The sequence below is a fragment of the Anianabacter salinae genome (assembly GCF_019061145.1).
GTDB lineage: Bacteria > Pseudomonadota > Alphaproteobacteria > Rhodobacterales > Rhodobacteraceae > Anianibacter > Anianibacter salinarum.
Genome location: NZ_JAHQZS010000006.1, coordinates 54836 through 112506, shown reverse-complemented (window position 1 = coordinate 112506; position 57671 = coordinate 54836). Strand labels below are relative to the sequence as shown.

49 protein-coding genes (2 of these 49 running past the window's edge) are annotated in these 57671 nt (G+C 65.3%); 21 read left to right on the top strand and 28 right to left on the bottom strand.

Annotation, left to right across the window (positions count from 1 at the left end; genetic code table 11):
• Window positions 1–1648: the 3' portion of a DNA polymerase III subunit alpha gene (dnaE, locus tag KTJ87_RS15880; RefSeq protein WP_267140130.1), read on the top strand. The gene continues 1856 nt to the left of window position 1, outside the view; only the last 1648 of its 3504 coding nucleotides appear in the window; its start codon lies off the left edge, out of view; it ends in the stop codon at window positions 1646–1648.
• Window positions 1641–2393, top strand: a complete 753-nt coding sequence (locus KTJ87_RS15875; protein ID WP_267140129.1) for a hypothetical protein — start codon at window positions 1641–1643, stop codon at window positions 2391–2393. Before dnaE ends, KTJ87_RS15875 begins: the two co-directional genes overlap by 8 nt.
• A 204-nt stretch (window positions 2394–2597) precedes the next feature.
• Here the strand turns inward: KTJ87_RS15875 and KTJ87_RS15870 are convergent, their stop codons facing one another.
• Complete coding sequence (locus tag KTJ87_RS15870) at window positions 2598–2801, bottom strand: SlyX family protein (RefSeq protein WP_267140128.1); 204 nt, start codon at window positions 2799–2801, stop codon at window positions 2598–2600.
• 81 nt (window positions 2802–2882) lie between these two features.
• Here KTJ87_RS15870 and hisS point away from each other — a divergent pair, with 81 nt between their 5' ends.
• From hisS to hisG, 3 genes are read left to right on the top strand one after another with little or no spacing between them, the layout of a single operon-like run.
• On the top strand, window positions 2883–4385 hold the full coding sequence (gene hisS, locus KTJ87_RS15865; RefSeq protein WP_267140127.1) for a histidine--tRNA ligase: 1503 nt from the start codon (window positions 2883–2885) through the stop codon (window positions 4383–4385).
• Window positions 4382–5482, top strand: a complete 1101-nt coding sequence (locus tag KTJ87_RS15860) for an ATP phosphoribosyltransferase regulatory subunit (protein ID WP_407650502.1) — start codon at window positions 4382–4384, stop codon at window positions 5480–5482. Before hisS ends, KTJ87_RS15860 begins: the two co-directional genes overlap by 4 nt.
• Window positions 5479–6180 (top strand): ATP phosphoribosyltransferase, encoded by a 702-nt coding sequence (gene hisG / locus KTJ87_RS15855; RefSeq protein WP_267140126.1) that lies wholly within the window; start codon window positions 5479–5481, stop codon window positions 6178–6180. The genes KTJ87_RS15860 and hisG overlap by 4 nt, the downstream gene beginning before the upstream one ends.
• 6 nt (window positions 6181–6186) lie before the next feature.
• On the opposite strand, the gene KTJ87_RS15850 is transcribed toward hisG, so the two are convergent.
• Window positions 6187–6624, bottom strand: coding sequence for a DUF1489 family protein (locus KTJ87_RS15850; protein WP_267140125.1), 438 nt, complete (start codon window positions 6622–6624; stop codon window positions 6187–6189).
• 161 nt (window positions 6625–6785) lie between these two features.
• A complete protein-coding gene (locus KTJ87_RS15845) occupies window positions 6786–7847 on the bottom strand; it encodes a Hint domain-containing protein (RefSeq protein ID WP_267140124.1) in 1062 nt (353 codons plus the stop codon).
• A 292-nt stretch (window positions 7848–8139) separates the two neighbouring features.
• Between KTJ87_RS15845 and KTJ87_RS15840 the strand changes: the two genes are divergently transcribed.
• Window positions 8140–10626: an adenosylcobalamin-dependent ribonucleoside-diphosphate reductase gene (locus KTJ87_RS15840; RefSeq protein WP_267140123.1), complete on the top strand. Its 2487-nt coding sequence runs from the start codon at window positions 8140–8142 to the stop codon at window positions 10624–10626.
• 4 nt (window positions 10627–10630) lie between these two features.
• On the opposite strand, the gene KTJ87_RS15835 is transcribed toward KTJ87_RS15840, so the two are convergent.
• From KTJ87_RS15835 to KTJ87_RS15800, 8 genes are all read right to left on the bottom strand, one after another.
• Window positions 10631–11914: an HlyD family type I secretion periplasmic adaptor subunit gene (locus KTJ87_RS15835; protein WP_267140122.1), complete on the bottom strand. Its 1284-nt coding sequence runs from the start codon at window positions 11912–11914 to the stop codon at window positions 10631–10633.
• Complete coding sequence (locus tag KTJ87_RS15830; protein ID WP_267140121.1) at window positions 11914–13644, bottom strand: type I secretion system permease/ATPase; 1731 nt, start codon at window positions 13642–13644, stop codon at window positions 11914–11916. The genes KTJ87_RS15835 and KTJ87_RS15830 overlap by 1 nt, the downstream gene beginning before the upstream one ends.
• Window positions 13645–13748: 104 nt before the next feature.
• Window positions 13749–14678 carry a hypothetical protein gene (locus KTJ87_RS15825; protein WP_267140120.1) on the bottom strand — a complete coding sequence of 310 codons (930 nt, stop codon included), beginning with the start codon at window positions 14676–14678 and terminating at the stop codon, window positions 13749–13751.
• Between the two features lie 504 nt (window positions 14679–15182).
• Window positions 15183–15695 (bottom strand): DUF3299 domain-containing protein, encoded by a 513-nt coding sequence (locus KTJ87_RS15820; RefSeq protein WP_267140119.1) that lies wholly within the window; start codon window positions 15693–15695, stop codon window positions 15183–15185.
• Window positions 15689–16204: a DUF3299 domain-containing protein gene (locus KTJ87_RS15815; RefSeq protein WP_267140118.1), complete on the bottom strand. Its 516-nt coding sequence runs from the start codon at window positions 16202–16204 to the stop codon at window positions 15689–15691. The genes KTJ87_RS15820 and KTJ87_RS15815 overlap by 7 nt, the downstream gene beginning before the upstream one ends.
• Complete coding sequence (locus KTJ87_RS15810) at window positions 16201–17448, bottom strand: ABC transporter permease (protein WP_267140117.1); 1248 nt, start codon at window positions 17446–17448, stop codon at window positions 16201–16203. Before KTJ87_RS15810 ends, KTJ87_RS15815 begins: the two co-directional genes overlap by 4 nt.
• A complete protein-coding gene (locus KTJ87_RS15805; RefSeq protein ID WP_267140116.1) occupies window positions 17445–18134 on the bottom strand; it encodes an ABC transporter ATP-binding protein in 690 nt (229 codons plus the stop codon). The genes KTJ87_RS15810 and KTJ87_RS15805 overlap by 4 nt, the downstream gene beginning before the upstream one ends.
• Before the next feature lie 2 nt (window positions 18135–18136).
• Complete coding sequence (locus tag KTJ87_RS15800; RefSeq protein WP_267140115.1) at window positions 18137–18715, bottom strand: DUF2796 domain-containing protein; 579 nt, start codon at window positions 18713–18715, stop codon at window positions 18137–18139.
• Window positions 18716–19042: 327 nt separating this feature from the next.
• Between KTJ87_RS15800 and KTJ87_RS15795 the strand changes: the two genes are divergently transcribed.
• From KTJ87_RS15795 to KTJ87_RS15770, 6 genes are read left to right on the top strand one after another with little or no spacing between them, the layout of a single operon-like run.
• Window positions 19043–19639 (top strand): hypothetical protein, encoded by a 597-nt coding sequence (locus KTJ87_RS15795; protein WP_267140114.1) that lies wholly within the window; start codon window positions 19043–19045, stop codon window positions 19637–19639.
• Complete coding sequence (locus tag KTJ87_RS15790; RefSeq protein ID WP_267140113.1) at window positions 19636–20298, top strand: ABC transporter ATP-binding protein; 663 nt, start codon at window positions 19636–19638, stop codon at window positions 20296–20298. The genes KTJ87_RS15795 and KTJ87_RS15790 overlap by 4 nt, the downstream gene beginning before the upstream one ends.
• On the top strand, window positions 20295–21449 hold the full coding sequence (locus KTJ87_RS15785) for an ABC transporter permease (RefSeq protein WP_267140112.1): 1155 nt from the start codon (window positions 20295–20297) through the stop codon (window positions 21447–21449). Before KTJ87_RS15790 ends, KTJ87_RS15785 begins: the two co-directional genes overlap by 4 nt.
• A gap of 43 nt (window positions 21450–21492) precedes the next feature.
• Window positions 21493–22266 (top strand): DUF4198 domain-containing protein, encoded by a 774-nt coding sequence (locus KTJ87_RS15780; protein ID WP_267140111.1) that lies wholly within the window; start codon window positions 21493–21495, stop codon window positions 22264–22266.
• On the top strand, window positions 22263–22601 hold the full coding sequence (locus tag KTJ87_RS15775) for a hypothetical protein (protein WP_267140110.1): 339 nt from the start codon (window positions 22263–22265) through the stop codon (window positions 22599–22601). The genes KTJ87_RS15780 and KTJ87_RS15775 overlap by 4 nt, the downstream gene beginning before the upstream one ends.
• Window positions 22601–23473: a metal ABC transporter substrate-binding protein gene (locus tag KTJ87_RS15770; protein ID WP_267140109.1), complete on the top strand. Its 873-nt coding sequence runs from the start codon at window positions 22601–22603 to the stop codon at window positions 23471–23473. The genes KTJ87_RS15775 and KTJ87_RS15770 overlap by 1 nt, the downstream gene beginning before the upstream one ends.
• Before the next feature lie 37 nt (window positions 23474–23510).
• Here KTJ87_RS15770 and KTJ87_RS15765 read toward each other — a convergent pair whose 3' ends face one another.
• The 8 genes from KTJ87_RS15765 to KTJ87_RS15730 form a co-directional block, all read right to left on the bottom strand.
• Window positions 23511–26882: a PAS domain-containing protein gene (locus KTJ87_RS15765; protein WP_267140108.1), complete on the bottom strand. Its 3372-nt coding sequence runs from the start codon at window positions 26880–26882 to the stop codon at window positions 23511–23513.
• Between the two features lie 94 nt (window positions 26883–26976).
• On the bottom strand, window positions 26977–27654 hold the full coding sequence (locus KTJ87_RS15760) for a redoxin domain-containing protein (RefSeq protein WP_267140107.1): 678 nt from the start codon (window positions 27652–27654) through the stop codon (window positions 26977–26979).
• Between the two features lie 192 nt (window positions 27655–27846).
• Window positions 27847–28536 carry a response regulator transcription factor gene (locus KTJ87_RS15755; protein ID WP_267140106.1) on the bottom strand — a complete coding sequence of 230 codons (690 nt, stop codon included), beginning with the start codon at window positions 28534–28536 and terminating at the stop codon, window positions 27847–27849.
• A 349-nt stretch (window positions 28537–28885) separates the two neighbouring features.
• Window positions 28886–29350, bottom strand: a complete 465-nt coding sequence (locus KTJ87_RS15750; protein ID WP_267140105.1) for a nuclear transport factor 2 family protein — start codon at window positions 29348–29350, stop codon at window positions 28886–28888.
• Between the two features lie 54 nt (window positions 29351–29404).
• Window positions 29405–29872, bottom strand: a complete 468-nt coding sequence (gene cynS, locus KTJ87_RS15745; RefSeq protein ID WP_267140104.1) for a cyanase — start codon at window positions 29870–29872, stop codon at window positions 29405–29407.
• 14 nt (window positions 29873–29886) lie between these two features.
• Window positions 29887–30783: an ABC transporter ATP-binding protein gene (locus KTJ87_RS15740; protein WP_267140103.1), complete on the bottom strand. Its 897-nt coding sequence runs from the start codon at window positions 30781–30783 to the stop codon at window positions 29887–29889.
• An 11-nt stretch (window positions 30784–30794) separates the two neighbouring features.
• On the bottom strand, window positions 30795–31628 hold the full coding sequence (gene ntrB / locus KTJ87_RS15735; protein WP_267140102.1) for a nitrate ABC transporter permease: 834 nt from the start codon (window positions 31626–31628) through the stop codon (window positions 30795–30797).
• A 3-nt stretch (window positions 31629–31631) separates the two neighbouring features.
• The gene (locus KTJ87_RS15730; protein ID WP_267140101.1) at window positions 31632–33017 is read right to left on the bottom strand and encodes a CmpA/NrtA family ABC transporter substrate-binding protein; all 1386 of its coding nucleotides are present in this window, start codon (window positions 33015–33017) and stop codon (window positions 31632–31634) included.
• A gap of 205 nt (window positions 33018–33222) precedes the next feature.
• Here KTJ87_RS15730 and KTJ87_RS15725 point away from each other — a divergent pair, with 205 nt between their 5' ends.
• Complete coding sequence (locus KTJ87_RS15725) at window positions 33223–35085, top strand: sigma 54-interacting transcriptional regulator (protein ID WP_267140100.1); 1863 nt, start codon at window positions 33223–33225, stop codon at window positions 35083–35085.
• A gap of 132 nt (window positions 35086–35217) precedes the next feature.
• Here the strand turns inward: KTJ87_RS15725 and KTJ87_RS15720 are convergent, their stop codons facing one another.
• Genes KTJ87_RS15720 through KTJ87_RS15710 form a run of 3 tightly spaced genes read right to left on the bottom strand, consistent with a single transcriptional unit; the run spans window position 35218 to window position 38115 of the window.
• A complete protein-coding gene (locus KTJ87_RS15720) occupies window positions 35218–36534 on the bottom strand; it encodes a TRAP transporter large permease (protein WP_267140099.1) in 1317 nt (438 codons plus the stop codon).
• Entirely contained in the window at window positions 36531–37064 is a 534-nt protein-coding gene (locus KTJ87_RS15715) for a TRAP transporter small permease (protein ID WP_267140098.1), read from the bottom strand. Before KTJ87_RS15715 ends, KTJ87_RS15720 begins: the two co-directional genes overlap by 4 nt.
• A 10-nt stretch (window positions 37065–37074) precedes the next feature.
• A complete protein-coding gene (locus KTJ87_RS15710) occupies window positions 37075–38115 on the bottom strand; it encodes a TRAP transporter substrate-binding protein (protein ID WP_267140097.1) in 1041 nt (346 codons plus the stop codon).
• A gap of 206 nt (window positions 38116–38321) precedes the next feature.
• On the opposite strand from KTJ87_RS15710, the gene KTJ87_RS15705 reads away from it, so the two are divergent.
• The 7 genes from KTJ87_RS15705 to KTJ87_RS15675 all read left to right on the top strand — a co-directional run bounded on the left by KTJ87_RS15705 (window position 38322) and on the right by KTJ87_RS15675 (window position 45130).
• Window positions 38322–39101, top strand: a complete 780-nt coding sequence (locus KTJ87_RS15705; protein ID WP_267140096.1) for an IclR family transcriptional regulator domain-containing protein — start codon at window positions 38322–38324, stop codon at window positions 39099–39101.
• Between the two features lie 133 nt (window positions 39102–39234).
• Window positions 39235–40482 (top strand): aromatic ring-hydroxylating dioxygenase subunit alpha, encoded by a 1248-nt coding sequence (locus tag KTJ87_RS15700; protein ID WP_267140095.1) that lies wholly within the window; start codon window positions 39235–39237, stop codon window positions 40480–40482.
• Window positions 40479–40967, top strand: a complete 489-nt coding sequence (locus tag KTJ87_RS15695) for an aromatic-ring-hydroxylating dioxygenase subunit beta (protein ID WP_267140094.1) — start codon at window positions 40479–40481, stop codon at window positions 40965–40967. Before KTJ87_RS15700 ends, KTJ87_RS15695 begins: the two co-directional genes overlap by 4 nt.
• A 5-nt stretch (window positions 40968–40972) precedes the next feature.
• Window positions 40973–41914, top strand: a complete 942-nt coding sequence (locus KTJ87_RS15690) for a PdxA family dehydrogenase (RefSeq protein ID WP_267140093.1) — start codon at window positions 40973–40975, stop codon at window positions 41912–41914.
• A complete protein-coding gene (locus KTJ87_RS15685) occupies window positions 41904–42947 on the top strand; it encodes a 2Fe-2S iron-sulfur cluster-binding protein (RefSeq protein ID WP_267140092.1) in 1044 nt (347 codons plus the stop codon). Before KTJ87_RS15690 ends, KTJ87_RS15685 begins: the two co-directional genes overlap by 11 nt.
• Window positions 42944–44101 (top strand): FAD-dependent monooxygenase, encoded by a 1158-nt coding sequence (locus tag KTJ87_RS15680; RefSeq protein WP_267140091.1) that lies wholly within the window; start codon window positions 42944–42946, stop codon window positions 44099–44101. The genes KTJ87_RS15685 and KTJ87_RS15680 overlap by 4 nt, the downstream gene beginning before the upstream one ends.
• Before the next feature lie 237 nt (window positions 44102–44338).
• The gene (locus KTJ87_RS15675; protein ID WP_267140090.1) at window positions 44339–45130 is read left to right on the top strand and encodes a transglutaminase-like domain-containing protein; all 792 of its coding nucleotides are present in this window, start codon (window positions 44339–44341) and stop codon (window positions 45128–45130) included.
• A gap of 119 nt (window positions 45131–45249) precedes the next feature.
• Here the strand turns inward: KTJ87_RS15675 and KTJ87_RS15670 are convergent, their stop codons facing one another.
• The 5 genes from KTJ87_RS15670 to KTJ87_RS15650 form a co-directional block, all read right to left on the bottom strand.
• On the bottom strand, window positions 45250–46446 hold the full coding sequence (locus KTJ87_RS15670; protein WP_267140089.1) for an OmpA family protein: 1197 nt from the start codon (window positions 46444–46446) through the stop codon (window positions 45250–45252).
• 41 nt (window positions 46447–46487) lie between these two features.
• Window positions 46488–47198 (bottom strand): hypothetical protein, encoded by a 711-nt coding sequence (locus KTJ87_RS15665; RefSeq protein ID WP_267140088.1) that lies wholly within the window; start codon window positions 47196–47198, stop codon window positions 46488–46490.
• A 54-nt stretch (window positions 47199–47252) separates the two neighbouring features.
• Window positions 47253–50444 (bottom strand): Ig domain-containing protein, encoded by a 3192-nt coding sequence (locus tag KTJ87_RS15660; RefSeq protein ID WP_267140087.1) that lies wholly within the window; start codon window positions 50442–50444, stop codon window positions 47253–47255.
• 29 nt (window positions 50445–50473) lie between these two features.
• Complete coding sequence (locus tag KTJ87_RS15655; RefSeq protein WP_267140086.1) at window positions 50474–53221, bottom strand: hypothetical protein; 2748 nt, start codon at window positions 53219–53221, stop codon at window positions 50474–50476.
• 631 nt (window positions 53222–53852) lie between these two features.
• The gene (locus tag KTJ87_RS15650) at window positions 53853–54464 is read right to left on the bottom strand and encodes a TetR/AcrR family transcriptional regulator (protein ID WP_267140085.1); all 612 of its coding nucleotides are present in this window, start codon (window positions 54462–54464) and stop codon (window positions 53853–53855) included.
• 84 nt (window positions 54465–54548) lie between these two features.
• Here KTJ87_RS15650 and KTJ87_RS15645 point away from each other — a divergent pair, with 84 nt between their 5' ends.
• Window positions 54549–55625, top strand: a complete 1077-nt coding sequence (locus tag KTJ87_RS15645) for an aldo/keto reductase (protein ID WP_267140084.1) — start codon at window positions 54549–54551, stop codon at window positions 55623–55625.
• Window positions 55626–55878: 253 nt separating this feature from the next.
• Here the strand turns inward: KTJ87_RS15645 and KTJ87_RS15640 are convergent, their stop codons facing one another.
• Window positions 55879–57671, bottom strand: the 3' portion of a protein-coding gene (locus KTJ87_RS15640; protein ID WP_267140083.1) for an efflux RND transporter permease subunit. It continues 1369 nt past the right edge of the window; the window shows 1793 of its 3162 coding nt (coding positions 1370–3162); its start codon lies off the right edge, out of view — the gene reads right to left on this strand; its stop codon occupies window positions 55879–55881.

The following is a 57671-nucleotide window of genomic DNA, read 5'->3' as shown; positions in this document are numbered from 1 at the left end:
CGAGGCCAAGACGGTCGCGGTGTTCCAGGTGGAAAGCTCGGGAATGATGGATGCGCTGCGGCGCATGAAGCCGACCTGCATCGAGGACATCGTTGCGCTGGTTGCGCTGTATCGGCCCGGCCCGATGGAGAACATCCCGAAATATTGCGAAGTCAAGAATGGCCTGTCCGACCGCGACCGCCTGCACCCCTTGGTCGATCATATCCTGGACGAGACCCAAGGCATCATCGTCTACCAGGAACAGGTGATGCAGATCGCGCAGGAGATGGCGGGATATTCGCTGGGCGGCGCCGACATGCTGCGCCGCGCGATGGGCAAGAAGATCCAGGCCGCGATGGACGCCGAGCGCCCGAAATTCCTTGAAGGGGCCGCGAAGAACGGCGTCGACAAGGACAAGGCGATGGAGGTCTGGAACCTTCTCGACAAGTTCGCCAACTATGGCTTCAACAAGTCGCACGCCGCCGCCTATGCCGTGGTCAGCTACCAGACGGCATGGCTGAAAGCGAACCACCCGGTCGAATTCATGGCCGGGGTGATGAACTGCGATATTCACCTGACCGACAAGCTGGCAGTCTACGCCGAAGAGGTCCGGCGGGGCCTCAAGATCGACATCGTTCCGCCGTGCGTGAACCGCAGCCAGGCGACGTTCAGCGTGTCGGACGGCAAGCTGGTCTACGGGCTGGGCGCCTTGAAGAACGTCGGGGTCGAAGCGATGCGGCTGATCGTCGAGGGGAGGGGGGGCAAGCCCTTTGCCACCGTCTATGACCTTGCGCGCCGCGTCGATCTCAAGCGGATCGGCAAGCGCCCGATAGAGATGCTGGCGCGGGCGGGGGCCTTTGACCAGCTTGATCCCAACCGCCGCCGGATGCTCGACTCGCTCGATGCTCTGGTGGCTTACTCCTCCGCGATCCACGACCAGAAGGCATCGAACCAGGTGTCGCTCTTCGGCGACGCGGGCGAGGACCTGCCCGAGCCGCGCCTAGCCCCCGTCGAGGACTGGCTGCCGAACGAGCGGCTGGCCGAGGAGCACAAGGCCATCGGCTTCTACCTGTCGGGCCACCCGCTCGACGACTACATGGGTCCGCTGAAGCGGCAGGGCGTGATGACGCTGGCCGAGGTGCAGGCCAAGGCCGAACGCGGGCCGCTGGTGGCCAAGCTGGCCGGGGCGGTGAGCGGCAGGCAGGAACGCAAGTCGGCGCGCGGCAACCGCTTTGCCTTTATCCAGCTGTCCGATCCGACAGGGCTTTACGAGGTCACCGTGTTCTCGGACACGCTCGAATCGGCGCGCGACCATCTGGAGGCGGGATCGAACATCGTCCTGACCGTCGAGGCGACGATGGAGAGCGAGCAGTTGAAGCTGCTGGGTCGTTCCGTGACGCCCATCGACACCGTCGCCGCAGAGGCGGGCGCGGGGGCGATCCGGGTGTTCCTGAACGACGCAGGGGCCGTCGCCACGGTGAAATCGCTTCTCGAACGGGCCTCGGCCGAGGCGAAGGCGCGCGCACGCGGCGCCGTCCACCTGTGCCTGCTGTCCCCGGACCTTCCGGGCGAGGTGGAGATCACGCTGGGAGATCAGTTCCCGGTCAACCCACAGATAAAGGGCGCGATCAAGTCTCTGGGCGGGGTCGTGACGGTGGAAGATGCATAGATCGAGCACCAGATGGATCGCCGCCCTGGCGGTCGCGGCAACGACCGCAGGCTGCGGCTTCTTCGGCACGCCGCAGGACCCCAACAATACGCGGATCATCGATCCTGGCCCCGAACGGGTGCAGGTCGGGGACACGCTGTATATCCGGTCCGGCAAGCGCCGCTGGTTCGGCGATCTCGCGGGATCGCGCCCCGATCCGGTGCAGACCGCCGATGCCGCGCCGCTGAAGATCGAGGACGCGACCTTTACCTCGGCCAGCACCGGCGACGTCGATGTCGCCCGCGCCGAAGCCGCGGCGCTGGCCTTCGGCACCGTCGCGCGGGCCTGCGACGTGGACGTGAGCGCAGCTGCGCAGCCGGTGGATGCGGTGGGCCGCCGCTACACGCTGCACGACACCGCGCCCGGCACGACCACGCCCCGCACACTTTATGTGACCGGCTTTCGCGATGGCTGCCCGCGCCAGTTCACCGCCGCGCTGGCCCAGTTCGGATCGCTTCGGATGCACGAGGCGACGCGCTATTCGCCGTTGAACGAAAGCCCCTATTCCGCGACCGACACCGCTTATGAGATCGTCAAGAAAGAGGTCTGCGCGGTACCGCACGGCGCCCCCTGTCCCGAAGACCGGGCGCGCAGGCTGGACCGGCGCACGGTGTTCCTGAGCGTGCACGAGAGTTTCGGCGAGGATGGCGCCTGGACCGAGATGCTGATCCATGACGGCGAGTTGATCGCAGGCCAGCCGATCTGATCGGCGCGCGGGGCGGGGAACGCCGCTTGCGGGCATCGAGCCCGCTGCGCGGCGTGCGAGACGTTCCCTCTCGCGCTCTCCCGAGTATTTCGGGACCAAAGATGGAATGGGTACTCTCCTGTTCATCTTTGGTCTTCAAATACCTCCAGGGGGGTCTGGGGGGACAGCGTCCCCCCAGCGCGGTTTCCCGCCAGCGCCGCCCCCCTACCAGTGCGGCGGCTTCTGGTCGGCGAGTGGCACGGCGCCGCCGCTGTCGTAGGCGCGTTCTGCCTCGCGTCCCATGAGCATCTCGACGCGCCGGGTCAGCAGGGCAATTTCGCGCTCCTGCCGGGCGATCACGTCGGACAGATCATCGACGTTTCGTTCCAGATGCGCGATGCGTTCTTCCAGTCGTGAGGTGTCGTCCATGTCGCCTCCGCTTGCCCCTCTTGACCCCTTCCGCTAGACCCCGCCGCGACGGATAAACCCCTTGCAGCGCGCGGTCACCCCATGGCGAAAGACAAGAAACAGCCCCGGCCCAAGGCCGAGACGCCGAAGGGCTTTCGCGACTATTTCGGCGCGGACGTGTCGGAACGCAAGGCGATGCTCGACAAGATCGCCGACGTCTACCACCGCTACGGCTTTGATCCGCTGGAATCCTCGGCTGTCGAGACGGTCCAGGCGCTTGGCAAGTTCCTGCCCGACGTCGACCGCCCCAACGAGGGGGTGTTCGCGTGGCAGGAGGACAGCGACAGCGAAAAGCCCGGCGACTGGCTGGCGCTGCGCTATGACCTGACAGCGCCCTTGGCGCGCGTCTATGCCCAGCACCGCAACGATCTGCCGACGCCGTATCGCCGCTATGCCATGGGGGCGGTCTGGCGCAACGAGAAGCCAGGGCCGGGGCGGTTTCGCCAGTTCTATCAATGCGATGCGGATACCGTGGGCACGCCCACGGTAGCGGCGGATGCCGAGATCTGCGCGATGCTGGCGGACGTTCTGGAAGAGGTGGGCATTCCGCGCGGGGATTATATCGTGCGGATCAACAACCGGAAGGTTCTGAACGGCGTGATGGAGGTCGCGGGCGTGCTTGACCCTGCAGATCCGTCGAAGTTCGAGGCCGAGCGCGGGATCGTCTTGCGCGCCATCGACAAGCTGGACCGTTTGGGGGTGGACGGGGTGCGCGCGCTTCTGGGCGCAGGGCGCGAGGACGAGAGCGGCGATTTCACGAAGGGTGCGGGGCTTGGCCCGGATCAGGCCGAGACCGTTATGGGGTTCATGGACGCGCGCCGGGACAGCGGCGCGGCGACCTGCGCGCGGTTGCGCGACCTGGTGAGCGGCTCTGTCATCGGCGCCGAAGGCGTCGCCGAACTCGAAGAAATGGCATCCCTGCTCGACGCCCAAGGCTATGGACCCGACCGCATCGTCATCGACCCTTCCGTCGTGCGCGGGCTTGGCTACTACACCGGCCCGGTGTTCGAGGCGGAGCTGACCTTCGAGATCACCGATGAAAAGGGCCGTCCGCGCCAGTTTGGCAGCGTGGCGGGGGGCGGGCGTTATGACGACCTCGTCAAGCGCTTCACCGGGCAGGCCGTGCCCGCGACAGGCGTGTCCATCGGCGTCGACCGGTTGCTGGCTGCCCTGCGGGCCACGAACCGGATCGGCGGCGCGCCGGACGGCCCCGTTCTTGTCACTGTGATGGACCGCGACCGCATGGCCGACTATCAGGCCATCGTCGGCGACTTGCGCCGCGCCGGGCTTCGGGCCGAGGCGTATCTGGGCAATCCCAAGACCTTTGGCAACCAGCTCAAATATGCCGACAAGCGGGGCTGCCCCTTCGCGATCATCGAGGGCGAGGACGAGCGCGCGCGCGGTGTGGTGATGGTCAAGGACCTGAAGCTGGGGGCGGAACTGGCGGCCGGGATCACCTCGAACGAGGAATGGAAAGAGCAGCGCGCACAAGAGGAAGTGCCGCGCGCCGATCTGGTGGCCTACCTCAAGCAGCGCCTGACATGAGCCCGCTGGCCGACCGTTCGCTCGACGCCGAGATCTCGCGGCTGGTCGCCCGGCTGACAGAGGCCGGGGCGGTGCTGGTCGATCCGCCTGTGCTGCAACCCGCCGAGACGCTGCTGGACCTGTATGGCGAGGATATTCGCGGGCGCGCCTACACCACGCGCGACCCTGTGGCGGGCGAGTTGATGCTCCGCCCCGACTTTACCGTGCCGGTCGTCGAGATGCACATGACGCACGGCGCGGAACCGGCGCGCTATGCCTATTCCGGCAAGGTGTTCCGCACGCAGGAAGACGGCGCCGACCGGCCCAGCGAATACGATCAGGTGGGCTTCGAGATATTTGATGGCAGCGATCCCGTCGCCGCCGATGCCGAGGTCTTTGCGATCATCGCCGAGTTGCTGGCGCCCTTGAACCTGCGCATCGCCACGGGCGACATGGGGCTCTTGTTCGCTGCCGTCCTGGGTCTGGACACGACCGAGCGGCGCAAGGCGGCGCTTCTGCGGCATGTCTGGCGACCGCGCCGGTTTCGCGCGCTCTTGGCGCGGTTCGGGTCGGCCTCGGTGCCGCCCGCGCGTGCGGCGCTGCTGGACCTGGTGCGGCGGGGCGAGGACGTGGTCGGCGCGGCGGGGCCGATGATCGGGCAACGGACCAGGGGCGAGATCGAGGCGCGGCTGAACGCGCTGGCCGAGGATGCCGAGACGCCGCCGATTTCCGAGCGCGAGACGGCGCTGATCGACGACATCGTGTCGCTGCGCGAGACGATGCCCAACGCCATCGAGCGGCTGCGCGACATCGCGGTGGACCTGCCGCAGGTGTCGGACGCGGTGGAGCGCATCCACGACCGCGCGCAGGCGCTGGCGGCGCGCGGCATCGACGTGGACGCGCTGGAGTTCGAGGGCAGCTACGGGCGCACCGCATTGGAATACTACGATGGCTTCGTCTTTGGCTTCTACGCCGGGGACCGCCCCGATCTGCCGCCTGTCGCGACCGGCGGGCGCTATGACGCGCTGACCCGCGTGCTGGGCCGGGGCCGCGCGATCCCCGCCGTGGGCGGTGTCATCCGTCCCGCCGTGGCACTGGCGCTGGGGGCGCGGACATGACCGTAAAGCTGGGGGTGCCGTCCAAGGGGCGGCTGATGGAAAAGACCTTTGACTGGTTCGGCGAGCGCGGCGTGACCCTCTCGCGCGCCGGATCGGAACGGGAATACACCGGTGCCGTGGCGGGCGCGGACGGGGTCGAGTTGATCCTGCTGTCGGCGGGCGAGATCCCGCGCGAGATGTCGGCGGGGCACATCCACCTTGGCGTGACGGGGTCGGATCTGGTGCGCGACAAGCTGGCGCATTGGGAGACTCAGGTGTCCGAGATCGCCGAGATGGGCTTTGGTCACGCCGATCTTGTGCTTGCCGTTCCGATGGCATGGGTCGATGTGGACAGCCTCGACGATCTTGACGCCGCCGCCGCCGCCTTCCGCGCGCGGCACGGCCACCGCCTGCGCATCGCCACGAAATACCACCGGCTGGTCCGCGACCACCTGCGCGAGCATGGCGTGGCCGACTACCTGCTGGTCGACAGCCAGGGCGCGACGGAAGGCACGGTGCGCAACGAGACCGCCGAGGCGATCGCCGACATCACCTCGACCGGCGACACGCTGCGGGCGAACCATCTCAAGGTCTTGGGACAAGAGCCGATCCACCGCAGCCAGGCGACGCTGTTCAAGGCGCGGCGCGCGGACTGGACGGACGAGGATCGCGCGATCTGCGCGGCCTTGTTCACAAAGCTGGGCGTCGAGTCGCGCTAACGCGGCTCAGCGCACGCCAAGATCGGACAGCGCGGCCAGCAGCGACGGCGGCAAGGTCTCGGCGTCGCGCGTGCGGCCCTTGGTCAGATCGCGCGGGGCATCGCCCGGCTGCAGGTAGCGCCAGCCCTGAAACGGGCGCCTGGGCACCGGTTCCACGCGGATCACTTCGGGCTCCAGCACGATGCCGCAGCGGCGGATGCCGTCCTGGCCGATCACCTCGTCCAGCCCGACGATCTTCTGGCGGGCCTGCACCAGCCCCTGGATCACCCAGTAGATCGACCCGCCATTCAGCAGTTCCGGCTCGCGCTTGGGCCACATCCGGGTGAGATGAAAATACCGCCCGCCGCTGCGCTGGCCAGAGCGGTTGCGCTGCCAGTCGATCAGGGTTTCGACCGACTGGGTGCCGACGGAGAGTTTCAGAAGGTGAATGTGCGAGTCGCTCATAGCCGGGGACACTAGCGGGATGGACCGTCGCAGCAACTCATAATCTGGGGGTAAAGTCCCGGCCAGCCCCCAGAGATTGATGGGACAGGGCTGGCCGGGCAGGGGGCAGAAATCAGTTTTGACTCAATGTCTGTGCGATCCGGTCGGGGACAACGACCGGATCAGCGAAAATACATCATTGCCTCAGCCCGCCGCAGGATCGGGAGAGCGGGCCGCATCCCGCGCTTGCGTCCGCGCTCTGTGCACAGTTCGGGAAACAGGTCGGCGATCTCGCGCCAGGTGCGGTCGAAACTGCCATCCGAAATGATCGCGGGGCCCAGCAGCATGCTTTCGCAAGGCAGACCGTTGGCGATCACGATCACATGCTGTCGGCACAGGATGTGGTGATAGCTTACCTCTTTCATGTCGCGCGCCATCGACACGCGGTCTCCGACCAGGTGGCAGGCGGCGGCGAGCGCCTTTTCAGTGCCGACGTGCAATTCGAGGTTTCCGCCCTCAAGCGCGATGCGATGCTGTTGCGAAACATAGAGGTCCGCGTAGGGCTTTCCTTCTCCGAAGGCCCCCGCTGCAATGCGAACCGGACGATGGCGTCGCGAGACGGCGGTCAGCGTCTCGGGCAGCTGGACATTGCGCCGCCCTACCCACACTACATCACGGACGGCTCCCGCTTCGTCGAGCACCGAAGCGCCGGGTTCGATCTCTTCGATTGGCAGGTCTCCGTCGGGTGTTCGGATCAGCGTTCCCGCCACGAAGCAGGGGATCGGAGCATTCACCGGCGCAAGGTTGAAACGCAGCAGCACACCGTCGAGCCCCAGGAACGTCGGCGGTTCGCCTTCGGGATATTGCACCAGCAGGCGGCCACCTGCCTCGAACACGGTCACGGGCACCGGATCGCCGAGCGTGTCGAAGACCAGGTCGGTGATTGGCCCCAAGAGCCCGCCGAGAAGGCCCCCGCCGACATTGATGCCGAAGCTGGCGGTACCGGTGCCGATATAGGTCACTGGATCGCCGTTGAAGGTCGTGGTTCCGTCGCCAACTTCGAAGAAGCCGTCGTTGTCGACCACCTCGCCGACCTCGGGCGCGCCGAAGTCGTTGAGCACGAATGTCTGGGCATTGAGAACTCCCAGATCGGCATCAACGCCGAGAAGTGAGTTCAGTTCCTGAACCGTTATTTTCCGCGCCATGACGCTTTCCTTGCAACCAACCAACCAACCGACGTCCATCGTCCGACAATCAGAATAGGAGTCAAGTAATTGGTTTGTTTACATTTTTTATTCAAGCGCGGTGAAACTAGTTTCAGATTTAACTCGTTACTCCAACCTTATGCCCAATTCATATCGCGATGAATTCGGGGGTCGAAGCCTCTCAACGCAGTAAAAATCCGATCCCTTTGGATAGGTCTCCGCACGCGGCGGCGAATCGCAATGAACCCGGTCGCGCGGTGCGTTTGCGTTGACCCTTGGGGCTTGCGGGCCTATTGTACGGCTCCCTCCTCGCCATTGTCAGGACCGCGTGATGAGCCGTTTCGCCGCCCCGATCGCCGAAGCCATCTGGGACATGAAGTACCGCTTCAAGGATGCGGACGGCACGCCGATCGACCGCACGGTCGAGGACACCTGGCGCCGCATCGCCCGGTCGCTGGCCGAGGTCGAGGCCGATCCCGCCCATTGGGAAGACCGATTCTATACCGCGCTTGAGGATTTCAGATACCTGCCCGCGGGCCGCATCACGGCGGGCGCGGGCACGGCGCGGTCGGTGACGCTGTTCAACTGCTTTGTCATGGGCACGATCCCCGACAGCATGGGCGGCATCTTCGACATGCTGAAAGAGGCCGCGCTGACGATGCAGCAGGGCGGCGGCATCGGATATGACTTCTCGACGATCCGGCCCAAGGGCGCGGATGTGAAGGGCGTGGCGGCGGATGCCTCCGGCCCCTTGTCGTTCATGGACGTGTGGGATGCGATGTGCCGCACGATCATGTCGGCGGGCGCGCGGCGCGGCGCGATGATGGCAACGATGCGCTGCGATCACCCCGACATCGAGGACTTCATCAGCGCGAAATCCGACCCCGCGCGGCTGCGCAACTTCAACGTCTCGGTGCTGGTGACCGATGCCTTCATGGCGGCGGTCAAGGCCGATGGCCCGTGGGATCTGGTGTTCGACGGCAAGGTCTACCGCACGCTTCAGGCGCGCGATCTGTGGAACCGGATCATGCGCGCGACCTATGACTATGCCGAGCCGGGCGTGATCTTCATCGACCGCATCAACGCCGCGAACAACCTTGCCTATTGCGAGACCATTGCGGCGACCAACCCCTGCGGCGAACAGCCCCTGCCGCCATACGGGGCCTGCCTTCTGGGGTCGGTGAACCTTGCGCGGCTGGTCACGCACCCGTTCGAGGACGGCGCGGCGCTCGACCCGGATGCGCTGGACGATCTGGTGCGCCTGTCGGTGCGGATGATGGACAACGTGGTGGATGCCTCGCGCTTTCCCCTGCCGCAGCAAGCCGAGGAGGCGCGCGCCAAGCGCCGGATCGGGCTTGGCGTCACCGGTCTGGCCGATGCGCTCTTGATGCTGGGCCTGCGCTATGGGTCCGACGCAGCCGCCGCGCAGACGGAGGCTTGGATGAAGCGCATCGCGCGCGCCGCCTATCTCGCGAGCGTCGATCTGGCGAAGGAAAAGGGGCCGTTCCCGCTGTTCGACGCCGAGAAATTCCTCGCGTCTGGCGCGATGCAGGCGATGGACGAGGATGTGCGCGACGCCATCCGCCAGCACGGCATCCGCAACGCTCTTTTGACCTCGATCGCGCCGACGGGGACGATTTCGCTCTATGCCGGGAACGTATCGTCCGGGATCGAGCCGGTGTTCGCCTATGCCTACACCCGCAAGGTGCTGCAAAAGGACGGATCGCGCACCGAGGAAGAGGTGGTCGACTACGCCGTGCAGTTGTGGCGCGACAGGTTCGGGGATGCCGAGTTGCCCGACTATTTCGTCAATGCTCAGGAACTGGCGCCGCTGGAGCATGTGAAGATGCAGGCGGCGGCGCAGAAATGGATCGACTCGTCGATTTCCAAGACGATCAACTGCCCCGCCGACATTTCCTTCGAGGCGTTCAAGGACGTCTACCTGCAAGCCTATGAGACCGGCTGCAAGGGCTGCACCACCTACCGTCCGAACGCGGTGACGGGGTCGGTCTTGTCGGTGAGTGAGGGGAAGAAGGAGGAGTCAATGGGTGGTCGGCTGTTGGGCGCCCGAAAACAAATGGGCCTGACACAGCATGCTTTGGCGGACCTCGCGAACGTATCGCAGCCATTTCTATCGCGCCTTGAGAAGAATGAAGCGCGGGCGTCGGTTGATACTGTGACGAAACTGGCCTCTGTTCTCAATATATCTGCGGGCTGGCTGCAGTATGGGAATGCCCAAGAAGAGGTCGCTTCCAACAATCTGGCATCGGCTCCCCAATCACCCCACGGCGACGTCGTCTACATCTCCGAACCGCTGGACCGGCCACAGGAACTCGAAGGCTCCACCTACAAGCTGAAATGGCCTGACAGCAGCCACGCGATCTACATCACCATCAACGACATCGTCATCAACGGCCACCGCCGCCCGTTCGAAATCTTCATCAATTCCAAGAACATGGAGCATTTCAGCTGGACGGTGGCGCTGACGCGGATGATCTCGGCAGTGTTCCGGCGCGGCGGCGATGTGTCTTTCGTGGTCGAAGAGCTGAAAGCCGTGTTCGACCCGCGCGGCGGCGCGTGGATGCAGGGCAAGTATATCCCCTCGATCCTCGCAGCCATCGGCGGCGTGATCGAACAGCACCTCATCGCCATCGGCTTCATCGCGGGCGAGGGGCTTGGCCTCAAGACCGACCCGGCGGACGTGGTGAACCTCGACGCCCCGCGCGGACAGGCCTGTTCAAGCTGCGGCAGCTACGAGGTGCGGATGATCGAAGGCTGCATGACCTGCGCGAACTGCGGCTTTTCGAAATGCGGCTAGCTCGTCAGTTCACTTCCCTGAAGCTGCGGGTCAGCGCGTCGAGGATCGGGTCGGCAAGATAGGCCAGCACGCTGCGTTCGCCTTGCAGGATGTAGACCTCGACCGGAAGCCCGAACACCATATTGCCCGCGATCTCGCCGGGCAGGGTGTCGCGGTCGACCTCGATCCGGGCCACGAAATGCGGCGATCCGGCCCCGTCTTCTGCCGGAACGACATTGTCGGACACCGTCAGCACGCTGCCGAAGGACGGGGCGAGCCTGCGGGCGTCATAGCCGACGAAGCGCAGCTCGACGTCCTGCCCCGCCGCGATCGAGTCGACGTCCAGCGGTGACACCCGCGCGGTGACGACGAAGTCCTGACTTTGCGGTGCGATCTCCATCAGGATCTGGCTGGGCTGGATCACGTCGCCTGCCGCGACGTTGACCTGTTGCACGCGGCCAGAGGCAGGCGCCCGCAGATCGGCGCGGGACAACCTGTCCTCGATCACAAGCAGTTCGTTCTCGCTGGCGCTCAGCTTGTCCTGCGCGTCGCCCAGATCGGCCGCCGCGCGTTCGCTGTATTCGCGGCGCGCCTGTTCGATCTCGGACACGATCAAAAGCGCGTCGCTGCGCGCCGACGCCATCGCGGACGTCACCTGCCCAAGCGACGCGCGGATCTGAATAACCAGATCGCGCTGAACATCTACCCGGTTGGTTTCGACCAGCCCCTTTTCGTTGCCCTCCTGCATGCGGGTCAGCACCTCTGTCTGAAGCGCAAGACGCTCGCGCAGGGCAGTGGCCTGATCCCGCAGCCCCGCGATCTCGTCCTCGATCTGAAGCGATCGCTGGTCGAGGATGTCCAGCGCTGAAAGCAGAAGGCTGCGCCTGTCCTCGAAAAGCGCGGTCTCGCGCTGGCGGATGCCGTGCGGCAGCCCGGCGGGGAAATCTATGCGGGTCAGGCCGTCCCGTTCGGCAGCAAGCCGGACCACGCGGGCCTGGCTGGCGTCGCGGCGTTCGCGCAGGACGGCAAGATCGGACAGCCATTGCAGCGGATCGAGGCGTACCAGCACTTCGCCCTTCTCGACACGTTCGCCTTCAACGACCGTCACCTCTGCGACCATTCCGCCCTCGAGGTGTTGAAGCCGTTGGCCGCGCTGGACAGTGGTGATGGTGCCCGGTGCCACCACGGCGGCGTCGATCTGTGACGTGGCCGCCCAGCCGCCAAGGCCCAGAAGCGTCGCGGCGACGATCAGGGCGCCGATCCAGACAAGCCGGGCGGGACCGGGATGGGTTGTTGCGGCGTCCGGCATCATGCGCCCTTCCGAGCGGCCACGGCCGCCGGGGCGTCGTCGGCGGCTTTGGTGCCGATGGCGTCTACCGTGTCGACCAGCTTTTGCACCGTGCCCTTGTCCAGCACCATGACCTGGCTGGACGCTGCCACGAGATTGCTGCGATGCGTCGAGAGGATCACCGCGGCGTTCAACTGGCGCAGCGCGAGGATGCAGCGCACGAGTGCTTCCTCTCCGGCGGCGTCGAGGCTGGCGTTCGGCTCGTCGAGGACGATCAGGCGGGGCACCCCGAACACCGCCCGCGCCAGCGCGATGCGTTGGCGTTGTCCCCCCGACAAGCGGTCGCCGCCGGGGCCAACCTCGGTCTCGAAGCCGTTGGGCAGGCTCTTTATCATGTCATACGCACCCGCGAGGTAGGCGGCCGCGACGATGTCCTTGTCCGTCGCCTCTGGCAGAAAGCGCCCCATGTTCTGCGCCACCGTTCCGGGGAACAGCACGCTTGCTTGCGGCATGTAGCCGATCAGCGCCCCAAGCTGTTGCGGCGGCCAGTGCGACAGCTCCGTGCCATCAAGGCGAACAGAACCGCCAGCGGGCAACACGCTGCCTGCAAGATGCCGCAGCAACGTGGTCTTGCCCGATCCGCTTGCGCCCAGAACGGCCAGGCATTCCCCGGGTGCGACGGAAAACGTGATGCCGCGAAGCGCCAGATTTGCCGATCCGGGCACACGCGCGCTCAGTTGCATGACGTCGAGGTATCCCCTGGCCTTGGGCAGGGCGGTTCGGGCTGGTTCCTCGGGGATACGGGCGAACAGGTTGTCCAGCCGCCCCCAGGACTGCCGCGCCCTGCCGAAGACGCTCCATTGGCCGACCGCCTGCTCGACCGGAGACAGCGCGCGCCCCATCATGATCGAGGCGACGATCATGATGCCGGGCGTGATCTGCTGATCCAGCACCAGAAGCGCGCCCACCCCGAGAATGGCGATCTGAAGCGCCATCCGCAGGAAACGGGACAACGCCAGGATGGTCCCCGACCGGTCATTGGCAAGCGACTGGCCCTGCAGCAGCGCCTGACGCTTTTCGAACCAGCGCAGGCGCATGGCGCGTTCCATCCCCAGCGATTGAAGAAGATCGGCGTGCTGAAGCGCCGAGACGGCGACATCCGACGCGTCGCGCGCCGCGGTCATCGCGCTGGCCATCGCCTTGCGGGTCAGAAGCTCATTCAGGACCGCAAGACCGAAGATGCCGATGGTGCCCACCAGCGCCACAAGCCCAAGCGCGGGGTGGAACAGAAAACAGGCGATGATGAACAGCGGGGTCCAGGGCGCGTCGAGCAGGGCGATCAGGCCGGGGCCGTTCAGGAACTCACGGACCCTTTCCAGATCCCGCAACAGCGGGTCTGGCTTGCTTTCCGGCTCGGCCAGCTTGAGGCGCATCACCCGGTTGAACAGCGGTCCCGAAAGCGCGGCGTCGTATTCAAGCCCGGCCCGGACCAGAATGCGAAACCGCACGATTTCGAGGGCAGCATAGGCAAGCAGCAGGAAGGCCGCGATCACGGTGAGGGCCATGAGGGTGTCAAGGCTGCGGGTTGTCAGCACGCGCTCATAGATCTGCAGCATGTAGAGCGGTCCGACGAAGGCCAGCAGGTTCAGGAACAGGCTGAATCCCAGGATCCACGCAAGCCACCGCACGAGTTGCCGCCGGGTGCGGGCAAAGACGGGGTCGCGGTCTGTGCGAGGGGCGCGGAGCGACATTCTCGGGGGTTCCGTCACAGGGCGCTGCGGACCTTCTCAGGGGGTGGATACGGAAACAGGCGGCCCGGTGGCCGCCTGCAGTGATGTGCCGTGCGGCCTTTGGATCAACCGATCGAGATCAGACCGTCGGTCCCAAGCAGATCGCCGACCAGCGGCAGGCCGCCGTCGCCAAGCAGACCATCGGTCAGACCGCCCAGGTCGCCGACCAGCGGCAGGCCACCATCGCCGAGGAGGCCGTCGGTCAGGCCGCCCAGATCATCGACCAACGGCAGGCCGCCGTCGCCAATCAGGCCATCTGTCAGACCGCCCAGATCGCCGACCAGCGGCAGGCCGCCGTCGCCGAGGAGGCCGTCGGTCAGACCGCCGAGATCGCCGACCAGCGGCAGGCCACCGTCGCCAAGCAGACCATCGGTCAGACCGCCCAGATCGCCGACCAGCGGCAGGCCGCCGTCGCCGAGAAGGCCGTCGGTCAGACCGCCCAGGTCGCCGACCAGCGGCAGGCCGCCGTCGCCAAGCAGACCGTCGGTCAGGCCGTCCAGATCGCCGACCAGCGGCAGGCCACCATCGCCGAGGAGGCCGTCAAGCAGACCGGTGACGATGCCGTCGGGGCCAAGGACCGTATCGAGGAGCGTGGTCACGAGTCCGTCCTCGCCAAGCAGCGCGTCCAGATCGCCCAGATCGCCGACGACATCGGGCAATGGAAGATCGCCGGTGTCGGGGATCAAACCGCCCAGACCGCCCAGATCGCCCAGATCACCGATCAGCGGCAGGCCGTCCGACAGAAGGCCGCCCGTCAGGTCTCCGATCAGCGGCAGGTCGGCGCCGTCCAGCAGGTCCGAGACCAGCGGAAGGGCGCTTCCGCCAAGATCGCCCGGAAGCGGAAGCTCGCCGCCGACAAGTTCGCCGACCAGAGGCGTGACCTGGCCGGTCACACCTTCCACCAGCCCGCCGATATCGGGCAGGCCAAGGTCGCCAAGGCCAAGGGGGTCTCCGAGTGAGGACAATGCGTCTGTCCCAACGTTATCTAGTGCCATTTGTCTCTCCATGGACAACGCGAGTTGTTGAGACGCCAGGATCAGCCCGCCGGGCAGCAGAATCTGTGAAGCGCTGCGGCGCTCGACGAGGTTTGAAAGGGCCATCGCAATCTCGCTAGTCGTGGTTGGTCGAGCATGTCGCCCATGCTCGTCGGCATCTGGACTGGCAAGGTTGGCGAGGGCTATTGGCCTATAGGATGATTGGACAATGGCGCCGGTCATACTTTGGGATGATATTCGGCTGTCATGAGAAAATCAGGCGCCGAGCGGCTGCGAGCGCGCCGTGAGAACGCCCTATAACCATTTGATAAATAAACATTTTACTGGGTCTTGCTGTCAGTCGAGCCGCGCGCGGTGCTTGCGGTATCGAACGCGCGGAGGATTGCCGATCCGTCGCGAGATTGCGCTTGATCGCAGGGTGTCGCCCACAGCGTGTGCCGGGAATGGCGCGAGACAGGGCGCTCGTCGGGCATTGGGGGCATGACCCCTGGCGCTGCCGTAGCCTCAGCCGCGATACGCGACGATCCTGTCGGCGGACAGCGCATAGCCAACCTCGGCCAGTTGCGTGGACATCGACGCGGTGCCGAACATCCCCGTGACCGTGACCGGATCGAACAGCCCGCCGGACTCGTAGGGGTCTTCGGTCGTGACCAGGATCAACTGGTTCGCGGGAGGCGGCGGCACATGGATGCAGGCGCCGACATAGGGCACCAGCATGAAGGCCGTGACGCCCGTGCCCTTCTGGTCGAGCGGAATGATGAAGCCCGACAGCCGGACCGTGCGCCCGTTCCAGTCGGTGCGCACGCCGGTCGAAACGGCCTGGCTGCTTGCCATGTCGGTCTCGTCGTGCGGGACAAGGCCCTGAAGCTGCGGCGGCAGCGACGACTGCCCCTCGGGAAGCAGATCGCGCCACTCCAGATCGACGATGTCCTCGGCGCGCAGGCCACTGGCCGCCAGACCGGCAAGGCCTGCCAGCCCCAGGCAAACCCCGCGCCGCGTGCGGCCCGTTCCTACCATGTGTAGATCTCGATCTCTTGCGCGGCGATCTCGTAGCCGATTTCGGCGATTGCCGTCGATTGCAGCCGTGCGCTCAGCACCCCCGACACCCAGACCGCATCCCACATCTGGTCCGACGGCCAGGGGTCTTTCGTCGTCACGAAGACAAGCTGGTTCGGCGGAGGAGGCGGCACATGGATGCAGGCACCGACATAGGGCACCAGAACGAAGCTGGTCAGCCCCTCAGCCTCGATGTCCAGCGGGATGATGTAGCCCGGCAACCTGACTGAAGCCCCGTTCAGCTCCGTGTTCAGCTTGGTCGCGTTCTCGTCGAAGATCGGGCTCCAGGTGTCGCTTTGCTCGTCAAGGTCGCCTTCACCGACGATCTCGGCATAGGGCACGCCGGGCGGGATCAGGTCATCCCAGGTGATCTCGCGGAAGGGCCGCGCGAAGGCTGTGCGCGGCACGATTGCGCCTGCGGCGGCCAAAAGGCCGAACGTCCTGCGGGTGATCCTGCCTTGTCCTGTCATGTCCTCACCATCATGCCATCGGCGAGCGAAAGCCGGTAGGCCCTTAGCGCCGGAACAAGGCTGGCCAGCCCCGCCGCGGCGATCACGATCCCGAGACCCCACACCTCGCGCAGGGTGGGCGGCTCGATCGGCAGCCAGATGCCTGCGGCCGCATCGACGAGCGGCTGTGCCACCGCGAGGCCAAGATAGAGCAGCGTAAGGCCCAGCACCGCCCCCGCCGCCGCCATAAGCATCGCTTCCAGCACGAGAAGCCCCAGGATCGTCGCGGGGCGCGCGCCCATCGCCCGCCAGATCGCCATCTCGCGCCGCCGTTCGTTCAGGCTGGAAAAGATCATCGCCATCATGCCGATAAGCGCGGTGATGACGACCATCGCCGACACCCCGATCAGCGCGGTTTCGGCGACGCCGACGATCTGCCAAAGTTCTTGCAGCGCGACGCCCGGCAGGATCGCAAGCAGCGGCTCTTCGGGATACTCGTTGATCCAGCGTTGCAGGCCGAAGATCTGCAGGCGCGACTCGGTCCCGACCAGCGCCGCCGTGATAGCTGACGGAGTAAGGTCCATGCTTCGTATCACCTCGACCGGCGTGGACTGGCCGGTCTGTCCCCCGCCCTGCCAGTCGACATGGATCGCCTCGATCGCCTCGAGGCTGACGATCACCGTGCGGTCCACCGGCGTGCCGGTCTTGCCGATGATCCCGGCGATGCGGAACGGCTGGTCGTCATGGTCGGTAAAGGACGCAAGACCATGCGAGACGACGATGGGATCGCCCACGGCATATCCCAGCGCGGCCGCGACATCGGCGCCGATCACGGCGTCATACAGGTCCTGCAATCCGTGCCCCTCGGGTATCTCCAGCGACCGGCCCCCGCGATACTTGTAGTGCTCGAAGAAGGCAGGCGTCGTTCCCATGACGCGGAACTGACGGTGGCTGTCGCCCAACGAGATCGGCACGATCCAGTCGACTTCGGGCCGCGCCGCGATGTCCTGGTAGCTTTCCCACGATACGTTGTTGGTCGCGTTGCCGATGCGGAACACCGAGTAGAGCAGCAGTTGCACCGACCCCGACCGCGCGCCGACGATCAGGTCGGTGCCCGAGATCGTGTCGGCAAAACTGGCCCGCGCGCCGGTGCGCACCTTCTCGACGCCAAGGAACAGCGCGACGGACAGCGCGATCGCCAGCACCGTCATTCCGACGGTCAGCGCACGGGCCAGCAGGGATTGGGTGGCAAGGCGCAGGATCATGCCGCGGCCTTCCACGATGTCACGATGTCCTCGATCCGGACCACCCGGTCAAAGCGCGCGCCCAGCCGTTCGTCATGGCTGACCATCAGCAGGGACGAGCCGGTCCGCGCGGTCTGGTCGAACAACAGGCTCAGGAAAGTGTCCTGTGTCGCGGCGTCCAGCGCCGAGGTCGGCTCGTCCGCGACAATGAGCGGCGGCGCGCCGATCAAGGCCCGGGCCACGGCCACGCGCTGTTGTTGTCCGACGCTCAGCCGCCCTGCCTGGGTCGTCAGGATGTCGCCGGGCAGCCCGAGGGCGATGCAAAGTCGCGCGGCATCGCCGGGCGCGGCGCGGGACCGGCGCATTGGGGCAAATCGCAGGGGCAACAGGATGTTGTCGACGACGCGGGCATAGGGCAACAGGTTGAACTGCTGAAAGATCACGCCGATCCGCTCTGCCCTGAACCTGTCGCGCGCCCCGGCCCGCAGCGTGGAAAGGTCGGTGCCATCGACCGACACGCTGCCGCTGATCGCGGTGACGATGCCGCAGACCAGCGACAGGAGCGTCGATTTCCCCGATCCGCTGGCGCCCAGAAGCAGCACGCTTTCCCCCGCCGCCATGCGGAAGTCCGGACAGGACAGCGAAAAGCCGCCCCGCCCGGGCCAGCTGTAGGTCACGTCGGTAAGGACAAGGGCGGGGTCGGTCATCTTCAGTTCAACGTCAACTCTGGCGCATCGCGGGTGATCTCGGCCGAGCCGGTGGCCGCATCGGTGACGTATTGTGCCTCGATCTCCTCCGCATTGGCAAAGCTGTCGAAGAACGGCAAGCCAATGCTTCCAAGGTCCTCGGGATGCGTGCAGTCGAAGGAATAGCTGGCGTGGAACTCGCTGTGCTCGCCGCCGTCTTCCTTGTGGTCCTCGTCCTCGGCGTGCTCTTCGTGCGCGTGGCCCTCGCCTTCGGCGTGCTCGTGCTCGCCGCCGTGAAGATGCGCCACCACCTCGGTCAGCCGGCATTCCGCAGCCTCGGGCAGGGTCACGACATTCTCGGGCATCAGCATCATGCGGATCGCGGCCTCGACCGCATCCTTGTCGGCATCGGTGCTGGCGGCATACTCGAACCCGACGATGTCCATGCCCGGCGACAGAAGGTTGATCTCGACGGTGTTGCCTTCAATGGCAAGCTCCAGCGTGCTGACCCCGTGAACATGGGCATCCATCTGGCGCGTTTCCTGTGCCACAAGCGGCATGGCGGCGACCGAAGCCAGGAGGGTGAAACCAAGCGTTTTCATTTTGAGTTCTTCGTTTGGATATGATGTCGGTTCAGGGAGGCAGTGCAACACATCAGGGGCTCGGTGCCTTGATGCTCACGCCGCAGAGGGACGATGCGTTGGGGTTATGTAATAACATAACGAATCCAATAGACGTTATACTATAACATTGCAAGACGCGCTGGTGGTTCGGGGGCGACCCTTGGCGTTGGCTGCGCCAGAACAATCTGGCAGGCGGTGCACCTTTTCCCTGCGCCGCACCGTTTATGCGACTGCCTATGCACCAAGGCGGCTTGCGGCGGCGGCGCATTGGATTAGGTCTGGGCGCAGTGACCGGGGACGACGCAGATGATGCAGGGCAGAACGTGGGACTACATCCTGGGCGCGGCTTTCGTGGCCTGCGCTTGCGTTGCGGTCTGGGCGCTGTTCCTTGCGCCGAGCGCGCAAGACGGCCGCACCGCCGACACGCGCGGTCTGTCTCCGGACGAATTTCTGCGCGAAAGCCCGCTGGTGCTGCCCGGCATCCTGACGCAGGTCTATGACGCCTTCGGGCAGACCGAAGAGGCGGCGATCTACGACCGGCTGGCCGAGGTGGCGACCGGCCCCGCGCTGGAACAGCTGTATCTGGAACGCGTCGGCGCGCTGGCGGGCGGCGGCCTGAACCCCGATCAGGCGATTCACGAGGTGTCGCTGCTGGGGATGAACGCCCGCCCGCAAGAGGACCGCGTGGCCATTGACGCAAGATGGCGCGTGCTTGGTGTCGTCGGGCATTCCGAGCATATGCACATGCGCGGCAATGCCTATGCCGCCGACCTGGTGATGGCCCCTGCGGACGGCGCATGGAAGATCGTCGGATTCACCCTGACCGACGTGGACCGCACCGATGCGGGCACGCTGGAGCGGAATGCCGACGCCCCACCGCCGGACGTGGAGGACAAGTCTTGATCGAGGCCAGCGGCCTGCGCTTTGCCTATCCGCGTGGCGGGTTCACGCTCTCGGTGCCAACCTTTAGCGTCGCCAAGGGCGAGCGCGTCGGCGTGATCGGGCCAAGCGGCACCGGCAAGACAACGCTCCTGAACCTTGTGGCGGGGCTGTCGCAGCCGGATGCGGGCGCGCTGAAGGTGGCGGGCACCGACATGACCGCCCTGTCCGATGCCGGGCGGCGCGCCTTCCGCGCGCGCAACATCGGCTTCGTGTTCCAGAACTTCGCGCTGGTCGACTACCTGAACGCGCTTGAGAACATCCTGTATCCCTACCGGGTCGGTCTTGGCCTGCGGCTCGACCGCGCGGCGCGGGACCGGGCCGCGGCGCTGGCCGCCTCGTGCGGGATCGCGGACCGCCTGAAAAGCCATCCCGGCGCATTGAGCGGGGGCGAGCAGCAGCGCGTGGCGATCTGCCGGGCGCTGGTCACGCAGCCCGCGCTGATCCTCGCGGACGAGGCGACAGGAAATCTCGACCCCGAGACCAAGGACGTGATCCTTGACCTTCTGTTCGCCCGGGCGCGGGAGTTCGATGCGACGGTTCTGGCGGTCACGCACGATCATGACCTACTGCCGCGCTTCGACCGCGTGATCGACTTCGCCACGCTGAGGCAGGCGGCATGAACGCGCTGTTCCTTGCCTTTGCGCATCTGCGCTGGACCTGGGCGCGCAGCCTTGTGCTGGTGCTTGTCGGCGCGGTCATCCTAGCGGTGCCGATGGTCACGCAGACGCTCTTGCGCGGGTCCGAGGATGCGCTGACCCGCCGCGCCGAGGCGACGCCGCTGGTGCTGGGCGCGCGCGGCAGCCAGCTCGATCTGGTGATGAACGCCGTCTACTTCTCGGAAGACCGCGCGCAGCCCGTCACCCGCGCGGCCGAGGATGCCGTCTGGGACAGCGGCCTTGCGCTGCCGATCCCGCTGCACACTGCGTTCCAGACCAACGGCGCGCGGATCGTGGGCACCTCGCTGGACTACTTCGACTTTCGCGGGCTGCAGATCGCGTCGGGGCGGCAACTGGCCATCCTGGGCGAGGCGGTGCTGGGCGCGGCGGTCGCGGACCGGTTGGGCCTTGGCCCCGGCGACACGGTGGTGTCCGCGCCCGAGAACCTGTTCGATCTGGACGGCGTCTATCCGCTCGAATTGCAGATCACGGGCGTTCTGGCCCCGACGGGCACGCCGGACGACGAGGCGGTGTTTACCGACGTCAAGACCGCCTGGGTCATCGCGGGGATCGGCCACGGACATGACGATGTCGTGACCGCCGATGCGGACGGAAACATCGTTGCCAACGCGGCGATCACCGAGTTCCAGCGCATTACGCCCGAGAACATCGACAGCTTTCACTTTCATGGCGACGCCGGCGATTATCCCCTGTCGGCGGTGTTGATCGTGCCGAACGACACCCGGTCCGCGACGATCCTGCGCGGGCGGTATCTGGACCCTGAAAACCCCTTGCAGATCACGGTCCCGGACGACGTCGTGGCTGGGCTGGTGGACCGCATCTTTCGCATCGCCGCGCTTCTTGACGCGGTGACGGTCATCATCGGCGTCGCGGCGATGGGGGCGATCGCCCTGTCGCTCTACCTTGCCTGGGCCTTGCGCAGCCCCGAGATGCAGACCGCACGGCGGCTGGGGGCAGGGCGCTTTGTCATTCTTCAGCTTGCACTGGCAGAGATCGTGCTATTTCTGGCGGGGACCGTTGTTCTGGCTGCCGCGCTTGTCTTTGCCGTGACATCGAACGGGGACAGGCTGGTGGCCTGGATTCTTGCCCTGTAAATCCTGAGACCGCTCATCGAGCCCCCAAATTCCGGAGACCCGCATGAAGACCTTCCTGACCGCCGCCGCCCTCGCCGCCACGGCGACCGCTGCGTCCGCCCATTACGGGATGATCATTCCGTCCGACAACATGGTCAGCCAGGAGGACGGTCGGTCCATCGACCTGACGCTGTCGTTCTCGCATCCGTTCGTGCTGGACGGCATGGTTCTGGAGATGCCAGAGAGCTTTTCCGTGACGCACGGCGGCGAGACGACGTCGCTGCTGGATACGCTGACCGAGGCGCAGGTGATGGAGGATGCCGGTTACTCGACCGAATACCGGCTTGAGCGTCCCGGGACCTATGTGTTCGCCATGACCCCGCAGCCCTATTGGGAGCCGGAGGAAGACGCCTTCATCACGCATTTCACCAAGACCTATGTTTCGGCTTTTGGCGACGATGAGGGTTGGGATACAGAGCTTGGTCTCAAGACCGAGATCGTGCCTCTGGCCAAGCCCTTCGCCCAATGGGAAGGCAACGTGTTCCAGGGGATCGTCAAGCTTGACGGCGAGGCTGTGCCTTACGCCGAGGTCGAGGTGGAGTATTACAACGAGGACGGTTCCGCCTCGGTGCCGTCAGACCTGATGATTACGCAGACCGTCAAGGCGGACGGAAACGGCGTGTTCACTTACGCTGTACCCACATCCGGCTGGTGGGGCTTTGCCGCGCTGAACACCGCAGAAGAGCCGATGCAATACGAGGGCGTCGACAAGGCGCACGAGCTTGGCGCCGTGATCTGGGTCCATTTCGAGCCCTGGAGCACCGGGGGAATGGAATGATCCGCACGCTTGGGCTTGCCTTCACTCTTGCCGCAGCCCTTCCGGCTGCGGCGCACGACCTGCGGGTGTTCGCCTCGGTCACCGGCGACACGGTGACGGTGGAGTCGAAGTTCTCGACCGGCCGAATTCCGAACGCGGGCGAGGTCCGGGTTCTGGATGCCAGCGACACGCTGGTGATGACGCTTCCGCTGGGCGAGGACGGGGTGACCACCTTCGCCTTGCCCGATGGCGCAGCGGACGGCGGCCTGATGATCGAGGTCGATGTCAGCGAGGGGCATTCGGACTACTGGCTGCTGACGCCCGATGACATCGCGCACGGACAGGGGACGAACTGATGCTGAAACGCCTCGTGGTCCTTGTCGCGCTTGCCGCATCGCCGCTGGCGGCGCAGGACAAGCCGGTGGTCGCCGCGGTGAACTACCCGCTGGCGTGGATGGCCGAACGGCTGGGCGGCGACGCGGTCGAGGTGCTGTTTCCCGTGCCTGCGGACCGCGATCCATCGTTCTGGCGGCCCGGCCTTTCGGACATTTCTGCGATCCAAGCCGCCGACGTGATCGCGCTGAACGGCGCGGGGTTCGCGGGTTGGACGACACGCACCTCGCTGCCGCGCTCGCGCATCGTTGACACCTCTGCCGGGTTCTCGGACGACTACATCTCGACGGACTCGATCACCCACAGCCACGGCGCCGATGGCGAGCATTCGCACACCGGCACCGCCAGCTACACCTGGCTCGACTTTGGCCAAGCGGCGCGGCAGGCCGAGGCGCTGGCCGGGATGATGCAGCGCCGCATTCCTGGGAGCGGGGATGCCGTGGTTTCCGCGCTGCCGGGTCTGGTGGCCGATCTCGAAGCCTTGGACAGCCATGCACGGGACACGCTGGCCCCCCTGCAGGGCACGGCGATGATCGCCACCCATCCGCGCTATCAGTATTTCGCGCGCGCCTACGGGCTGCAGATCGCGGCGCTGGACTGGGACGCAGGCGCCATGCCGGATGCGGACCAATGGGACGCTTTGCAGGCCTTGACGGACGAGACCGGCGCTCAGACCCTCATCTGGGAAGCCGCCCCGCCGCAAGAGGCCTTGGCGCAGGCCGAGGGCATGGGCCTGCGGTCGGTCGTTTTTGCTCCGCTCGCGGTGCGTCCCGAGACAGGCGAATTCCAGGGCGTGATGCGCGGCCAGATCGACGCGCTGGCGCAAGGCGAATAACGCCGGTCCAACACACAATCGCTGCGGGCGGCATGGCTTAACCTGCCAATGCCTCGCGCAGTTTCTGCGCCAGCCGTGCCCCGCGATACGGCTTTTCGAGCAGCTTGACGTCGGGATCGAGGCGCCCGTCATGGGTGATCGCGTTGTTCGTGTAGCCCGAGGTGAACAGCACGCGAAGCGACGGGCGATCCGCGCGGGCGCGGTCGGCGAGCGCCTTGCCACTGGCCCCGCCGCCAAGCACGACGTCGGTGAACAGAAGGTCGATGTCGTCGCCTTGCCGTCCCAGAACCTCCAGCGCCTGCGCGGAATCCGGCGCGACGGTCACGCGATACCCCAGCGCGCGCAGTTGCCGTGCGGCATATTCAAGAACGGCGGGATCATCCTCGACCACCAGGATATGCTCGCCCGCGCCCCGTGACGGACGCTCAAGGGTCTGGCGCGGCGACAGAGCGGGGGCTTGCCCGGCACGCGGCAGATACAGCTGTACGGTGGTTCCCTTGCCAGCCTCCGAGTTGATTTGCGCCTGTCCGCCCGACTGCCGGGCGAAGCCGTAGACGCTGCTGAGGCCCAGGCCGGTTCCCGCCCCGACGGCCTTGGTGGTGAAGAACGGCTCGAACGCTTGCGCGGCGGTTTCGGCGTCCATCCCGGCGCCGTCGTCGGTGACGGACAGGAGCACATAATCGCCGGGGGCAAGATCGCCGTGCTGAACCGCGTATCCGGCGTCCAGATAAATGTCGTCGGTCTCGACCGTGATCTGGCCCCGCCCGCCGACCGCGTCGCGCCCGTTCAGCACCAGATTGACCAGCGCCGCCTGAAGCCGGGAGGGGTCGATGTCGACAACCGGGTGCGCGGCACCCTTCACATAGGTCATCTGCACGCCAGCGGGCAGGGCCTGCCGCAACAGGGTCTCGGCCTCGTCCAGGAACGCGTTCACGTCGGTCGGAACCGGCTCCAGCGGAGTGCGGCGCGAGAACGCGAGCAGGCTGTCGGTCAGCCGCGCCCCGCGCTCGGCAGCGTCGATCAGCGCCTCTACCAGCCGCCGCTTTTCTGGCGCCTCCACCGCGTCAAGCAAGAGGTCGGCGTTGCCCATGATGATCGTCAGCAGATTGTTGAAATCATGTGCCACCCCGCCGGTCAGCTGGCCCACGACGACCATCTTGCTGTTCTGGAATTCGGATTCCTCGCGCTGTTTCTGCAGGGTGATGTCGCGCTGCACGGCGACGAAATAGCCATCGCCGCCATAGGGGTCGGGCAGCGGCACGATCTCGATCCGCATCAACAACGGCCGCCCGGCTGCGTCGTAGTTGATCAGTTCGGCCTGCACCGGTTCGCGCCGGATCAGGGCCTCGCGGACGCGGTCGAGTTCCTTGCGCGATGTCTCTGGGCCCTGCAGGAAGCGCGGCGTGCGTCCGATCGCCTGTTCGGGCGCGTGGCCTGTCACGCGCCCGAAGGCGGCATTGGCATAAAGGATCCGGGGATGGTCGGGGCCGTCGACGTGGCTGGCCTCGGTGATCAGGACGATGTCGTCGATTTCTTCCAGCGCCGCCTCGAGAACCCGAAGCCGCCGGTCCGCCTGGCGTGCCGCCGTCGTGTCGCGAAGCAGGATCGCGGTGCGGCCCCCGGTGCGATGCAGCAGGATTCCGACCCAGCGGTCGGTTCGCGCATCGTGCAATTCGGCCTCGCGCGCCGTGCCGTCCGCGATCATCGCGGCCAGTTGCGCCTGAAGGGTGCCCTCGGGCGCCTGCGCCAAAGCCTCGGTCAACGCCTTTCCGGGCCTGAGCCCTTTGTCGTGATCTTCCGTGACCCCCAGCAATTCGCGCGCCATCGGGTTGATAAAGCTGACGATCCCCGCCGCATCGAGCGAGACAAAGCCGTCTTCCATCGCCGAGACGACGGCATCCAGTTCGGCATTTCGCCGAACCGCCTCGTCGCGCGCCTCGAACAGTTCGGTGACATCCTGGAACGCGCCGCGCAACTCGGTGATCCGGCCTGACGCATCGCGCACGGCCTCGCCCGAAGAGCGCACCCAAAGCCGTCGCCCGGTGGCGGTCGTGAAGCGGAACACGTCGTCGAAGTCCTCGCCGTCGCGGAGGCATTTCTGGAACAGCGCGCGGATCCGTGGCCGGTCTGCGGGATCGTAATAGGCCATGGCGTCTTCGACGTGCGGCGGGCTGTCGTAGGGCGCCTCGTGGATCGCGGCAGTCTCGGGGGTCCATTCGACCCTGTCCCCGTTTGGCAAGGCACGCCAGCCCCCGAAACGGGCCGTCCGCCCGGCAAAGCGCAACAGCGCCGCGCCATGTTCGGATCGCGCGCGCGCCTCCTCGAGCGCAAGTTCGGTTTCTTTCAGCTCGGTGATGTCCTGAACCGTGCCATCGAGGCAGATGACCTCTCCGGTATCGTCGCGGATGACTTCTGCGCGCTCCCACACCCATTTGATCCGGCCGCTGCCGGTGCGGATGCGGTGCTGAAAGTCATAGGGCGTTGCGCTGTCCCGCAGCGCCTTGCGCTGTGCGATGACCATGTCCCGGTCGTCGTCCGGAATGCGTGACAGGAATTCTTGCGATGTCCTTGTAAAGCTGGCTGGATCGACCTCGAAGATCGCACAGGTCTGGTCATCCCAGTCCAGCGTGCCGCTGCGGGCATCCAGATGCCATCCGCCAAGCCGTCCGATCGCCTGCGTGCGCACCAGACGCGCCTCGGTCGCCTCGCGTCCGGCGGCCATGTCGTTGATACCATCGGCAAGTGCGGCCAGCTCGTCGCGGCCGCCGACCTGTGCGCGTGCAGACAGATCGCCTTTTTCGATCCGCTCGACCGTGCTGCGGATCGTGCGCAGGGGGCCGACAAGCCTGTGGCGGAGGAAGACGGCAAGACCCGTCGCCAACCCCAGGAAGATCAGCCACAGCGCAGAGACGCCCCAGATCGCGCGGAGCAGGACACCCAGGAGGTCGGAACTTTGCGCTTCCAGCAATTCGCGGACCTGCATGTCAAGCGCGAGACCGTCCCGGGCCAATGCTGTCAGGCGCTGGCGTTGGGAGAGGTCCGGCAAGGCCGATTCGGGAATGCCGCCGTCTGGGCCGCCCAGCGATGTCACATGCTCTTCTAGGGTGGCGATTTCGGAAATGACACGCTGGCTTGAGGCTAGATCGCCCGGCAGCGCGGCCGCAGCCGCACGCAGATCGCGCCCGGTTTGCGAGAATTCCGCCAGATCCTCGGGTGTCGCGCCGTTGACGGCAAGATCGTCAGCCCGCGCCGAAAACGCGTCGATGCCGGATTGCAGCGCGATGATCCGCTCGGCCATGTCTTCTGCATGCGTGACGCGCTGGTGCCCGATCACCAAAGCGACCGCGAATCCTGCCAGCGCCGCAGCAGCAAGCCAAAGCGCGAAGCGGAGGATCTTCAGAATTTCCATGCCCGTCCGTCCATACTCGTTGGTCATGCGATTATCGGCAGACTAGCGAAAATGGACGGACGGGACAAAGCTGCGCCCCGGCAATGGATCGGGACTATCCCTTTCGGGCGGCAGCCGGTTGCCGGACCACCGCCAGGTAGTCGGTCAAACGCGTAAATTTGTCGCCGTAAAGCTGACGTGCCGCAGTGTCCGGCATGTTCTCGGTGAACAGCAACTCGTCGCCTTCTTCCCAGTCCGCCGGAACGGCGAGGCCGGTCTTGTCCATGATCTGCAGGGAATCGATCACGCGCAGGATTTCCTCTGTGCCGCGTCCGATGTAGATCGGATATTCAAAGATCATGCGGATGCGCATCTGCGGGTCGAGAATGAACGACTTGCGGATCGGCATGGTGGCCGATTGCTTGTCATGCAGCATGCCGAACTTTCGCGCCATCCGGCACCCCTCGTCCGCGACGAAGGGAAAATCGACGTTCACATCGAACAGACGCTCGATATCGGCGTGCCAGGACTCTTGATCCTCGGTTGAGGATCCGGTGAAGCCAAGCAGCTTGACGTTGCGCTCGTCGAAGTCCGGCACGGCGGACGCCAAAGCCGCAACCTCGGTGGTGCAAACCGGGGTCCGGGCGGCGGGATGGCTGAACAGATGTGTCCAGTGCCCCTCGGCCCAGTCGAAGAAATGCAACGGTCCCGCATTGGTGTCGGCGGTGAAATCAGGAAACACGTCCCCAAGCTGCGGCACCCAGGACACCGTTCTTCTGTATCCGGACGGCATGCGAAGCCGGTTCCGATTTCCCTGATTGTAGGAAAAAAAGCTTATCGTCACGACTGCGCTCCTGCTCCTGTGTGTGTGACCCGACAAGAGACAGGCGGTGTGACGGCATTGCGGTCGATTTGTCGAAAGATGTTCACGCCGGATCAAAAGATATGAAACCGGGGGTTGTGGCCTTCCGCGCCCGCCAGTTGCTCAGACGCTCAGCATGTAGCCGCGTCCGTGGATCGTGCGGATCTGCACCGTTCCGCCGGGCTGAAGCGCCAGCTTGCCCCGCAACCGGCTGACAAGCCCGTCTACGGCGCGCCCCTGAGCAGCATGCTTGCGCAGGCCCGCCAGCTTGAGGATGGCCTCGCGTTCCAGCACGCGGTTGCGGTGCGTGACAAGCACCTGCAAGACGTCGAATTCCTGCGCGGTCAGGATCACCTCCTGGCCGTCCGCGTCGAGAAGGCGGCGCGCATCGGTGTCCAGCGTCATGTCATCGAAATGCACCAGGCGGGGCTGCGCCGTGCGTCCCCCCGTAACCGTGCGCCGCAGGACGGACCGCACGCGCGCCACCAGTTCGCGGTTGTCGAAGGGCTTGGTGATGTAGTCATCCGCCGCGATTTCCAGCGCCACGACGCGGTCCACCTGGTCGCGCCGCCCGGTCAGGATGATTAGCCCGGCGCCCGACACTTCGTGCATCCGTTGCGCGAAATCCAGACCGCTGCCATCGGGAAGCGCCTGATCGAGTATGAACAGATCATAGTGCACGGCTTCGGTCGCGGCGGTGGCCTCTGCGATCGTATGGGCCGTGTCGACGGTATAGGCGTGCATCTCGAGCAAGGTCTGCAGAAGCGTGCAAATCTGGGGTTCGTCGTCGAGAACAAGAATTCGGAAAGCCATCGGCGTCTTTCTTGGAAGTAGAGCAGCTAGCTGCTGATGCGCGGCACCAGCGGTCGAGATTGAGCGCCGGTAACGATGGCGAGCTGTATGACATGGGTGAAACTGCAAGAAACCGAAGCGATCCGGCCTCTCATGATCCTTTTGCGACGGATCATTGTGGCTCAAGCTCGCGATATCAGGATGATTTGCCGCCATTCAAGAGGCGAGCGGAAAGAAGCGACGAAGTGACGCCGGGTCAGACCGGCCTCAATGCCATATTTTCTAGATTCCGAGGCGCAGGCGCAGGCGCAGGGTCATGGCCTGACCCATCGTCTTCAGGACGAGTATCAAGGTTGGACAAGGTTGCCTGCTACAGCCCCAGCGCGCTCAGCCCCGGATGATCCGCAGGGCGTGGACCGGGCGGCCAGTGGAACAGACGCTCGGCTGCGGAGATGGGAAGATCGTTGATCGAGGCATGGCGTTCGGCCATGTAGCCAGCGCCGTCGAACTTCCAGTTCTCGTTGCCGTAGGATCTGAACCAGTCACCGGCTGCGCTTTGCCATTCGTAGGCGAAGCGCACGGCGATCAGGTCTGCGGAGTGCGCCCAGATTTCCTTTATCAGGCGGTAGTTGCGTTCCTTGTCCCACTTGCGGGTCAGGAACGCCTCGACCTCGGCGCCGCCCGTCAGGAACTCGGACCGGTTGCGCCAGCGCGTGTCCGGTGTATAGGCCAGCGCGACCGTGGCGGGGTCTCGCGTGTTCCAGGCGTCCTCGGCCATGCGGACCTTGCGCACTGCGTCGTCATGGCTGAACGGGGGCACCGGAGGCCGGGTCATGTCAATGGTCCTGTCGGCTGCGGACGCGCGGTTTCCCCGCGCGCCCGCCGGTGCTTACCAGCTGTTGTAGCCAAGGTATTTGCCTGACATCTCGATCTTCACGCGGTCACCCTTGAGGTTCTCGACGCGGGTGATCTGCATGTCGAAGTCGATCGCCGACATGATCCCGTCGCCGAATTTTTCCTGGATCAGCGCCTTGATCGTGGGGCCGTAGACGCCGACGATCTCGTAGAGGCGATAGATGCAGGGATCGGTGGGCACGGCCTGTTCCCAGACCTTGGTGGGGCTTTCCGCCAGCACCGACGCCGCCTCTTGCGGCAGGCCCATCGCGCCGACTAGCGCCTCGGCCTTGTCCACCGGCATCGCGTTCATGCCCATGCAGGCGGAATGCGTCCACACCGGAGACATGCCGATCTTGTCGGCGATCTGTTCCCAGGTCATGCCGGATGTCTTCTTGGCCGAGAGGATCATCATCGTGACGTCCTCTTTCGTCATCATCTGGGGGGCTAGGCTGTCTTTCATGGGTCCTCTCCTTTTCACTCGTTGACGGCGCGCAGGGGGGCGCGGGGTTCCGGGTTCGGCTGGGCCGGTTCCTCGATGCGAACGGTCTGCGGGGCTTGCGGCCCGTCGGCCTGTTTTCCGGCCAGTTCCTTCGAGCGGATGCCGAGGAAGTGCACGAGGTGGTTGCGGATCTTGTAGTAGTTCGGATGCTCGATGATCGACGTGCGGTTGCGCGGACGCGGAATGGTGATTTCCACGGACTCGGCGACGCGCGCGTAGGGGCCGTTGGTCATCAGAAGGATACGGTCGGCCAGCAGGATCGCCTCGTCGATGTCGTGGGTAATCATGAACACGGTCTGTTCCGTGCCGCCCCAGATCTTCAGAAGCTCGTCCTGGATCGTGCCCCGCGTCAGCGCATCAAGCGCCCCGAACGGCTCGTCCAGCAACAACAGCTTGGGGTGGTTCGCAAAGGCCCGCGCGATGGACACCCGCTGCCGCATCCCGCCCGACAACTGGCTGGGCTTGCGCCGGATCGCGTCGCCGTCGAGGCCGACCATCGACAGGTATTGCTTCGAGTGTTCGACGACCTTGGCCTTCGGCCAGTCAGGGTGGCGGGCTGCCACCGCGAAAGTGACGTTCCTGAGCGCTGACAGCCAGGGCATCAGCGAATAGTTCTGGAACACCACGCCCCGGTCGAGCGATGGGCCCGACACCTCGAAGCCGTCCATCTTGACGACGCCCGAGGTCGGTTCGGACAGCCCGGCGAGGATGTTCATGATCGTCGACTTGCCGCAGCCGGAATGGCCGAGGATGCAGACGAATTCGCCTTTCTCCACCCCGAAGCTGGCGTTCTCGAATACGGTCATCTCGCCGCCCTGGCCATCGGGATAGCGCTGGGTCAGGTTTTCGATCTTGAGGAAGGGTTGTGTCATGGAACGCTCCTTCATTCCGCGTAGGTGACGGCGCGCTGAAGCGCGGCGAAGACGCTGTCGAGGATCATACCCACCACGCCGATCATCAGGATCGAGAAGATGACCGAGGTGAGGTCGAGGTTGTTCCACTCGTTCCAGACGTAATATCCGATGCCGGTTCCGCCCACGAGCATCTCGGCGGCGACGATCACCAGCCACGCGATGCCGATCGAGATACGCATCCCCGTCAGGATCGTGGGTGCGGCGGCGGGCAGGATCACGGTGAATGCTGTCCTGAGCGGCCCAAGCTCGTGCGTGCGGGCCACGTTGACCCAGTCCTGCCGGACCCCTGCAACCCCGAAGGCGGTGTTGATGAGCATCGGCCAGATCGAACAGATGAAGATGACGAAAATCGCCGAGGCGTTGCTGTCCTGGATGATGAACAGCGCCAGCGGCATCCACGCGAGCGGTGAGATCGGACGCAGCACCTGGATGAACGGGTTGAGCGCCTTGTAGGCGACCTGGCTCATCCCGATCAGGAAACCCGCCGGGATGGCGATCAGCGCGGCCAGAAGATAACCCGTCAGCACGCGGTAGATGGAATAGGCGATCTGGATGCCGATGCCCTTGTCGTTGGGGCCCGCATCATAGAACGGGTTCGACAGCTGCTCCCACGCCTTGACCAGAACCTGGCTGGGCGGAGGAACGCCCGCCTTGGGCGCCCCGCCGCCGGTCAGGCGTTCGTACTCTGTAAGTTCGGTTGCGATCTTCTGGCCCGGAATGGCGGCCTCCCACGCAAGGAGGCCGACCACCAGGATCACCAGCGACAGAACGGTTGCACGTTGGTTGACCGACAGCTTGTCCATGGATCAGGTCTTCTTGATCGCGAAGCTGTCGACATAGGCGGCGGGCTCGGCCGGATCGAAGGTCTTGCCCATGATCGTGTGCGACTTGTAGGTGACGTCGGGCGCGTCATAGCCCAGATCGTTCATCACCTTCTTCGCGTCGGCGGCCAGATAGACCTGTTCCGCCACGGCGCGGTAATCGATGTCGCCCTCGATATAGCCCCAGCGCTTCATCTGCGTCAGGATCCAGACGCCCATGGAATGCCAGGGGAAGGGGTCGAAGTCGATCCGGTCGGGCACTTGTTTCACCTCGCCCAGACCGTCGGCGTAGGTGCCTGTCAGCACCTGTTCGATCACGGTGACGGGCTGGTTGAGGTAGTTGGTGGGTGCGATGGCCGCCGAGATTTCCTTTCGGTTCTCTGGGTTCGATGCGTATTGCGTCGCGTCGATGATCGACTTCAGCAGCGCGCCGTAGGTGTTCGGCAGTTCGGTCGCAAAGGACAGGGGCGCGGCGAAGGCGCAGCACGGATGTCCTTCCCAGATTTCCTTGGTCAGGATGTGGATGAACCCGATGCCTTCGTAGACAGCGCGCTGGTTGAACGGGTCGGGCGACAGGTAGCCGTCGAGGTTTCCGGCGCGCAGGTTGGCGACCATCTCGGGCGGCGGCACGACGCGGATCTGGATGTCGACATCCGGGTCGAGACCGAATTCGGCGACGTAGTAGCGCAGAAGGAAGTTGTGCATCGAGTATTCGAACGGCACGCCGAAGGTAAAGCCCTTCCACTGGGTCGGGTCGCGCTTGTCGAGGTGTTCGTTCGACAGGACGATGGCCTGCCCGTTGATGTTCTCGACGGCGGGCATGATGTAGGGTTCGGCGATCGACCCCGCGCCAAGCGTCATCGCCAGCGGCATCGGGGTCAGCATGTGGGACGCATCATATTCGCCGTTCAGCGACTTGTCGCGCGCCACCGCCCAACCGGCGGTCTTGATGACTTGCGCGTTCAGGCCATAGCGCTCGTAAAAGCCCAAGGGCTGCGCCATGATGATCGGCGTGGCGCAGGTGATCGGGACGAAGCCGATGTTGAGGTCGGTTTTCTCCGGCGGGCCAAGCTCGTCCAGGATCGCCGCCTTGGCCTTGTCGAGCGGAAAGACGGACGCAAGCGCCGCCGCCATCGTGCCGCCACCCAGCATGCCCATGAAGGACCGCCGGTTCAGGTCGTTGTGGCCGAAGACAGAGCGGACGATGGCGCTTTCGACGGCGCGGTCGAGCATTTCCTCGGACGACATGCGGCGGTCGTCATGGTGGGCGGCGTGGGTTGCGCCGGCGTTGCAGTCGGAACAGCCGCATTCGGCGCCGTGGCGCAGATCGGACTTTTCCGAGAATGGATTTCCAAGGCTCTTGATGGTCATTCGGCATACCTCCGATGGCTGGACCCCCTCAGGGTGCGCCAGAATCGAAGGATCGGTGAGAGGTCAGCGAGCGAATGCAGAAAGAAATAAAGGTAATCAAAAACAAGGGATTAAGTTCTATTGCCTGACTCCAGTTGTAACGAAAAATCGTAAATGGCGAAATTTCGTATTGCCCTGAGCCAAGGCTGGTCCGATCCTGCCGCGCATGCAGACCGCGCCACCGCTTCATGATTCCCTGCTCGACGCGTTGCCGCAGGCTGCGGCGATCCTCGACACCGACAGTGACCGGCTGACAGCCGCCAATCTGCATGCCTTGCGCCTGCTTGATCTGGACGATCCGGGCGCGACCCCGTTCCTGTCGCTGATGCGCTCCGAGATCGACCTCGCCCGGATGATGAGCTTCATTGCCGAGGCGGATCACCGGGGCGAGGCGTGGACGCGCGACATCACCTTGCGCACGCTGTCGGGGCGGGATGTGCAATGCGAGTTGCGCGCGCGCAGCCTGCCGGATGCGCCGCACAGGTTCATGATCCTGCTGATCGACCTGGCCGAACTCGACCGGCACTTTCGAGATGCCGAAACCGCCGAGTTGCACCGCGCGGGTCTTGGCCAGTGGATACAGGCGCAGGGGTTCTTTGCCGAACTCGAACGCCAGAACCAGTTGATCCTGAACGCCGCGGGCGAGGGGATATACGGTGTAAATGCCGAGGGGCGGACCACTTTCGTCAATCGCGCGGCGCAGGAAATGCTTGGTTGGACCACCGAGGACCTGCTGGGCCGCGACATCCATTCGATGATCCATCATCACCATGTCTCGGGCGAGATCTATCATTCGCACGATTGCCCGATCTATCAGTCCTTCCGCTTTGAAAAGATCAACCGCATCGAGGACGAAGTGTTCTGGCGCAAGGACGGGCGGCCGATCCGGGTCGAATACGTCTCGACCCCGATCTACGACCAGCAGGTTCTTGCGGGGGCCGTGGTGATCTTTCGCGACATCACCGAGCGCAAGGAGAACGAGCGCAAGCTGCGCGAAGCGATCACCGAAATTGCGGACCTGCGGGACCGGCTGGAACAGGAAAACGCCTATCTTCAGCAGACGATCATCTCGGAGCGCGCGCATCATGACATCGTCGGCGACGCCCCGGCGATGCGCCAGATCCAGACCAAGATCGCGCTTGTCGCTCCCACCACCGCCAACGTCCTGATCACCGGAGAGCCGGGGACGGGAAAGGCGCTGGTGGCCTCGGCCATCCACAAGGAAAGCGACCGCAGCAGGCGCCCGCTGATCCACGTCAAATGCGGCTCGCTGCCGCGCGAGCTGACCGAGGCAGAGTTGTTCGGGCAGGTGCGCGGCGGCCTTGCGGGCGCGACGCGGGACAGGCCGGGGATGGTGGAGCTGGCACATTTCGGCACCCTGTTCCTTGACGATGTCGACGAGTTGCCCGTCGAGACCCAAGGCCGCCTGTTCGATGTGCTGCAAAAGCGCGAGGTCATCCGTCTGGGCGATATTCGGGCGCGCCATGTGGACGTGCGGGTTATCGCATCCGCTCGGGGCGACATTCACCGCGCCGTGCGGGCGGGGCGGTTCCGGCAGGACCTGTTCTTCTTTCTCAACGTCTTTCCCGTCGAATGCCCGCCGCTGCGCGAGCGGCGTCAGGACGTTCCACTGATCGCAGCCCACCTGTTGCGCCTTGGCTCGAAGCGGTTGAACCGGGACATGCCAATCATCACCGAGGGCACCATGAACCGGCTCACCAGCTATGACTGGCCCGGGAACGTGCGCGAGCTGCGCAACGTGATCGAGCGGGCGCTGATCGTCTCGACGGGGAGCAAGCTGATCGTCGATGTCGGCGCCGACCTGCGCCGCGGGCCTGCCGTCGCCAAGGTCATGACCGACAGCGAGATGCATGATCTTCAGCGCAACAATCTGCTTGCGGCCCTGCGCGAGACCGGCGGGCGGGTGTCCGGCGCGGACGGGGCCGCCGCCCTTCTCGGCGTGCCAGCCACGACGCTGTATTCACGTATCCGCAAGTTCGGGATCAAGAGCGCCGAGATGTCGGATTGAAACCTGTGCCGGTGCCTTCCCTGCGCGCCGCGCGGTCAATCTTGCTGACAGGAAAGTTCCCAAAGCAGCCAATCCGCAGAAGATCGGTCAAAGCGCGCGCCCGAGCCGTTGCGAAGGCCCGGGGCAGCGCGGTCAACTCAGACCGGGCAGCCAGAGCACGAGGCTGGGGATGAAGATGATGAGCGCCACGCGCACGATGTCGCTCAGCAGGAACGGGATCACGCCGACAAAGGCATCCTGCACCCGTGTCTGCGGATCGGACGCGGCGATGATGAACACGTTCAGCCCGATGGGCGGCGTGATGAGCCCCATCTCGACGACCATCAGGGCAAGGATGCCGAACCAGATCGCGGCGGCCTCGGGGCTCATGCCAAGGTCCAGCGACAGGACCAGCGGCAGGAACACGGGCACCGTCAGAAGGATCATCGAGATGCTGTCCATCACGCAGCCAAGCGCAAGGTAGATCGCCAGCATCCCGAACAGCAGCAGGATCGGCGACAACTGGTACTCGCCTAGCGTGCTGGCCAGCGTTTGCGGCAGCCCGTTCATCGCCAGAAAGCTGTTGTAGACCTCTGCCGCGACGAGGATCAGCATGATGAGGCCGGTGGTCTTGCCCGTCTCCAGCAACGAGTCGAGCAGGTTGTCGAAGCTTGCCTTGCCCTTGGCGATCATGATGAGCAGCGTCGCCACGACCCCGACCGACGCGCCTTCGGTGGGGGTGAAGAACCCTCCGTAGATCCCGCCGACCACAAGGATGAACAGCCCCGCGACGATCCAGATCGACCACAGGCTTTGCAGGCGCTCGCGCCAGCTTGCGCGCATGCCTGCGGGGGCCTGATCGGGGAACATCCGCGAGAAGATCGCGATGACGCCGATGTAGAACGCGACCGCCATGACGCCGGGCACGAAGGCCGCCATGAACAGCTTGCCGATGCTTTGTTCCGCGATCACCGCGTAGATCACCAGGATGATCGACGGCGGGATCAGGATGCCCAGCGTGCCGCCTGCCGCCAACGCGCCCCCTGCCAGTTGGGGCGAATACTTCGACGCCCGCATCTCGGGAAGGGCGATGCGGGACATCGTGGCGCCCGTCGCCAGCGACGAGCCGCAGATCGCACCGAACGCACCGCAGGCGACGATGGTGGCCATGGCGATGCCGCCGCGGATGTGGCCGACCCAGTAGCGTGCGAACTGGAACAGGGACGCGCTTAGCCCCGCCTTGGTGGCGAAATGGCCCATCAGGATGAACAGGGGGATGACGCTGAGCGTGTAGTTGGACGTCTTGCCGACGACCGAGGATTTGACGAACTGCGACAGCGCGAAGAACGAGTTGTATTCGACGTAGCCGATGCCGCCGACAACGGCCATCGCAATGGCGATGGGAAAGCGCAGAACGATCAGCCCGAACATCGCGCCGAACATGAACAGACCGAAGACAAGATCGCTCATCGCGCCAGCCTCCAGCCCGACAGGACGGCGGCCGCGACCGAGACGATCACCAGCAGCACCATCCAGACGGTCGCGGGGCCGTAGAACACCCATTCCGGCATGTTGAGAACGAACGAACGGTCGAGGCTGTCGAGGGATTCGTGAAAGCCGACGGCGACGCGCCAGCAGGCGAAGCAGGCGATTGCCAGAAAGGTCAGGTCCGCCAGAAACTCGAGCGCGTGGCGGATGCGCTCGGGCGCGGACTGCGTGAAGAATTCGGCGACCACGTTGCCTCGCGTGATGTGGGTGTAGGGAAAGAACGACAGGACCGCGATGCCGGTAAACAGTTCGACCAGCTCGAATATGCCGTAGATCGGCTGATTGGCGACCGCGCGGGAAATCACGCTTGCCGTGGTCATCAAGGCCATGCCCAGAAGCACGACGCCGCCCGCTGCGGCACAGACAAGCGCAAGCCGCCGGATGGCGGAGTGAAGTCGGGCAAGCGGGGCCGGCAAGATGCCGGCCCCCGCGTCGTCAGAGCTGAATTGCATGTGCCGCCGTCTATGCTGCGTTCTGTTCGATCAACGCCAGGGCTTCATCGTAAAGCGCCTGACCGTCGAGACCCCGATCGTTCACGTTGGCGATCCAGTTGTCGATCACCGGCTGGCAAGCCTCGCGGAACCTGTCGCGCTCGGCGTCCGAAACCTCGACGATCTCGTTGCCCGCGTCGATGGCTAACTGGCGCCCCTGTTCCTCGTCGCCGTCCCACAGAACGCCCAGTTCGCGGACGAATTCGGCGCTCGAGGCGTCGTTGATCGCCTGCTGCATGTCGGCGGGCAGGCTTTCCCAGCGCGACTTGTTCATCACCATGCCGAACACCGCAGCGTAGAAGTCGAGAACGGTGTGATAGTCGGTGACTTCGTGCAGGCGGATCGGGCGGGTGATCGTCCAGGGCAGGGCGGCACCGTCCACGACCCCGCGTGCGATGGCCTCTGTCACCGCCGGAACCGGCATGCCCACCGGAACCGCGCCCATCGTCTTGATCGCTTCGGTGATCGGGCGCGATGGGCCGCGAATTTGCAGGCCCGCCATGTCGTCCACCGTCCGGATCGGGTCGCCCTTGCCGTGAAGCTGGCCGGGCGCGTGGGTGTGGAACAGGATCGGATGCGTGTCGCCGTATTCCTCGCCAAGATTGCGCTTGGCGAATTCATGCACCGCGGGCGCGGTGGCGGTCGCGCTTTTCGCCACGAAGGGAAGCTCGAACACCTCGGTCAGCGTAAAGCGATTCGCGGTGTAGCCGGGGATCGTCCAGACCATGTCGACGATGCCATCCTTTGCCTGCGAATACAGCTCGCCCGGGCTGCCGCCCAGCTGCATGGACGGGAAGATCTGGATCTGCAGCTCTCCGTCCGTCGCTTCTGCCAACCGTTCGGCCCAGGGCACGAGAAACTGCGTGTGCGAGATCGACAGCGGCGAATTGAAGTGGTGCAGGCGCAGGTTTACGGTCTGCGCGCGAAGCGTCGCCGGGGCGGCGAGCACGCCTGCCGTCGCAGCGGCGGTGCCCAGGAATCCTCGGCGGGTGAAGGGGTGTGCAGGTGTCATCGGTTTCCTCCCTGTTGCAGCGGCACGGCATGGGAAAAAGCGCCCCAAGCCTGCCCGTCGCAGGGCAAGGTGGCACGGCCTGCGACCGGATGTCACGAATTTTATCCGAATAACGATTTTTGTTCGCATAGCGAACAATTCGTGCTATGCGAGACCAGAGCGCCGGGCCGTCTGGCCCGTGCGCTGGAACATGGGAGAGTGAAGTGATGAGTGACGACACCGGCGCCGGAAAGCCGCGCGCGCCCGAGGGCATGGGAGGGCTGGCCAAGGGGCTTGCCATCATCGAGGCGTTTTCCGAGACGCGCCGCGAGATGACAGTGGCCAAGGCGGCGCAGGCGGCGGCCATCTCGCGGGCCAGCGCCCGGCGCTGCCTTCTGACGCTGGCCGAGCTTGGATATGTCCGCCAACTTGGGTCGGCCTATCTGCCGACACCCCGGATGCTGCGGCTGGGCGACGCGTTCTTCGAATCGAGCACGCTGCCGCAACTGGCCCAGTCTCATCTCGATGACGCCCGAGACCAGTTGAACGAATCCGTTTCTCTTGCGGTGCTGGAAGAGGGCAACTCGGTCTTCGTGGCGCGCGCAGAGGTCACGCGCCCGGTCAGTTCCTACGTCCGGATCGGGGCGAAACTTCCTGCCTACGCCTCGGCCACCGGCCGGATGCTGTTGGCCGACCTCGCGGACGAAGACGTGGACCGGTACCTTTCCACGACCGACTTCGTGCCGTTGTCTCCCAAGACAGAAACCGATCCGGACCGCCTGCGCGACCTGGTGCGCGACGTGCGGGCGCGCGGCTATTCGGTGATCTGCGAAGAGCTTGAACTGGGGATGCTCGCCATGGCCGTTCCGGTGCGCAACAGGAACGGACGCACGGTCGCCGCGCTCAGCATCTCGGCCGCCATCGCGCGCGTAGGGCTGGAGCAGGCGGAGCGCGAATTCCTGCCGGTTCTCCTGGCCCGCGCCGACGCGCTGTCGCGCATGCTCTGATCCGCCGCGCGCGCCTCGGCGACCTCGTTGCCCGCCGCACAGGGGCCGGGGACGGGTTGACTTTGCCCGCAGCTGCCTTCTAGCATGTCCGTATAGCGATCAATGTTCGATATACGAACAACGGGAGGCCAAGATGAAAGATGTCGCGACCGGGCAGAACCCGCTCGACGGATGGGAAGGTGGCGTGAACCGCGTGCCTTACTGGGTGTTCTCGGACGAGGATGTGTTTCGGGCCGAACAGCAAAAACTGTTTCGCGGCAAAAGCTGGAACTACCTGTGCCTAGAGGCTGAAATCCCCAACCCCGGCGACTATGTCGCCACCTTTGTCGGAACCACGCCGGTCATCGTGGTGCGAGACTTCGACGGCCAGATCTATTCGTTCGAGAACCGCTGCGCGCATCGCGGGTCGCTTCTGGCGCTGGACGACCGGGGCACCACGCGCGACTTCACCTGCGTCTACCACGCCTGGCGCCACACGCTTCAGGGCGACCTGGTCGGCGTCGCCTTCGAAGAGGGCATGTACGGCACCGGTGGTATGGCCGAGGGGTTCTGCAAGAGCGACCACGGCCCCCGCAAGCTGCGTGTCGCCGAGTTGTACGGGCTCGTCTTCGGCAGCTTCGACGAGGATATCGACGACATCGAGGAATATCTGGGCGACGAGATCACTGGCCGGGTCAAGCGCGTGCTCGACGGGCGCGATTGCGTCGTTCTGGGGCGGTTCACGCAGATCCTGCCGAACAACTGGAAGCTCTACGTCGAGAACACCAAGGACAGCTACCACGCCTCGATCCTGCACCTGTTCTTTACCACGTTCGAGTTGAACAAGCTGTCGATGAAGGGCGGCATCCTCGTCAGCCCGGACGGCGGCAGCCACGTCAGCTATTCCGCCGTCGACCGCGAGGCGGAGCAGTCCAAGGCCTATCAGGAGCAGCAACTGCGCTCGCAAAGCGACTACCAGCTTGCGGACGAGTCGCTGCTTGAGAACTTCAAGGAATTCGACGACGACATCACGCTGCAGATCCTGTCGGCGTTTCCTAATTTCGTCCTTCAGCAGATCCAGAACTGTATCGCGGTGCGGCAGATCCTGCCCAAGGGGCCGGACAAGACCGAACTGAAATGGACCTATGTCGGCTTTGCGGACGACACCGACCAGCAGCGCCGCGTGCGGCTCAAGCAGTCGAACCTTGTCGGGCCTGCGGGCTACGTCTCGATGGAGGATGGCTGCATCGGCGGCTTCGTCCAGCGCGGCATCGCGGGGGCCGAGGACAAGGAGGCGATCCTTGAAATGGGCGGCACCGATTTCGGCAACAGCGGCAACCGGATCACGGAAGGCTCGATCCGCGGATTCTGGAGCGCATATCGCGAGAGGATGGAAACATGAAGGACATGGCCGTCACCTCTGACCTTCTGGTCGACATCAGCCAGCTTCAGACCCGCTATGCCCGCTGCATCGACGCCGACCGCATCGAGGAATGGCCCGATTTCTTCACCGAGGACGGGTTCTACAGCGTCACCACCGCTGAAAACCGGCGCGCCGGACTTGAGGCAGGGCTGATCTGGCTGGACGGCATCGGCATGATCCGTGACCGGGTGACAGCGCTGCGCGACGCGAACATCTACGAGCGCCACAGCTATCGGCACGTGCTGGGCCAGCCCTATGTGCTTGGAGAAAGCGATGGCGGGGATATCGAGGTCGAGACGTCGTTCTTTGTCGTGCGCATCACCCGCGACGGGGAGACGGACGTCTTCGCCAGCGGATGCTACCACGACGCGCTGCGCCGGGTGGACGGCGACCTCAAGCTGTCCAAGCGGATCGCGGTCTGTGACAGCAGCCATATCGACACGCTTCTGGGCTTGCCGCTCTGACCGCCATGCCGCTCCCTGAAATCCTTGTGACAATGGGCGACCCGAACGGGATCGGCCCCGAGATCGCGCTGAAGGCGGCCGTCGCGTTTGCAGTGGAAGGCGCCCTGCGTCCGGTTGTCGTGGGCGACTGGCACGTCGCCCGCAGCACGGCCGATCTGTGCGGGCTGGAACTTGGCGCCATCGAGATTGCCGACGTGGCCGCGCTGCCCGAGGCAGAGTTTCAGCCCGGCCAGCCGACTGCGGCGTCCGGCAAGGCGACGGTACGGTATCTTGTGGCGGCGCTTGATCTACTGGACCGAGGCAATGTGCGGGGTATCGTGGGGTGCCCGCATTCAGAGACAGCCATCAACGCCTCGGGGCGGCCATTTTCCGGCTATCCCAACCTACTGGCAGAATTGCGCGGGCAGGACCCGGACAGCGTCATCCTGATGCTGGTCGGCGGCGGGCTGCGCGTGGCGCATGTGACGCTGCACGAGCCGATCCTGACCGCGCTGAACCGGATCACGCCAGAACTTGTGTCCGGCACGATCCGCACAGTCCATCAGGGGCTACGCCGGTTGGGTATCGACAGGCCGCGCATCGGGGTCATGGGCTTCAATCCCCATGCGGGTGAGGGCGGGCTGTTCGGCGATCAGGACGAGCGGATCGTGAAGCCCGCGGTCGAGGCGCTGCAAGCCGAGGGGCTGGACGTCACCGGCCCCGAGGGCGCGGACCTGCTGCTTGGGCAGGACGGTTTCGATGCCTTCGTCGCCATGTATCACGATCAGGGGCATATCCCGGTCAAGCTGCTGGCCGGGCGCAACATTTCGGCGCTGTCGCTCGGCGCGGACGTGCTGTTCTCGTCAGTGGGCCACGGAGCAGCCTTCGACATCGCGGGAAAGAACGCCGCTTCTCCAGAGGCGGTCCTGCGGGCCGCGCGCATCGTAGGGGGGCTTGATGGCGTATAACGTGCAGATCGCCGAGACCGATTTCGAGTTCGACGTGGAACCCGGTGAAACGGTCCTCGACGCCGCCGAGCGGCAGGGGTTCGCACTTCCGTATTCTTGCCGCAAGGGCGTGTGCAACACCTGCAAGGGCGGTTTGACGTCGGGCGATGTCGGCGTGCGCGGCAAGGGCGATGTCAGCGGCCCGGCGACAGGTGTGCTGCTGTGCCAGGCGCGCCCGCAGTCGGACATCACCATCTCGCCATCCTCGGTGGAAAAGGTCGATCCGATCCGGCGCAGGACCGTTCCGGCCAGGATACGGCGTAAGGAACTGGTTGCGGCCGATGTCGTGCGTCTGTCGCTGCGGTTTCCCATCGGCACGCGGGTTCCATTCTCGGCGGGTCAGTATCTGCGCGTGACCTTAGGGCAGGGAATGACCCGCAACTATTCGATGGCGAACGCACCGCGAAAGAACGACGGGTGCGAGTTGCATATCCGGGTGATCGACGGCGGGCGGTTCTCGCAGCAGGCGCTTGGGGCGCTTGGCACGGGCGATGTGTTGACGGTCGAGATGCCGTTCGGGACTTTCGGCGTCGACAGGTCCCTGCAAAGGCCCGCCATCCTGCTTGCGGGCGGGACGGGATATGCGCCGATCCGGTCGGTGATCGAGGCGCAGGTCGATGAGCACACGCGGCGGCCGCTGCACCTGTACTGGGGCGCGCGGAACAGGGACGGGCTTTATGATCTGGACCGGCTGACCGAGCTTGCAAAGCGGCACGACTGGTTCACCTTCACCCCTGTCCTGTCAGAGCCGGACGAAGGCTGGACCGGGCGCACGGGGCTTGTGCACCGGGCTGCCCTTGCCGACCATCCCGATCTGTCCGCGCACGAGGTCTATGCCTGCGGCGCCCCGGCGATGATCGACGCCGCCGAAGCCGAATTCTGCTCGGACGGCAATCTTGATCCTGCCGCATTCCATGCCGACGCCTTTCTCGCCACCGAAGAGCCGGTGCCCGCATCGGCCGCGCAGCCAACATCAGAGGATAACAGTTCATGAACAAGGATTTCCGGATCGCCATCGTCGGCGGCGGCATCGGCGGGCTGTTCGCCGCCAACGCGCTGTTGTCCAAGGGGTTTCAGGTGTCGGTCTACGAACAGGCCCCCGCGCTTGGCGAGATCGGCGCGGGCGTGTTCATGACCCCCAACAGCGTGCGCCAGATGCAACGGATCGGCCTTGGCGACGAGGTGCACCGCAAGGGCGGCCTCGTCGGGACGCAGTCGCGCTATTACCGGCATGACGGCACACCCATCGCCGGGGTGCAGACCACGGATTCCTCGGGCTGGAACGCGACCTACGGCATGCACCGCGCTGATCTGGTGGACATGCTTGCGCGCAACCTGCCCGAAGGTCTTGTGCGGACAGGCCATGCCTGCAGCGGGTTCGAGCAGGACGAGGGCAGCGCGCGGGTGCGGTTCGAGAATGGCGCGGTTGCCGAGGCCGAGCTTGTGATCGCGGCGGACGGCATCCACTCGACCCTTCAGCGCCATGTCGTGCCGCCCTCTACGCCGGTGTTCTCGGGATCGGTGGCCTATCGCGGCACCATCCCCCATGCCAGGCACAGCGAATGGCCGACCGACCGCTGGGAAATGTGGCTGGGCGAGAAGAAGCATTTCCTCGTGTTCCCGCTGCGCGCGGGCGAGATCATCAACTTTGTCGGCTTCGTTCCCGCCGATGCCGAGATGCGCGAATCCTGGTCGGCGCCGGGCGATCCCGACCAGCTTCGCGCCGAGTTCGCCGGGTGGGACGACCGCCTGACGGGCCTCTTGTCCAAGGTCGATCACACCTTCCGCTGGGGCCTCTATGACCGGGAGCCGCTGACGCGCTGGTTCTCGGGCCGCCTTGCCCTTCTGGGAGACGCCGCGCATCCGATGCTGCCGCATCTGGGGCAGGGGGCGAACCAGTCGATCGAGGACGGCATGGCACTGGCCACGATCCTGGCCGAAGGAACGTCCGACCTTACAGCGTCTTTGTCGCGGTATCAGGACCTGCGCCTTGCCCGCGTTGCCGACGTGCAGATCAACGCGCGCAAGAACGGGATGCGCTATGATTCCCACTACACTGACTTGAGTGTCCGGGACGCCGAGATCTCGGCCCACCACGAGTTCCGAAAGTCGCTTTATGACTATGACGTGCTTGCCCATGTGCGGTGACGCGCAGCCTAAGGGGTAACAGCAGCCTCGCCTGCGTCTTTAGAAGGCGCTGTCTGGACAAATCCGGGGAGCGTTGGTGCTGGTCACGGGGCTGCGACAAGGATTGGCTCCCTGATCTGCCTGTCGCGGGCCATGTCACGTTCACAATCCGAAGCTGGCCTCATTCCCTACAGACGTTCCTTTGACGTCCCTCGGTATTTCCACTAGCGCTCGAACCAGGGTGTAGCCGGGGCGACAATGAACCTGAATATCGACGTATCAATGACCTACAGGCTTGGCGCCAAGAGGCTGGCGTTGCTCGCCTTTGAAGCGGCGCAGTATGATGGCCAGAGCGTGTTCGAGGACCGCATCGAGATCGAGGACGCGGTGCTTCATGATCTTGAGGGCGAAGGTGGTGTCGGAAGGCGCAAGTGGGTCCGCATTCGAGGCGAACACCTGATCTTGCGCTACCAGGCGCACGCGCGGGTGTCTCGCGCTCCGGCTCGGCTGGATTGTCTCGACGCAGTGCCGCTGGATGATTTGCCGGGAGAGGCGTTTTCATACCTCCGGCCGTCGCGCTATTGCCAGTCCGACCAGCTTGAGATCTTTGCCGACCGCCGCTTCGGCCATCTTTCTGGGGGATCGAAAATTCTGGCGATCCTGGACTGGATCGCCGCCGAGTTGGAGTATGTCCCAGGACACTCGGATGGCGCCACGTCCCTTCTCGATACGTTCGCGACGCGCAAGGGGGTGTGCCGGGACTACGCGCACATGATGTGTGGACTGGCCCGAGCCTCGCAAATCCCCGCGCGCTACGTCTCGGCATACGGCGCTTCGGTGACGCCGCCTGATTTCCATGCCGTCGTAGAAGTATGGCTGGATGGTGCCTGGCATATTGTCGACCCCACGGGCATGTGTTCGGCCGACGAAATCGCGGTGATCGGCGTGGGCCGTGATGCGGCGGATGTCCCCTTCATGGAAACCCCTGACGAAGCACAGTTCGTGGAACAGATCGTTCGGGTTGAGGCAAGGGCAGGGGGCGGGCGCTAGATAGCGTCCTGACCCCCGGCAAAGAGCGAACTCGCGCCCATGATCGTCCGCGCCTCCATCAGGCGGCGCGGAGTTGCGAGATTCGGTGGCACAGGCCCGCACATGGCGGGCATATGGCCTCATGCACCGCCGCGTCTGAACTCGATACGCCGGTTCTTCGCGCGTCCGTCCTGCGTGGTGTTGTCGGCCACGGGTTGGCTTTCCCCGAAGCCCGCAGCGCGCAGTCGTGCTGCGTCGACGTCGCGCGACAGGAGCGCCTGCAAGACTGCTGCAGCGCGCTGCTCAGAGAGGCTGCGGTTGTAGCCTTCGCCCCCGTCGGAATCGGTGTGGCCTTCGATCTGCATCGTCGTGCCGGCGCAGCGGTTGAAGAATTGCGCCACCTCGTCGAGTACCGGCGCGCTTTCCTGTTCGTCGATCCGCGCGCTGCCGGAGGCGAAGTAGATCGCCCGCGTGCTCGAGATCACCGCCATCCGGTTGTCGCATTCCTCGGTGCTGAGGGCACGCGTGCTTTCTTCGAGCGCGGATGTCTCGGTTGCTGCGCGCGCGGCAAGAAGCTCTGGCGTCGCCTCGCCGCCCTCGAAGCTGAGGTCAAACGACACCATGGCGGAGGGCTTGATGGCGATATCGTCTGCGGCCTCTGCAAGGCGTGCCACGCCGTCCGTCAGGTCATGGTCGGCGGCCATAACTTCGACAGGTTCGGCAGAGACGACGCGCACCACTGTATCCGACATGCGCACCGCGACGGCATTGACCGACAGCTCTCGCGTGACGCCGTGCAGGTCAAGCGTGATCGGCAGCGCCGTGTCGATGGTGTCGCCGACGGCCATGGCGCCGAAGACGGCCGGGTCAAGCTGCGTGGTCAGGGTGGCAACGGGGAACTTGAACGTCTCGAAGAACAGGAACCGCATCCGCACGTTGCGGATATCGACGCTGGTGTCGAGCGAGTTCAGGTCGATCGTCACGATGGCCGACCCGTCGGGCTGCACGTTGCCGTCGAGCGTCGTGAACACGTGGGACTCGGTCACGGTTTCATTCTTGGTGGTGGAAAGACTGATCTGCGACGCTGCAGGGTTGAGAAGCCAGGCACTTGCCAACATTGCGTCGCCCGCCGGAGTTTCGGCGGATGCAGCGGGCGCGGCCTCGGCGGTGGCAGGCGCTGTTCCGGCAAGTTCGGCCTGATACAGCGGACAGGCTCGTGCGGCGAGAGCCTGGTCCGCGTCCTGAAGGCAATCCTCACGGTTGCCCGCAAGTGCCGGGGCGGCAGCTCCGACAACGAGGAGACCAGCCATCAGGCTGAGCGAACGGAAAGAGGTCATGGCTTGGCGTCCTTGCATGGGTGTGGCGCGCGGGGGCGTGATCACTGGCATCCGGTCTTGGCCCAGCGCATCAGCGACAGCTTGTAGGCGCCGCCATAGGGGTGCTGGTGACGGAAGATCGCGGCAGCGCGCGGCAGGTAGGATTGCCCTTGCTCGCACAGGCGCTGCGCGTTCCATTCGTGACAGTTGGTGCAGGTCTTCTTCCACAGCTCTTCCGGCAGCCCCTCGATCGGCGGGAACATCGGGGTTCCCTCGATGAGTTCGGCAAGCGTCTTGCCGCGCACTTGCGGCGCGCCGTAGGGCACCGGCTGGTCAAAGCGCAGGATGTCCTCTTCGGTCAGTTCGGGGGCAGGTTCGGCCATCGAGGCGGGCGCTGCGGCAGGGGCTGCTGCGGGCGCAGCCGCAGTCGGAGCAGGCGCGGCGGCAGCGACGGCCCCGGCCTGAGCGGTCATGAAGATGGTGCTGGCCCAGCCGCCGACATCGACCACCGTGCCATCTGCCTCGGTCTTGTTGACCACAAGGCCAAGCTGCTGAGGCCCGACCTTGGCATCGTTCGAAATGCACGCGATGTCGCCTTGCTGAAGGATCGAGACATAGTCCCCCGGCGCATCGGGATCACGCAACACCTGCAGGATCGGAACGTTGACGCTATAGGGCGTGCACAGGGTCTGGGCCTGCGCTGTCGGTGCCGCAAATGGAGCGGCAAAAAGCAGGGCGAGGGCCATCAGTCCGGTCGCATTAAGACGTTTCATGTTCTTCCTTTCGGCAAGAGGCGAGACCACGGCAGCGGTCCCGCAGCAGGGGCGCTAGCAGTTGTTCTCGATACAGGCGTAATAGCCATTCGACCCGACATCGCGACCTTCGGCGCAGGACGCCTCGCAGCTTTGCGGCTCGTCATAGGTGTCGCCATAGTCCTCGTCGTAGTCATCACCTCCAAAGTCGTCCTCGTCCGGGTAGTCCGGTTCCGGCGTGTAGACCGGCCCGGCGCAGTCGCAGGCGTAGGAGTCAAAGCCGAGGCCGAGCAGGGAACAGGCGAAAGCCACGGCGTTGGCGTTGCAGGTCGGTCCCTGCTGGGGCGGCGGTGCAGGACGTGTCGGCGGTTGTGGCTGTGGTTGCGGCGCGGGCGCCTGTGCACGGCCAGCCGGGCCGCAGAAGATGCGGTTGCCGTTGCTGGTCATGATGTAACCCTCTCCGCCACCAAGCGACTGCAGATGGGATCGCAGGGCCGCCTCGCTTGCGAACTGGGCATCGCCCGCCCGGCAGCCCGACGCTGGGGTGGGCGCCGGCGCGGTGGGCTTTTGCACCGTGGGTGGCGGCGGTGCGACCGGGGCCGCCTGGCAGACGCCGTTCACGACGCGCGGCTTGCTTGCAGGGCACCCGCAGACGCCGTTGTTGCCCAGCACCATGCCGCCCGTGCAGGTGTCCCGTGTTGTGACCTGCGGTGGGGGTGTGACCGGGCCAAGCGCAGGCGGACAAGTGCCGCCAAAGGGCTTCTGGCCATCCGCGCAGGGTCCGCAGCCATTGCCGGAGGCAAAGGGATACAGCGTCGGCTTGCACACGCAGCTGCTGCCGCTGCCGGGGCTGAGCGAAGCGGTCATCCCGGCATACGGGCAAAGCGCCGCCTCGACATTGATCGAATAGCGCTTTTCCTGTGAAAGGTTGCCATTGGCATCGCGCGCAATCACGGCCAGCGGCACGGTCCCTTGGGTTTCCGGCACGCCGGACAGCAGGCCCGCGCCTGTAAGGGTCAGCCAGCCGGGCGCCGTGCCCGAGAAGCTGAAACTGTAGGGCGCGCGTCCGCCGTTCGCGGACAGCTCGTAGGTGTAGGGCACCGCGACATTGCCGCCCGGAAGTTCGGACGGCGAGACGTCGATGCGCACATCGGCCACGGCCAGCACATAGTCCTGCGCCAGAAGCAGCTGGTCGCCGCGCCGCACTTCGACGGTGAAGCCGCTTTGTCCCGCGCTCGACGGTGTTCCGGCAAGGATGCCGTTCGGCAGAAGGGTCATGCCGCCGGGAAGCGTGCCGCGCCCGGGCGCAAGCGTGAAGCTGTACGGCCCCGCGCCGCTGGCGATCAGCTGCACCGGTGGGTAGGGCGTGTTCTTGGTGCCGTCGGCCAGGGATGGCGGCATCAACTCGACCGGCGCGGTGCAGGTGCCGCCGATGTTGAGCATCCCTTCGCGGCAGGTGCACAGGCCCGCAAAGCGGTACATCGTCGGGTCGGGGCAAGCCGCTTCGACGATCTCGAGGGCATATCCCATGGTGATGGCAGCCCCGGACGCGTCGACCGCGTTCAAGACCAGCGCATTGTCGATGCGCGTCGCCGCGCCCGGTGTGCCCTGCAGGCGCACGCCGCGTCCCTGCCCAAGATCGCTGACGGTCATCCCCTGCGGCAAGGCCTGCGAGGCAAAGCTGGTGTAAGGCGGAACGCCGCCCCCGACGATGACGTCGACCGGCCCATAGGGCACGCCCGCCGTTCCGGTCGGCAATCCTTCGGGAAGGATCGACAGCGGATCGTCGATGTCGATGCGGTAGACGGTCGTGACGGATACGCCGCGCGCGTCCACCGCGCTGATGACAAGCGCCCCCTCGAAGGCCCCGGCCTGTAGCGGTGTGCCGTCGATACGAACCCCCGCACCGGCGTCCAGCGCCGTGACGATCAGTCCCGGAGGGAGTGCCGGAATTCCGACGGTGGTGTAGGGCGGCGTGCCGCCGCTGAGGAGAACCTCGCGCGGGCCATATGCCGTGCCGGTTGTCCCGCGCGGAAGCGTATCGGGGGCCAGCGCGAGCGGCTCCAACGGAACAGGCTCCGGTTCCGGCTCTGGCGGCGGGCCAATGACGATGGTGTCGCCTGCGGGCGGAGCCTTGACGCCGCCCGGGGGGATGATCGCGACGGTGTAGGGTTGCTGCCCGATGTTGCCCTGGGCATCGCGCGCGGCGACCGTGAAGCCGAACTTGCCGTCCGCCAGGGGTGTCCCCGACAGCGCGCCATCGGGCGTCAGGGTCAGGCCCGTGGGCAGACCGCCTTGCGAGACGGCGAAACTGTACGGTCCGGTGCCGCCGGACGCTGCCAGCACCTCGCGGCCATAGTCGATGCGCTGGCGTCCGTCGCGCAGGCTGCGCGGGGTAAGAACGATCAGGATTTGCGGCGGCTGGGGCGCGGGGTCGGCGGTTGCGACAGGCGGGATGCCGGGCGTTGCCGGTGTGCCGCTGCCTGTGGGCGGTGCCTCGCCTCCGCCGCCGGTCGGCGCGGGACCGCCGGAGGCGATATCGTCGGGTCCGCAGCTTCCATCCGCGCGGATCTGCCCCTCGGGGCAGGAGGTGATCGTCACCTGATCGATGGCGGGCGGTGCCTTGATGATGCCCGGAGCCACGATCGAGATACGGAATGCCTTTTCGCCGACGACGCCGTTGGCGTCAGCGGCCTTCACGGTGAACTCGAACACGCCTTCGACGACCGGGATGCCGCGCAATGCGCCGTCATCCGACAGGCTCAGACCGCCGGGAAGCTGTCCGCCGCCGAGCGTGAAACGATAAGGGGCCGCCCCGCCGCTGGCCGAAAACACCTCGGTCCCGTAATCGACACGCTGGATGCCGGAACGCACAGCGTCCGGCGCAAGCGAGACACGAACGGGCACCTGGACACCCGGAGGCGCTGACGTGCCGGTCGGTCCGGGCGCTCTGCCCCCGGGTCCGCCACCGCCGCCTGCAGGGGGGGTGCCGCCAGCGACATCGCCCGGTTGGCCATCAGGCTCGGGCGCGCAGGTGCCATCCGCCTGAACGCGGTCCGCCGCGCAGGCAAAGATCGTGACCGCGTCGTTGTCGCTGGGGGCAAGGACGATGCCGGGGCCGGTCCGCTGTGCAAAGCTGACGCCGGTGTTCTGTCCCGGTGTGCTGAACGGCGCGCCGACCGGCTGGGCCGTGGCCGCACCCGGAAGGGCAAGGCACAGGACCGCGACCAGAAGGTGAAGCGCACGGCGCGCACGGGCGAGACGCATGCGCCCGGCGCCGGACTGGCCCCCCTGCCTTACCATCTGCTGTCAAGCCGGACCTGGTTGCTGATCGAGCCGGTGCCGCTCACGGTGACATGGGTGTTCCGGCAGACGACACTGCGGTTGACCGGCAGCATGCCAAGCCAGGTTCCGACGAACGGGCTGGGCTGCGGCGACACGGAAGAGTCGCACAGGATCGGCCCGGTCATCGGCAGCGATTCAAAGACCCGGAACATGAAGATGTCGCAGCTCGTCTTGTTGGTGACAGTGTACTCGAAGTCGATGGGCACACCCGCCGACGAGAAGGTGCCGGGATTGACCGACGAGATGACGATCTCGGGCCGTCCCTTGCATCCCAGGCCCGGTGGCATCGGGAACGGCGATTTCGGCAGCCCGACAAGGGGCGGTGGCGCGAGCACGGGGTTGGCGGCCTCGATCTGGAAATCGACGCAGACCATGCCCGGTGCGGCAGCGGGGTTCGGCGCTGTCAACATGTTGGACAACACCGGCGACGTGCCCTGGCCAGACCCGATGTTCGACGCAGGCGCCAGGAACGGGCTGGTCGCAACCACGCAGTTGCGTGCCGGAACCGATCCCGCCGCAGGCCCGGACAGCTTGGGTATGAACATGTCGACTTCGAAGGTCTTGATGCCGAAAGACGGAATGGTGATCGGGCATTCCCACTCCAGCGGCAGGTTGCCACCACTGGGGATGCTGCAGCCCTGGCTCGGGAACACACCGTCGACGACGACCCCCGAGGCAAGCTGACCGTCAATGTTCAGATCGTCGCTGAACGCCAAGGTTCCTGAAAAGGTGCTTAGCCCGAAGTTGGTCATCGAGATGGTGAAGGTGCACACCTCGTCCGCGCGGCAGGTTGCGGGCGCCGTCTTGCTGAGGACCAGCGTGTCGCCAACGGTGGCGGTGGCCTTGGTGCCGTTCGTCGACAGGGTGGCGCTGTTGGTCAGTTGCCAGCCGGGCTGCGACGCGATGGCCGAGATGTCGACCACCACGTTGACCGACTGCGCCTTGCCCGGCGTCAACGCCGCTCCGGCGATCGAGCAGGTCAGCGACGTTGCCGGAAGCGGCGAGCAGACCCAGTTCGGATCCGAAAGCCCGGCGTCCAGCAACACCAGCGGAAAGCCGCCCCCCGCCACACCGAAGTCAGGCGTCGCAAGATCGGTGAAACCGACGCGTGCCGCAGGTTCCACATCGCCCACGTTGATAAGCGTCACGGTGCATTGCAGCGCGCCGCCGAAGGCCGCGGGAGAGCAGGTCTTGGAGATCTTGATGTCGGGCTGGCCCGGCACCCGGGGTGTCCAGCCGACCGGAACCGTGGGCTTGATCGGCTTGCCCGCGACGTCGATGGGGGTCTCGCTGGAGCCGCCTGTGCTGGTCGCGCCGATGGCGTTGCCGCACTTGGCCCAGATCGCCACGTCGCCCATGTGGCCGTGGAACATGTCGTCGGTGTACAGTTCGTCATAGTCGATGTGGTAGGACTTGAAGGGCGGGACGTTCGCCGGCTTGATCAGCGTCTTGTCGGTGCCCTGAAGCCCGTGGACCACGCCCGGATCGCCCAGGCGTGCAGCATGCTCGGCGCTCTCACGCAGCATCTCGCCGGTGGACCAGACCATCGCCTCGCAGGAATCGTACTTGATGAAGCCGTCGGGGTAATAGCCGTAACCAAGCGCCACGCCGCCGTTGGTGTTGCGGTTCTCGCCCTGGAATCCGACCGGATACTCACCTGCGTCGGCCGCCCACTCATAGGTGCCGTCGGGGCGCTTCTTGCCCGTGTAGACCAGCACCGAAGCGCGTTCTGGCGTCGCAAGGCTGGTGTAGTCATAGGCTGCCGCCTCGGCGCCGCGCTGTGCCAGGAACATCGACCCGTCTGCATCGAACGTGATGTCGGTGACCGGATCGGCCACCGGGGCGACGACCCGGATCTCGACGCGCGCGTCCTTCTGGATCGTGCCATCGAGCGCCAGTCCGACCGACCAGATCTCGGGTCCGGCGCTGACGGAGTAAAACAGTCGGCGGTCGCGCACGGCAAGGCCCCAGACCTGTCGCTCGGGCAGGGCAAATCCCCAGGTCGCTGGTTCGTTTGCAAGAAAACCGGGATCGGTCAGCGCAATCCGCCGGGCCGGATCATGCGCCACGGGAACAAGCCGGGTCGCCGTTCGGGCAAGGACGCCATGGTCGAACTGATCGACCTCGCGCCCGTCGAGCCCGAATCCGTGGATCATCCCGGTTTGAAGGTCCGAGACGAACAGCCTGCGGCTGATCGGATCGAAAGTGATGTTGCCAAGCGCAGGCCCCGAATTCTCGACCCCGTTCAGCGTGACGTTCGCGAACATCGAGATCACGCCGGTCGCCCCGTCGACCTTCCAGATCGTGCCCGGTCCCGCGCCGTCCTCTGCGCCGAACTGCCCTTGCATGAACCGGACGCCCACGCCGCCCGTCTTCGTGCGCGTCACCTCGGTATCGGTCTCGAGCAGAAGCTGCAGACCGAAGGCCGATGTTGCCGTGGCATAGAGATTGGGTGCGCCGGGCTTCCCGGCCGCGTCTAGCCCATCATCAAGCGTTACGCCGAACACCTGGCCAATCTGAGCGGCAGAGGCAGCAAACCCGCGCTCGACCGGGATCTGGCGGGCATCGTCCACGCCGAACATCTGTGACAGCGCAAAGACCTGCAAGGTCACGCCCTGCTGGTTGATGATCTGGTAATCGACCGGGTCAGCCCCATCGGGGTGCCGCCACTGCGTGACGCCCGAGAATGCCGTGACCACCGCGTCGCCTTGCTGAAGGATTCCCTTCGTCTGCGCGCTGGAGGACATTGGCGAGACCGCAGCACAAGCAGCGAGCAGGATCGGAAGGATAGCACGACGCGGGGCCAGTATCAGTGAATCAAAAGATAAACCAAGCCGAGATGACTGCGTCATAAGTCTTCGTCCTTCATTCATGTTTGCACCGCTATGGGTGAGATCGACATGGCAAGATTTTGGATCAGCCATTTGATGGACAATATAAAAATTGATCCAGAAAACTGGATTCTAAGTGTTCGCTCAATATTTAACTAAATAATGATGCCAAAATCGAACAGACATCATGCTGAAAATGCCCGCAGCGATTCGACGCCATATCACCCAACCGTGATGTAATCTGGACGACCGCACATTGAATATCAACATAATTCTCCAGCCAACCCAAACATTCAGGCGAATCTGGATTGCATATTCTTCAATGAAGTCGCTGCGCGTTCGAGCGAAACCCTGCGTCAACCTGCCGTGATGGAAGTCGTGGGGATGAGGGCAGATTCAAGTAATGCTATGGTCATTCCAGGCGGGAACACGCGCGAAAATGTACCCTGCCATGCCACGCCTTCGCGGCGTCCCGCGCAGCCCGGGGAGGCTCTAACTCTCAGTCGTCCCAGCCCAGGGTGGCGGTTTCTGCAACAGCCAGAAGGCGGCTGCGATCCGCGCCATCACGGGCAAGTACGGACATGCCTTGCGTCACGGCGATCGCATGGTCCGCGAGCGTTTCAGGACGGGTGCGCGGCGGCAGCAGCCCCTTGGCGACATCCACCTCGATGCGGCGGATGATGATGTCGCGAATGATGCGCCGTTCGGCAGCCACTGCCTTGCGCACCTCTGACGCCTCGGGCGATCCTGTCGCGGCGGCGCTGGCCAGCAGGCAGCCCGGCGGCGTCGTCTCGCCTGTGTAGAGCATGGCCGCCCCGCGCAGCATCCCGGCCACGGCGTCCCGCGCCGTCGGCGCGTCGCGCATGGTCCGTTCCAGTGCGGCGGGGTCGCCAGTATAGCGGCGCATCGCTTCCAGAAACAACAGCTGCTTGTTGCCGAAGGCGGCATAGAGGCTGGGCGCCGTCACGCCCATCGCGGCCGTGAGGTCCGAGATCGAGGTCGTCTCGTAGCCGCTTTGCCAGAACGCCAGCATGGCCTTTTGCAGCACGTCGTCGCGGTCGAACGACAGCGGGCGCCCGGTCTTGCGGAGAGGTGTCGGATCACGTTTCATAGTGACTGATAATAAACCCATTGACGCCACCTCGCAAGGCGGCGATATGTTTCATATCATTCACTATGAAACATCGGAGCCTCCATGTCCCTGTCCCATTACCGCGCCCTTGGCCGATCCGGTCTGGTCGTCAGCCCCCTGTGCCTTGGCACCATGACCTTTGGCCCAGGCGACTGGGGCGTCGATGAGGCCGGATCGCGCGCGATCTTCGAGGCTTACCGGGACGCGGGCGGCAACTTTGTCGACACTGCGGATATCTACGCGGGCGGTGTCAGTGAGGAATTCGTCGGCAAGTTCATCCGGGACACCGGGTCGCGCGACGAGATCGTGCTGGCCACCAAGTTCGGCTTCAACGGATCAAGTAGCCCTCTCTCGGCCAGTCAGGGGCGTGCGGGAAATCCCCACGCAGGCGGCGCCGGGTCCAAGAACATCCACCGCGCGCTTGACGCATCGCTCCGGCGGCTGGGAACCGACCATATCGACCTTTACTGGATGCACATCTGGGACGGCGTCACGCCGGTGGAAGAGATCGTCCAGACGCTGGGCGATCTGGTCCGCAGCGGCAAGATCCGCCACTACGCCTTTTCCGACATGCCAGCATGGCTGGCCATGAAGGCGGCGACCATCGCCGATGTGCGCGGTGTGCCGGGCCCGATCGCGATGCAGGTGGAATACTCCCTCGTCGCCCGCGACATCGAGGCGGAACATATCCCGGCCGCGCATGAAGGCGGCATGGGCGTGATGCCCTGGAGCCCGCTCGCAGGCGGCTTCCTCACCGGGAAATACAAGCGCGAGGACACCTCAGGCAGCGGGCGGTTGAGCGGCGCAAACCCGTTCGGCGACAGCAAGTTCAGCGCGCGCAACTGGGAGATCCTGGCGACCCTGAAAGAGGTGGCCGCCGAGCAGGATCGCCCCCCTGCACAGATCGCACTGGCCTGGGTCATGGCGCAGCGCGGCGTGACATCCACCCTCGTCGGCGCAAGCAGCGTCGCGCAGCTGACCGGCAACATAGCGGCCACGGGAGTGAGGCTTTCGGACGACCAGATGAACCGTCTCGACCGGATCAGTGCACCGGTGGCCGGGTTCTCGGCCAGCCTGACGGCACCGATGATCCGTCGGATGGTCTATGGCGGCCATGACGTCACCGGCTGGACCGAATAGAACCGGCTGGTGAAGGGGCCGCTGATAGAGCCCCCACGCCAAAAGGGCTACTTTCTTCAACACCTCTCCACCTGACGTCTACATTCGGAAAAGGCGCCCAATGGCCACCCCGGTTACACCGCCAGCGCGATTTGAAAGTCCACCAAGTCCGTGGACGCTACCAGGAACAGCACCTCTGGCGCCGCTGCGGCACTGGAAAGTACCCTTGGATCAGCGCGGATGCCTGCATCACGTCTGGCTGTCCTGTTAGGGATCACGGTGGCAGTCCGCTGTCATTGATCCAAGGCACCGGCGTGTCGCGGGTCGACCCCGTTGGTTCGAGACTTGGCTCAGACGCCGGATCGACCAGGCCGAAATCGTCGAGAATTGCGTATGTTGCGGGGACGACGAGCAAGATGAGAACCGTGGTCGCCAAGAGACCGAACGCGATCGAGGCGACGAGGGGGATCAGGAGTTGCGCCTGCAGACTGGTTTCCGACAGCAACGGAAGTACCCCTGCGATCGTCGTCACGGAGGTCAGCAGGATCGCACGAAACCTCGCCTTCGCGGCCTGAACTGCCGCTTCTGCGACGCGAGTCACGCCCGGTTGGTGCTCGGACTTGATGAAGTTGACCAGAAGGATCGAGTCGTTGACCACGATCCCGGCCAGGGACACGAAGCCGAGCATGCTGGGAAGCGTCAGGTCGAGACCGAGCGCCATATGGCCGAACACGACACCGGGCAGGGCGAAGGGAATGATCGCCATCACGATGATCGGCTCGACATAGCTGCGCAGCTGGAAGCTGAGCACGAGGTAGACGCCGACAAGTCCCAGCATCAGGCCCTGCAACATGGATGCCTGCGTGGTCCTCGCTTCGGCATTCTGGCCCTCGACCCCGATGTCCAGTCCCGGGTATCGGGCCATGAGGTCGGGCACCTTTGATGAAAGCGTGTCGCTGACGATTTCGTCCGCATTCGCCACGGTCGTGTCGACGTCTCCTGTAACGGTCACGGTCGGGACACTGTCGATCCGGCGCAGGGACTCGTACTCGCGCCCGGTCGACACGTCCGCAACCACGCCGAAAGGCACGCGTGCGCCCGCGGGCGATGTCAGGGTGAACTGCTCGACATCGCCGAGGGTTTCGCGGTCAAACGATGAAAGCCGCAGGTCGATGTCGTAGGCCTCGCCTTCGATCCGCACCTCGTCGGCCTGAACGCCAAGAAATCCCGCCCGCAACTGGTCGGCGACGGCGCGCGCATCGAACCCAAGGGAATGCGCGTCGTCGCGCAGGGTCACGCGCAGTTCGGGTCGGCCGATCTGAAGGTCGTCGGTGATGTTGAACGTGCCGCGGTAGCGCAAGAGCCATGCCTGCAACTCTTCCGATGCCGCCTCCAGCACCGCCACATCGTCGTGCTGCAAGCGCAGCTCTATCGCGCGCCCGGCGGGGCCTATGCCGGGTTCCGTCAGGCTGAGGCGGCGCATGCCGGGAGTCTGGGGCGCGGCGTCTCGCCAAGCGGAAAGAAGCTCGTCGAGGGTCACACCGCGGGTTTCCGCAGGCAGGAGGTCGACACGGGCAGTTGCCAGATGCGGTCCGGTCGAGCCTGCGTCGGCGTTCTGGGCATAGGTGACGACAACATCCTGCACCAGACGCGCGCCGTCAGGATTGTGCGGCGACAGGTCGGCGTTGACCCGGTCAAGCGCGGCGAGAACGTAGGCCATTTCGGCTTGCGTGTCCTCCAGCGACGCCCCGGCGGGCAGTTCCAGCCGGGCCTCGACCTGGTCGCCGTCGATTTCCGGAAAGGCCTGAAACTTCAGCACGCCCCCCACAAGCATGGCAAGCGACGACAGGAACATGAACAACGTGAGCCCCAGCGTGAGGTAGCGGTACTTCACCACGGTCCCAACGACGGGGCCGACGACACCCGAGCGCACCCGGTCAAGCCATCGATCGGCGAGGCGCGGCTGACTTTCGCCGGGACCGCCACCATGGCTGAGATGCGCGGGCAGGATCAGGAACGCCTCGACCAGGGACACGGCCAGAACGAGGATCATGACCACGGGAATGA

Coding starts and splice junctions, on each gene's coding strand:
- KTJ87_RS15875 (WP_267140129.1), top strand. CDS start 1,641: ATGCATAGATCGAGCACCAGATGGATCGCCGCCCTGGCGGTCGCGGCA.
- KTJ87_RS15870 (WP_267140128.1), bottom strand. CDS start 2,801: ATGGACGACACCTCACGACTGGAAGAACGCATCGCGCATCTGGAACGA.
- hisS (WP_267140127.1), top strand. CDS start 2,883: ATGGCGAAAGACAAGAAACAGCCCCGGCCCAAGGCCGAGACGCCGAAG.
- KTJ87_RS15860 (WP_407650502.1), top strand. CDS start 4,382: ATGAGCCCGCTGGCCGACCGTTCGCTCGACGCCGAGATCTCGCGGCTG.
- hisG (WP_267140126.1), top strand. CDS start 5,479: ATGACCGTAAAGCTGGGGGTGCCGTCCAAGGGGCGGCTGATGGAAAAG.
- KTJ87_RS15850 (WP_267140125.1), bottom strand. CDS start 6,624: ATGAGCGACTCGCACATTCACCTTCTGAAACTCTCCGTCGGCACCCAG.
- KTJ87_RS15845 (WP_267140124.1), bottom strand. CDS start 7,847: ATGGACGTCGGTTGGTTGGTTGGTTGCAAGGAAAGCGTCATGGCGCGG.
- KTJ87_RS15840 (WP_267140123.1), top strand. CDS start 8,140: ATGAGCCGTTTCGCCGCCCCGATCGCCGAAGCCATCTGGGACATGAAG.
- KTJ87_RS15835 (WP_267140122.1), bottom strand. CDS start 11,914: ATGCCGGACGCCGCAACAACCCATCCCGGTCCCGCCCGGCTTGTCTGG.
- KTJ87_RS15830 (WP_267140121.1), bottom strand. CDS start 13,644: ATGTCGCTCCGCGCCCCTCGCACAGACCGCGACCCCGTCTTTGCCCGC.
- KTJ87_RS15825 (WP_267140120.1), bottom strand. CDS start 14,678: ATGGCACTAGATAACGTTGGGACAGACGCATTGTCCTCACTCGGAGAC.
- KTJ87_RS15820 (WP_267140119.1), bottom strand. CDS start 15,695: ATGGTAGGAACGGGCCGCACGCGGCGCGGGGTTTGCCTGGGGCTGGCA.
- KTJ87_RS15815 (WP_267140118.1), bottom strand. CDS start 16,204: ATGACAGGACAAGGCAGGATCACCCGCAGGACGTTCGGCCTTTTGGCC.
- KTJ87_RS15810 (WP_267140117.1), bottom strand. CDS start 17,448: ATGATCCTGCGCCTTGCCACCCAATCCCTGCTGGCCCGTGCGCTGACC.
- KTJ87_RS15805 (WP_267140116.1), bottom strand. CDS start 18,134: ATGACCGACCCCGCCCTTGTCCTTACCGACGTGACCTACAGCTGGCCC.
- KTJ87_RS15800 (WP_267140115.1), bottom strand. CDS start 18,715: ATGAAAACGCTTGGTTTCACCCTCCTGGCTTCGGTCGCCGCCATGCCG.
- KTJ87_RS15795 (WP_267140114.1), top strand. CDS start 19,043: ATGATGCAGGGCAGAACGTGGGACTACATCCTGGGCGCGGCTTTCGTG.
- KTJ87_RS15785 (WP_267140112.1), top strand. CDS start 20,295: ATGAACGCGCTGTTCCTTGCCTTTGCGCATCTGCGCTGGACCTGGGCG.
- KTJ87_RS15780 (WP_267140111.1), top strand. CDS start 21,493: ATGAAGACCTTCCTGACCGCCGCCGCCCTCGCCGCCACGGCGACCGCT.
- KTJ87_RS15775 (WP_267140110.1), top strand. CDS start 22,263: ATGATCCGCACGCTTGGGCTTGCCTTCACTCTTGCCGCAGCCCTTCCG.
- KTJ87_RS15770 (WP_267140109.1), top strand. CDS start 22,601: ATGCTGAAACGCCTCGTGGTCCTTGTCGCGCTTGCCGCATCGCCGCTG.
- KTJ87_RS15765 (WP_267140108.1), bottom strand. CDS start 26,882: ATGGAAATTCTGAAGATCCTCCGCTTCGCGCTTTGGCTTGCTGCTGCG.
- KTJ87_RS15760 (WP_267140107.1), bottom strand. CDS start 27,654: ATGCCGTCCGGATACAGAAGAACGGTGTCCTGGGTGCCGCAGCTTGGG.
- KTJ87_RS15755 (WP_267140106.1), bottom strand. CDS start 28,536: ATGGCTTTCCGAATTCTTGTTCTCGACGACGAACCCCAGATTTGCACG.
- KTJ87_RS15750 (WP_267140105.1), bottom strand. CDS start 29,350: ATGACCCGGCCTCCGGTGCCCCCGTTCAGCCATGACGACGCAGTGCGC.
- cynS (WP_267140104.1), bottom strand. CDS start 29,872: ATGAAAGACAGCCTAGCCCCCCAGATGATGACGAAAGAGGACGTCACG.
- KTJ87_RS15740 (WP_267140103.1), bottom strand. CDS start 30,783: ATGACACAACCCTTCCTCAAGATCGAAAACCTGACCCAGCGCTATCCC.
- ntrB (WP_267140102.1), bottom strand. CDS start 31,628: ATGGACAAGCTGTCGGTCAACCAACGTGCAACCGTTCTGTCGCTGGTG.
- KTJ87_RS15730 (WP_267140101.1), bottom strand. CDS start 33,017: ATGACCATCAAGAGCCTTGGAAATCCATTCTCGGAAAAGTCCGATCTG.
- KTJ87_RS15725 (WP_267140100.1), top strand. CDS start 33,223: ATGCAGACCGCGCCACCGCTTCATGATTCCCTGCTCGACGCGTTGCCG.
- KTJ87_RS15720 (WP_267140099.1), bottom strand. CDS start 36,534: ATGAGCGATCTTGTCTTCGGTCTGTTCATGTTCGGCGCGATGTTCGGG.
- KTJ87_RS15715 (WP_267140098.1), bottom strand. CDS start 37,064: ATGCAATTCAGCTCTGACGACGCGGGGGCCGGCATCTTGCCGGCCCCG.
- KTJ87_RS15710 (WP_267140097.1), bottom strand. CDS start 38,115: ATGACACCTGCACACCCCTTCACCCGCCGAGGATTCCTGGGCACCGCC.
- KTJ87_RS15705 (WP_267140096.1), top strand. CDS start 38,322: ATGAGTGACGACACCGGCGCCGGAAAGCCGCGCGCGCCCGAGGGCATG.
- KTJ87_RS15700 (WP_267140095.1), top strand. CDS start 39,235: ATGAAAGATGTCGCGACCGGGCAGAACCCGCTCGACGGATGGGAAGGT.
- KTJ87_RS15695 (WP_267140094.1), top strand. CDS start 40,479: ATGAAGGACATGGCCGTCACCTCTGACCTTCTGGTCGACATCAGCCAG.
- KTJ87_RS15690 (WP_267140093.1), top strand. CDS start 40,973: ATGCCGCTCCCTGAAATCCTTGTGACAATGGGCGACCCGAACGGGATC.
- KTJ87_RS15685 (WP_267140092.1), top strand. CDS start 41,904: ATGGCGTATAACGTGCAGATCGCCGAGACCGATTTCGAGTTCGACGTG.
- KTJ87_RS15680 (WP_267140091.1), top strand. CDS start 42,944: ATGAACAAGGATTTCCGGATCGCCATCGTCGGCGGCGGCATCGGCGGG.
- KTJ87_RS15675 (WP_267140090.1), top strand. CDS start 44,339: ATGAACCTGAATATCGACGTATCAATGACCTACAGGCTTGGCGCCAAG.
- KTJ87_RS15670 (WP_267140089.1), bottom strand. CDS start 46,446: ATGACCTCTTTCCGTTCGCTCAGCCTGATGGCTGGTCTCCTCGTTGTC.
- KTJ87_RS15665 (WP_267140088.1), bottom strand. CDS start 47,198: ATGAAACGTCTTAATGCGACCGGACTGATGGCCCTCGCCCTGCTTTTT.
- KTJ87_RS15660 (WP_267140087.1), bottom strand. CDS start 50,444: ATGCGTCTCGCCCGTGCGCGCCGTGCGCTTCACCTTCTGGTCGCGGTC.
- KTJ87_RS15650 (WP_267140085.1), bottom strand. CDS start 54,464: ATGAAACGTGATCCGACACCTCTCCGCAAGACCGGGCGCCCGCTGTCG.
- KTJ87_RS15645 (WP_267140084.1), top strand. CDS start 54,549: ATGTCCCTGTCCCATTACCGCGCCCTTGGCCGATCCGGTCTGGTCGTC.